The organism is Acinetobacter sp. ANC 4178, assembly GCF_004331175.1.
Classification (GTDB): Bacteria; Pseudomonadota; Gammaproteobacteria; order Pseudomonadales; family Moraxellaceae; genus Acinetobacter.
Window position 1 is genome coordinate 115,344 of the sequence record NZ_SJOD01000001.1, and the last position, 57,671, is coordinate 173,014.

The following is a 57,671-nucleotide window of genomic DNA, read 5'->3' on the forward strand; positions in this document are numbered from 1 at the left end:
ACCGCGCCCGTGTAGTTGCTGCGAATAACATCTTAAATGCTGTATTTATGGTCAGTTCGGCTATTTTTTCCATTATCATTTTAAGTATTTTAAAAATTGATATTAAAATACTGTTCTGCATTACCGCTGTACTGAGTGCAATTTTTAGCGTTTGGCTACTGGTTCGTCTAAAACCACTACTCCACACTGCTCAAGTCTCTTTAGAGGATTAACCCTATGCGTCACTATACGGGCATTGATAAGCTCATTAACTCTTTTGACCAAGCACTTCGTAGTCTCGTGCCAGGGACGACCGCAGCGCAGCGAGAAAATCCTGCTGCTCCAGAAGAAACGCAATTGGCTGTAAGTGAAGCACGTCATGTGGCAGGACTCATGCGTGTCAACCATAGTGGTGAAGTATGTGCTCAAGCCTTATATCATGGGCAAGCTCTCACTGCGAAGCTACCGAATGTCCGTCGTGAAATGGAAAAAGCGGCTCTTGAAGAGCAAGATCACTTAGCATGGTGTGAAGACCGCTTAAAAGAACTCGATAGCCATACCAGCTTATTAAATCCAATCTGGTATAGCTTGTCTTTTGGTATGGGGGCACTGGCTGGTATTGCAGGTGACAAATATAGTCTTGGTTTTGTAGCCGAAACTGAACGTCAAGTCAGTCTGCATTTGCAGCACCATATTAGCCAACTTCCTGCGCAAGATAACCGTTCTCGTAAGATTTTAGAACAAATGAACGAAGATGAACTGCATCATCGTGATACTGCACTCAATGCAGGTGGTGTCGATTTACCAATGCCTGTTCGTATGACCATGACCGCCATTTCAAAACTCATGACTAAAACCAGTTATTTTATTTAATCGACTCAATCTATTTTTGCAGTAAAAAGCAGTGCCAAATGGCACTGCTTTTTTATACGTCAAATTTCATTATTGAATCAGAACCCTATTTCCAGTCTGTTGTAAATTACCTGTATATTTGGGTTCAAGCGAAGGATTACCCGGATAACTTCGACCATTAAATTTTAGAATGACTTGTCCCACGCCTCGTGAATAAACCGACAAATCTGACCAACCTTGTGTTTTGCTATTTAAAGCAACTATCGGCACATCAGTTACGGTCATTTTACTGTGGGGTTGGAATTTCTCATGACTCATGCCCTGAAAAACCAATACCGTACATCCACCTGTACCACACCAGTTCAACCCTCTTAACATCACAACTGCATCTTGAATACCATCATGATTCAAATCATAGAATGCATATTGATATAAAGGCTGTTCCTGAATAGACAAATAGACAGCTTGTTTAAGTGCTCGCAGCATCGTTTCATCACCAGCCAAATCCGTCGTTGAGCTTGGCGGCTGCGCTGTTTCTGTATTCTCGATGGGAGCATTTGAGCTACATGCAACGACTAAACTACTGAGCAATGCACATAGAAAAAAACGAATTTTCATAACAGCGAATCTCTTTTAGCTGTTTCAAGGATCATTTTAAAACAGTAACCCGAAAAGACGCGTTTTTATATGTTAATAACCTCAAGGCATTTCACCGTGGGGAACTGATGTTTGGAATCTTCAAAACTTGGATCTGGCCAGACATCTGCCATTGGAATTTTTACATCGAGTGCTAAAGGCATTTTCTTAGGATTAAATTGCATCTGCTCTAACGACATTCCCCATGCAATAAGATCAACATCAAGTGATATTTGATGAGATGGACGAACACGACCTGAATCGGATTCCCATTGTTTTAATTGTACAATGATTTGCTCAGGGTTTAATTTTGAATGCAATAGACAAGCTGCATTCCAATAATCTGCCCCCACAGCATCACGACATGGAATCACATAAATTTTGGAAAACTCGACCGCACCAAGCGCGCAGACCTGTTGATAAGCGTAACGAAAATTTTGCTGAGGATTAAGATTACTCGCCAGTGCTAGGGCGTAAATCGTTTCGGTGGCGTTCAATACGAATTCCTACAGAATTTGCTTCTGCAATAATGGCAGGCTTACGAATCGTAATTTTAATCGATTCTATTGCAGGATAGGTAGAAAAAAGCGCATTAAGTACCAATTTTGCAGCATGTTCAATTAATTTAGGTTGGGCTTCTTGAATCACTTCTGCAGAAATGCTGCAAATTTCAGCATAATTTAAAGTATCTTCAAGCTCATCTGAACAAGCTGCTGCTTCTAAATTGGTATGAATCATCAAATCTAACATTAAAGGCTGAATGATCTGTCGCTCCCAATTGAAGCAACCCACCACAGTATTCACCTTTAAGCCTTCAATGACTATCGCATCCATAACATGATCCTTAAATTTCAAACTATCCATGGCTTAGGCACATTGCATTTTAACCATGAATAGCGCAGTAGAAATTTGAATATTAATTTTTCAACATCAAACTTGGATCAATAGTTTGCACCATTTGCAAACGCTGGTCTGCATAAATATCAGTATAAGGTGCAAGGACGCGCATAAATCGATCGAAATACAACATTTGTTTAAACAGTAAGGCAAAATCGCGCGGGAAGCGAATCCCATGACGCTCTCCGACAGCAACCATATCCATCATAATGTCATTTAAGTCCGCAGGGTTAGAACTCAAAATTTCTTGTGGGTCTGCCAGCAATACACCGCTAAATAAGCGCTCTAAATCCGCAGCCAAAACATGAGTATCTATAGCGACATCGGTCATCCCCATTCCAAGCATACTTTCAGCCATCAACGTGTAGTTTGTTCTTTGTAGCGCATCCATAAATGCCATACATGCAGTCCAAACTTCAGGTTTCAATTGCCCCACAATACCAAAGTCAATAAAACCAATGCGTCCATCTTCAAGCAGCATTAAATTGCCTGCATGCAAATCTGCATGGAAGCTATTACACATCATAAGACTGCCAAACCACGTGTTCATAGCAGTAATGAGCACTTGTGATGGATCTTTAGAGTATTTTTTTACCACTTCAAAATCAGTCAAAGGCACACCGAATAGACGTTGCATCGTCAATACACGGCGGGTTGAAAACTGATGATAAACCTTTGGTGCTGTTGCCGCTTTGTTGTTCGTCGCATTTAAATAATTGACGAAATCATCAATATTTTGCGCTTCTTCAATAAAGTCGACTTCACGCACCATACGGGTTTTAATTTCATCAACAATATCTGCCAATGAAGCAAATTTAACTTTGGGTACTGCCTTTTCCAAAATTTTGGTGGCCCAGTGCAAGACATTCAAATCGGTATAGAGAATTGTTTCTACACCCGGTTTTTGAATTTTCAGTACAACATCTTCACCTGTAACCAGTTTTGCAGCATGCACTTGCGCAATTGACGCTGAAGCCAACGGCTTTTCCTCAATTGAAGCAAAAATTTCATCTAAATTACGACCAGCAAATTCGGAAGCCAAAACCTGCTGCACATAACTAAACGGTAAAGATGGTGTCTGATCTAGACAGCCTTGAAATTCCTCGACAAATTCACGCGGAAATAACGACGGCGTACTTGCAATAAATTGACCTAACTTAATATAAGTCGAACCTAAATCTTCAAAGGTTTCACGCATCAACTTGGCGTTGGTTGGCTTTTCAGTTGCATATTTAAAGCCAGCCTTTGCCGCAACAACTGCGGTTTCCCCCATACGGGCAACTGAACGCAGTCCATCTAGCCAGATATTATTTTTCATCATATTTAAATGTAGTTAAAAATGCATAGTCGTGAGTTTAACAAAAAATTAAGACTTTAAGGATGATCTTGCCTGACAGTCTGGACAATTTTGATCTTTCTCAAATGCCAAAATTCGTTGTTTCATACTTAAACCATCCCAGAGCAGCAGTTTTTGCAATAATGGCATACGGTTTAAACCTAAATACAATAAAGTATGATGCGCTTGTAAACTGGCCATCACATTCGGCGTAGTCGAAAGCACACCAGAATCGGCACAGCGTAGGCTCTCATTGTTATGCTGTTCTTTAGGAAATAGACAGTTGTAACAAGCGGAATCCCCTTCCACCATAAATAATTGTCCTTGAAAACCAATTGCAGAGGCACTAATCAAGGCAACATTTTGCTGTTTACAAACTTGGTTAACCAAATAACGCGTGGTGAAATTATCACAACCATCAAGCACTAAATCTTGCGAGCTTATCAATAATGTGGCATTGGTTTCATCGAGCTTAGCAACATGATGTTCGACTCGAATATAGGGATTAATTTGAGCTAAACGTTTCGCCAAGATCTCAGCTTTATAAAAACCAATGTCCGATTGAGTAAATGCAATTTGCCGCTGCAAATTACTCGTTTCAATATGATCGGCATCAATCAGGGTAATTTTACCAACCCCTGCTCGTGCCAATAACTCTGCAACGGTACAACCAATTCCACCACATCCTACAATCAGAACATTGGCTAATTTTAGTTTTTCTTGCGCCTCTAAATCCCAACCGTCCAACAAGATCTGTCGGCTATATAAATGCATTTCTTCGTCTGTTAATTCCAGATCATTTTCAGATACCAAGTTCACTGTTCTTCCGTTGAGAGTTTTATATCACTACTGAGCGATTATAAGGGATAACTAAGCTTTGGCGACTAAGTATTATCACACTGAATATGTGACTTCTTCAGCCCACTAAGCACCATTGAGTTAGAATATGAACAGTTACATGATTTAACTTCAGACGAAGTTATATATTTCAGGTATGCTGAAATAAAACGTATAAATGTATAAAACGCGCACTTTATGAAACTGTATTATTCTGCCTTTTTCGCATGTACTTTAGCCGCAGCATCTGTCTATATTTATGCAGCGCAACAAGACTCGACTTCATTTAATGTCAGCATTACCATTAAAGAAATGTGTAATATCAAAACAGCGAATGGAACAAACTTGGATTTTGGTACAGTCAATCGTGCATCGAAGCCCAATATGCAAAGTACTCATCTTGCGGTAACGTGTACCCAAGGCACGCCTTACAACATTGCATTACAAAGTCAACGAAAAATGACCTCAACAGAGGTAAATAACTTCAGTATTCCTTACGACCTCTATCAGGATGCCAATCGTACGACTCTTTGGGGGAGTGAAACTCAAAATGCTTATCGCAATACGGGTACTGGACGTGCCCAGACTGTACCTGTATGGGGAACAGTGAATCAATCCGATACAGACGTTCCAACAGGGGTTTACAGTGACAAAGTCACTGCTGTGATTACCTATTAATAAGTTAAGGTGACTGTAATGGTATCTTGATACTCACCTGGCGGAACACTTGATGTACTTTGCGGGACTTTCCCATAAATTTGAATTGTTTGTGTCCCATTGGTTCCCGCCCCCTGTGAAGTATTCGTATTGCTCCAAGGCTGCTTATGAGCCGCATCTTGATAGAGTTCATACGTAATGTACTCTGTTCCATTTCGCATACGGCGATGTGTACCATCATAATTCAACCCTTGGTCCAAGCCTACTTTCCATGTTGTATTGAGTGGACAAGACAGATTCACGGTTGTACTACTCGTAACACCTTTAGATAAATCATCAATATGACCAAAATTTAAATCTGAGGCTGCCATAAGGTTACAACTATTTTCATAATTAGCAGTTACGCTTAGGCTATTTGAAGTCTTATTCGAGGATTGTTTTGCCATCACCTCTTCTGTGCTGAGCTGCCTCTCTTCGCTAAAGCCGTATAATAAGGTGACCGCAATATCATTATTATTCCTAAAACTACCTGCGGTGACATTTTGGCCCGAATACACCAATCCATATAAAGGCAAATTGAATACTTTGCTGTTTTCATTAACCGATATAGTTTTATATATACACTGTAACGTCGATAAATCAGCTTTCGTATCAATGCGTTTTGTTAAAGCGGCGTCATAAAACAAGTCATAGGATAAATAACTCTGCGGCCAAATAGAATAATTGACCATCTGGCGCCTATTATTCAATAGGCCCAATCCCCCTGCTGTGGCATACGGACATAATGCAACATTCACTGTTTGTTTATGTCCATATTGATTACACGTCACTTGCCAGTTGGTGTAATTACTTTTGCCTTTGCTAGAAACTGAGCCAAAATTTAAGGCAGGCCCTGACAACCAGCAACTTCCCGTAGCTGCATGAGCTGAAGGGCTCAGCCATGTTGCACCAAGAATGATAATGACTGCAAATAGACTATATAAACTCAAGGCTCGAATTATTGTTTTTTGAGAGAAAAGACTTAGCGACATTGTACGTTCCCCATATCCAGAAAGCCGTATTGTTGACTAAAATCTGGTAAAACCACCTTACAAACTGCATCGTCTTGTTCAACATAAAGCTGTTGAGATGACGGATTCTCAAGATAAATCATCCCGTCACGACCTACAATCGTGTGCTCTGCGGATGCCAAATCAGGCAAAGTATCTTGTACCCAAACACGACTGCCCATTTTTAATGGTGCACCTTGCTGATCTGTTGCACTCAATTGAATGGCGCGCATTTTATAAATTGGAAATTGAACCACCACACCACTAGCGTTATACGGTACTGCATCTATACGTGTAGTTTCAATTTTATATTCCAAAGGTAAATCTAAAGTATCAATTGAAATATCGTTATGCTGATACGGATTTAAGGTATCGATGAGCATTAAACCCTTTTGATTGGTTTTCCCTACCACGCGATTTTCTAATCGGACTGGAATATCGGAAACCCCTTCGGTTGAAACCACAGCAAAAGAGTTCAAGGATTGTCGCATTGGAAACACTGACTTTTCCATCATCACTAAACTGCCTCGAGCAGAGCCAACCACCGTGGTGTAGTCTTCAGTATTAATCTTGGCACTTTGTAAACCGATATCCCATTCGCCCGTCTGCGTTTCCCGCTGAAGCTGTCCTTGCACGCTATAGTTGTTGCTGTCACTAAACTCAAGATTTGTTTGCCAGCCCCAATCATCTTCGTTCTGTATTGCTGTTTTACGAATATTGGCAGAAAGCTTATTTCGGTCTGTGTCCTGTTGCGCATTTAAGGTCGCATTGGTCTGACGGTCTAGCGGTATATTCAAAGACAGAAAAAAAGTATTTTCTTGCTCATTTAAATTTCGGGTCATATTCACAGTTAAATATTTTTTGGAAGGAAAATAATATGACCAGTTAAAGATCAAATATTTATTTTCAGAATTTTGATTTTTTTGTGCCACATAACTACCACCAAATTGACCATAATCTGTATTTACCCCCAAGAAAGCATGGTCTGACTGTTGGATATAACCATAACCAAGCGCACTTGCTAAATCACCGAAATTGCCATCACTTTGCTGATGATGTAGAGAGAAATTAACATAAGGATTATTCCATTCATAACCGATAGCATAAGATTGCCCCAGTTTTTGGTTTAATTCACTGTAGCTATAGGCACCATTCAAAATACCCCAACTATTTGGCAAACGATGAATAATACCTAATCCCGCCAAAGCGACATCACTGGAATATTCAGCATGACTTTCAAGAGTCGTATTATTACTTAAACCATGTCGCAATGTTGCATTAACAACAGGTTCATCTCCATAACTAAATGATTTAACAGCATAATCAAGCTTGTTCACCCCCAGATTAACCTCCCAATCAGATAAGCCTTTTTGCAACAATTGTGAGGTTCCAAACAATGAAAAATTCACAACACGTTGCTGACCATTTAAATCGGTTATGAGAAGCTGTGCATTACCCGCCCCAGTAATTGACGGTGATGCCTGTATATCGAATTGTCCTGGAAGCACATCACTGGTACTTTGCTGTATGCCATTAATTAATAAATCGACAGTCGAAGGTACAAGCACCGAACCTTTAAAGGACTCTAGTGGTGATGTGACTTGATACGGTTGTAAATTGAAATTTTTAGCTATTTTTATTCCCGAAATACGCGTTGAACGTGTCCATTCTAAAGCACGGGATTGACTATCCCCTACCGTCAAAGTAATCGCCCGATCAGCAAAATCTTTTTGCCAATAGGTATCTAAAATCTGGCTTGTAAGCTCATCGGTCGTTTTGGTTTTGGTATAGGCATGATTGGCAGAAACACTGAATATATTGCCCGTTCCCACACCAAATAAGCGTAATTCATTCCACCCACTTAAAGACCAAACATCTTCAGTTGCTTGGGAATAAAGATCATAGTTCAATAACACGCCTGGCTTAATCTGCGCAGGATTGACTTTAGCGCGAGGAATTTGCTCATAACCCGAGGTTGTATTTGCCTGCAAAACTTCCATGGGTACGGTTAAGTCAATGTGTTGTTCTGCTGAATTATAGTGATAACTGAGTCCTTTAATTTGCGATAAAGCAATAAACCCCGTATGACCCAAGGCATCTGCAGCATGAATGTTTAACTGTAATTCTTGTAGTGTTTCGCGGGAGATTAACAAATCTTGCGATGTCTGAATAAAATGTCCGTAGACCGAACTAGATGCTTGATTCAATACCACACTTAAATAGAGTTCTTGCTGATCAATGATATCGGAACTGGGCTGAACCATCTCATGGGGCTGAGTGACTTGTGCATGTAATGACGATGTACAAAGCAGCATCTGAAAAAGCGCACTGCGGTAAACAAACTTGTTCATCACCAATTACGGAATAGGCAATGTCTGAGCTAAACCATCTGTATTTATTCGCGCTTCAAACTTACCATTAGGTTGCATTTGTACATGAACTGGGATATTCCACTGCATGGTTTGTCCATTCAGTACATATCCCACTAAACCCTGAATTAAAGGGATTTTGACACCATTAGGATTGATATAACTTAATTCACTTAATCGAATATGGCTTTTACCATTGTTGTGAATGGTTAATTGCTGATTGTGGTAGTTAAAGCTCACTTGATCAAGTGAGGTTAATCCACTTTTCGATGGCATCATTTCTGTTGATTGAACAAATACAGGAATGGAATATTGCAGTAAAAGTTGTAGTCCAGTTTGTTGACCACTCTGACTCGAATTCGGCAGCTCATCAATCAATAATCGATATGTCTGTTCCTGAACCGTATTTTGCACATGCATGTTCAATACGCGAATCAATTGACGATCGCCCGCTTTAATCTCTGTAATCGAAGGGCTTGCCACTAAATCTTTTGAAGCATTGAGTTGATCTTTTCCTTCAGCCTGAGTCCAGCCAAGTACACGCGTTTGTGCGCGAATCGGTTGATCACTGGTATTGGTTAGCCAAATTTCTTTGGCTTTTTCACCAGTCGAGAATGTCACGGAAATCGGTGAAACCTGCAAGCTCGCGGCTGAAAGATGAAACGAACAGAGTGAAACAATCGCAGCACAAATACTTGGAATAAATTTGTTCATATATTGCGTCACTCTATAAATTCAACTTCAAACTTAGTAAGTTACAGTCGCAACCACTGTATCTACGTAGTTCCCCGCTTCAACATTGGTATCGCCTGCCAATTTAGCATAAACAGGGATTGCTTGATCTTTACCGCTACCTGTTTTGCCTAATAAATTGATTGCATCCCATTCCGTTTTACGTGCTGCATCTTGATACAATTTATACGGAACTTTACTGGTTGATCCAGTATTTGTATTCTGCATTGCACCAGTACCCGCTAAGGCAATTTTATAAGGTGTGTTTAATGTGCAAGTTACATTCAATTGACCCGTGGCCGTACTATCCGTACTGGTTGAGCGATCAACAGCACCAAATACCACATCATCTTTAGAGGTAAATTTACAAGATTCATTCACAGTGATCTTTACTTGAAACTGTGTTGTATCAGTCCCTGCTGCATGAGTAGCAATAGAAGAAAATGCAAAAGTAGCAATAACTGAAGAAAGAATGATTTTTTTCATAAACAACCCCAAAAAAGTGACTTATGGCACACTTATGTAAGAATGTTGGCATTATATCGCTCATTTATTCTCTGTAAAGGCTTTTTACAAATTTAAATCACATGAAAAATATATTTAAAAATTACAAAAGTAATCCAAGTAATTGATATAAAAAAACGCCCCGAAGGGCGCAAAAGCAAGAAGGATTTAACCGAAAGAGATTAACAAGCATGCTGCATTTTTTGCAAAGCAATCTCTTGTTGTTTTAAAAGATTACGTTGAATTTTACCACTAGATGTTTTAGGCAGGCTTTCTACAAATTCAATTTCTTTAGGATAAGCATGTTTCGATAAACGAGAGCGGACATATTGCTGTAATTTTTGGTTCAAATCTTCACTCGCCGGATATTGTGGTTTCAAGACGACAAATGCTTTCACAATTTCAGTGCGCTCTGGATCTGGCTTTCCAATCACAGCAGATTCAAGAACTTCCTCACACTCTAATAATGTGCTTTCAACATCAAAAGGCCCAACACGATAGCCTGACGTTGTAATGACATCATCATCACGTCCAATAAAATCAATACCACCAAACTCATTCAATTGAACCATATCACCTGTCAAATAATAGTTCCCAACAAAGGATTTACGATTCTGCCCATCATAACCCTTAAACCAGAATAAAGCGGATTTAGAACAGTCGATTGCCAAAGTGCCTACTTCACCCTGTTCTACTTCCTGATGCTGTGCATTCAGGACTGCGAAGCGATGCCCAGGGATGGCAAAGCCCGCAGAACCAACTTTTTTCGGATGTGCTAATGCATGATGATTAGCAATAACCATCCCGAGTTCTGTTTGACCGTATTGATCATAAATATTGACGTCTAAATCATGATTAAACCAATGAATCACCTCTGGCGTCAGCGGTTCACCTGCACTACTCACCACACGTAAATGCTGTTTAATTGACGCATTAAATTTCTCTTTGAATCCAAAGAACATTCGAAAAGCAGTCGGTGAACCTGTCAAATTAGAAACTTTATGTTTTTGAATGACCTCTATAGCCTGATCTACATTAAATGGGCGCTCATCCATAATAATGCTATGGCCCAAACTGAGTGGTCCAGTAATGCCATAATATAAGCCGTAAGCCCAACCTGGGTCTGCAAGGTTCCAAAAAGAATCTTCTTCACGTAAATCTACTGCATGGGTCATATAACCTTTAAACGCCAAAATCGCACGTAATGGCACAGGTACCGATTTGGCTAAACCTGTTGTACCCGAGGTAAACATCATCAAAAAATCATCATCAAAATGCCGCATTACCGCAGGACAATCCGCATTTTTTTCGTCGAGTTCTTGCCAGAAATCTGGATCAGTTTTAAGACCGTTCTCATCAGAATGTACAGTAAGAATCTGAGCGACATGGATATGATTTAGCTTAGAGCGCTGTTCAGAATTGGTCACAATCAGTTTTGTTTTAGCAACCTCAATACGATGCTCAATCGCCTTAGATTCAAAGGCAGTAAATAAGGGCTGATAAATGGCTCCAATGCGCCAAGTTGCTAAAACAGTAATCAGCAGTTCTGGCGTACGTGGCAAAAGCCCTGCGATACAATCGCCCGCCTGAATTCCAGATTGCAGGAAATAGTTCGCCAGTTTACCTGAAGCTTCATCTAACTGCTCAAAGCTCCAACGCTGCGATTCACCCTGTTTACCTTCCCAGATTAAAGCCGTTTTATGTTGCCCCAAATAACGTGCACAACATTCAACATAAGCATTTAGGGCTTGTGGTGTTCCAACCAAATTGTCTTGAATTGCTTTTTCAAGACTAAACTCTTGATGGGCTTCTAGTAACGTCTTCATGACTCCAACCTCTTCCTTGCACAAAGCATCTCGCTTTGTTTTTTAGCTTTTATTGTTTTCCACAATCTATTCTAGAATTGGGTGATGTACTTAGCTAATCATGCCTTGATGGATGCATCAATTTCCAAATCCATCAATCTAATTGCTGTTTTATGCACATCAAGAACATACCATCTCAATGTGCAAATCTGTTTTTAAACTTGGGTAATCTCTCGGGCAATCAGCAAGCGCTGGATGTCGGATGCACCTTCATAAATTTGGCTAACACGCACATCACGATAAATACGTTCCACTGGGAAATCATTCACATAGCCATAGCCGCCATAAATTTGAATCGCGTCGGAACAGACTCTTTCCGCCATAGTAGATGCAAATAATTTTGCCATTGAAGCTTCTTTTAGACAGGGTTGTCCCGCATCTTTTAGACTTGCAGCATGCAAAATCAGCTGTCGTGCTGCTTCAATTTGTGTTGCCATGTCGGCTAAACGGAAAGCCACAGCTTGATGCTGCACCAATTCCACCCCAAAAGCCTTACGTTCATTGGCGTATTCAATTGCCGAATCTAAAGCCGCGCGAGCCATACCAACAGATTGTGCTGCAATACCAATACGCCCTGACTCTAAGTTGGATAATGCAATCTTGTAACCTTGACCTTCTTCACCCAATATATTTTCCGCAGGAATTCGGCAATTCTCAAACACAATAGTGGCTGTGTCTGAACAATGCTGCCCCATTTTTTCCTCAATTCGCGACACGATATACCCCGGAGTATCCGTTGGTACGAGGAAGCAAGAAATGCCTTTTTTCCCTGCGGACTTATCCGTCACAGCAAAAACAATGGCTAACTGTGCATGCTTGCCTGTTGTAATAAACTGCTTTGTGCCATTCAAAACCCATGTATCACCATCACGCTCTGCACGACATTGCAATGCTCCCGCATCCGAACCTGCCTGCGGCTCGGTTAAGCAAAAGCAACCTAACCACTCTCCTGTTGCCAGTTTTGCTAGATATTTCTGCTTTTGTTGTTCTGTACCATATTTGTAGGTAATGCCACATGGCAATGAATTTTGAACGCTGACAATTGTGGAAATTGCACCATCACCCGCTGCAATTTCTTCAATAGCCAAGACCAGTGATACATAATCCAGACCTGCACCACCCCATTCTGGCGGTATGGTCATACCCAACGCACCGAGTTCACCTAACTGCTTTAACTCTTCGGCAGGAAATTGCCCAGTTCTATCACGCTCAGCCGCAGTGGGTTTCAGTTGTGTTTGCGAAAAATCGCGCAACATCTCCTGAACCATTTTTTGTTCATCATTTAATATCATGTAAATACTCTTATTTATTCTCTATTCTGTCTTTTGCATATCCAAATTGTGCAAACTTATTATCTATACACGTATTTAGCTTTATTTCGGTGCCATACGAATCGCACCATCTAGACGAATCACTTCGCCATTCAAATACGTATTTTCCACAATGTGTCCAACTAAACTGGCAAATTCTTCTGGTTTAGCCAAACGCGGTGGAAACGGTACCATTTGTCCTAACGCATCTTGCACGTTTTGTGGCATACCTTTAAGCATCGGGGTTTCCATAATCCCTGGTGCAATTGTCATTACACGGATCGCATTTCGTGCCAGTTCACGGGCAAGCGGTAAAGTCATAGCCACAATTGCACCTTTTGACGCCGAATAAGCTGCTTGACCAATCTGTCCATCGTATGCGGCAACGGAGGCTGTATTAATAATCACACCTCGATCTTCTTCATCGTTTTGTAATTCATACTTCGCCATCAATTCCGCAGCAAAACGAATCATATTAAAGCTACCCGTGACATTCACCTCTAGGACTTTTTGAAACATCGCCAAGTCATGTAAACCATCGCGTCCCAAAATTTTTGCAGACGGCGCAATGCCAGCACAATTGACTAAGCCATTGAGTTGACCAAAATCTTGCTCTACATTTAAAAAGAAAGACTTCACGCTTTGTTCATTGGTCACATCTAAAGGATAGAACTTGGCATTTTCACCCAAATGTTGTTTTAAGGCATAGCCCAGTTCTTGGTTCATATCGACAAAAGCAACACGAGCTCCTGCATGTATCAGATATTTAACCGTGGCAGCACCTAAACCTGAAGCACCACCTGTAACCACAAAAACTTTATTTTGAATTTTCATTTCCCTATCCTATCTTTTTGAAAGTTCATACTCGACTTTAGCTTCAGAGTAAACACTGTCAAGCTTGAGTACAATTTCCAAATATTGCATTATTAATGATGGATTTGGACAGTGGAATGTCTGACGATTTGGATTCTTACATGCGTGAACAACCATTAAATTTCGATAAAGGCAGCATTTCGATGAGTCTGGTACAGGAAGCTGTACTTTCTGCGCATCATCAAGGACACAATATTCAGGAGATCTTACAAAGTGCGGGAATTCCCGCAGAATTAATGCAATCCAATAAAGCGCGGGTTTCTATTTCGCAATATGCCCAACTTTGGATTGAACTGGCTAATCGTATGGATGATGAGTTTTTTGGTATGGATCACCACGCTTTGCGACGTGGCAGCTATCAATTTATTTCTAAAGCCGTCATGCAGAATGAAACGCTTGAAAAAGCACTTAAGGATATTTTGAAATTCTTCAATTTAATTTTAGATGATTTCCAAAGTGAATTAATTCTTGAGCAGCATGTTGCACGCATTATTATTCATGATAAAAAGCAGCCAAAGCGCATGTTCAGTTATGCAACCTACCTGATGTTAATTCACACTTTAATGTGTTGGTTAGCCAGTCAACGCATCCCCCTTAACTTAATTCAACTCAAGTGCGAAAAACCTGTAACGGATGAAGATTACCGTATTCGGTTCTGTTCCAATATTGTCTATTCTACCCTGCAAAACATCATCGAGTTTGATCGAGACTATTTAAATATTAAAATTAAACAGGATAAAAAATCGTGGTATGAGTTCATTTCACAAACGCCACACAATCTCTTGGTTCGCTTTAAAAATCCACATGCGCTCAGCACTCAGGTTCGTAAATATTTACTACAAGTTCCACCTGCTGAGTGGATTGAGTTGAACGTACTGGCACAACAGCTCAACATGTCGGAAGCAACCGTACGCCGCCGACTGAATAGTGAAGGCTGTAATTATCAACAATTAAAAAATGATATCCGTCGTGATACAGCCATTGAACTTTTAACTAAAACTGATAAACCTCTACATGAAATTAGTGATGAACTGAATTTTCATGACCCAAGTGCCTTTCATCGTGCTTTTAAAAAATGGACAGGACTGAGCCCTGGTGCTTATCGTCAGTCCAAAGAATAAGCATGTTCACGAAAAGTAGATCAAACCAATACAGTTTTTTCTTACTGCTCAGTCATCTGGATTGGATTGCAAATTACGCCATATTAGTATATTTTTCATTCAATTCTAAAGCATAATTTTATGCTTATTTTCGGCTGTACTCCTCCTGTTTTATCACCTTAACTTAAAGGTAAACGTTATGTTTAAGATGATTGATGTACTTGATCAAAATCTCGTGCAAAATTTTACCCATTCTCTAAACTCCCCGACTGAATTAGATGAATTGTTCTGTCAAAGCCTACTCAATGTTTCAGAAGTTGAGCTGCAAAATGTGATTGCCCAATTTTTCTCGCAACATGATGCTATGGCAAAAGCAAAGGCACTCGAACTCAGTGATGAAGCTATCCTGCGCTTACAAACAGGTGAAAACCTCACTGTAGGCACAACGCTTACGCATACCTCTAAAATTGTCGCACTCTGCTTAGCAGAAGAAATTGATGCATTATCGAAAGTTGAGATTTCTGAAATTTCAGCAGACTATTTCGTTTAAATTAACATTTAAAAAAATTCAGCAAATTAGAAAAGACGACATTCATGTCGTCTTTTCTTTTAAATGACTTCGCTGTCTCTTGCACAGCACAGTTTGTCTGTGGAACACTGTTCTTGTTATAGAGATGGTGTAGATCAATGATTGTTCGAGATAAAAATAATAGTTTTAGATTACTTTTTGCATGGTCTGGCACCATCTTACCCAAAGTATTACCCGCACTTTTAATCGTCGTATTGATTTCGGCGATTTTAGTTTATCTTGGTTCGCATCACTACTTTACTATTCCCGCGGTTCCAGCCATTGGTTTTACCATTTTCGGTGTCATTCTCTCCATCTTTTTAAGCTTCCGTAACAATGCTTGTTATGACCGTTGGTGGGAAGGACGTAAACTCTGGGGTGCATTAATTGCCAATTCACGCCATATCTCTCGTGATTCGCATGTTCTCAGTATGGAACGTCGCAATATCTTGATGTATCGCGTCATGCTATTTACTCATTTATTACGCGATCGTCTTAGAGCTCAACCGCAATCGTTCGAGTTTTATCACGATAAAGTCGATTTCAATTCAGCGCAGCTACAACAACTCAGTACAAAGATTAATGCTGCACAATATGTACTTGAAGCCATTCAAAAAGATTTAGTCCTCGCATTACGTAACGCAGAAATATCCGACATTATTTACAATAGTTTAAATCAACATATTATTGAGTTAGGCAATATTCAAGCAGGTTGTGATCGAATTTTAAGTACCCCTTTACCTTTTTCATATTCTGTACTTTTACATCGCACCGTTTATTGTTTTTGCTTTATTTTACCTTTTAGTCTTGAAGCCAGTTTAGGCATTTGGACTCCAATCTTAGTGGGCTTAATTGCGTATTTATTTTTGGGTTTAGATGCATTAAGTTCACAAATTGAAGAACCTTTTGGGTTACAAGACAATGATCTGCCATTAAATTCAATTGTGCGTTTAATTGAACGCGAAATGTCCGAATCACTTGATATTGAACTGCCACCTGCAATTCAACCAAACCATCATAATTTAACTTAATTTTTGAACCTTTTAGGACTCTATAGCATTATCTAAAGCAGTACTAAATCACATAAAAAAGCACAACCCTTGGGTCGTGCTTTTTGTAATTTTACAAGGATAAAACTGGACAATTATTGCAATTTCCCCAAAGTCACGCGGTCATTCCCACCGTAATCCTTAACTGTTCTGACCTCTTTAAAACCCGCAGCTTTAAAGATATTACGTACGGCTTCACCTTGATCATAGCCATGCTCAAGTACAATCCAACCTTGCGCAGCTAACCATTTTTTACCCTGCTGGATAATATGTTCAATATCCGCCAAGCCATGTTTATCTGCGACCAAAGCCCGTTCAGGCTCAGAAGCTAAATTCAGCATATGCTCATTTTTTACATCAATATAAGGTGGATTAGACACAATCACATCAAAATATTGACGATTCAATGCAGCAAACCAACTACCCAAAAAGAACTTCACCTGTGTTAAATCATGCTTTTCAGCATTATGCAGAGCAACTTCTAAAGTCGGTTCATAAATATCTGTTGCAATGACAGACCAGTTGGGACGTTCACTCGCCAATGACAATGCGATTGCACCCGTACCAGTGCCTAAATCTACAACACGTGTATCTTCAGGCAAATCAAGACGTAATACCGTTTCAACCAAAACTTCAGTATCTGGGCGAGGCACCAGAGTATCTTTAGTCACAGTCAAGTCTAATGTCCAAAACGGTTGAGAACCCGTCACGTAAGCCAAAGGTTCACCCGCTGCTATACGTGCCAAACCATTTACATAGTCTTGCTCTTGCTCTGCGGTAAGTTCTTGGGCGGATTTGAGGGATAAATCAAAAGCATCAATTTTTAGAATATGCTCAAGTAACCAAGCATTTTCTTGACGCTCGTAACTCTCCACTTCTCCACGTAAGGCTAAAGCCTGTGCAATATTCATTAGCCACCGTTTTGCTGTGCAAGCATCGCCAATTGGTCTGCTTGATATTCACGATGTAAACTATCCAATAATTCGTTTAAATCACCTTCCATCACTGCATCCAACTTATATAAAGTTAAGTTGATACGATGGTCGGTCATACGACCTTGCGGATAGTTATACGTACGGATTCGTTCAGAACGATCGCCCGAACCCACTAAGTCACGACGCATTTCAGAAGTTGCAGCATCTACTGCAGCACGTTTTGCATTTTCTAAACGTGAAGCCAGTAAAGCCATCGCTTTGGCTTTGTTTTTATGCTGTGAACGTTCTTCCTGACATTCCACCACAGTTCCAGTAGGAATGTGGGTAATACGAACGGCTGAATCTGTTTTATTGACGTGCTGTCCACCTGCACCAGATGCGCGGTAAGTATCAATACGTAAATCAGAAGGATTAATGTCTACAGTCGTATCCACATCAATCTCAGGTAAAATCGCAACTGTACATGCAGAAGTATGTACACGACCTTGTGACTCTGTCGCAGGAACACGTTGTACACGGTGAGCGCCACTTTCAAACTTCAAGCGACCATACACCCCTTCACCATTGACTAAGCAGATGACTTCTTTATAACCACCATGTTCACCTTCATTTTCCGAAAGAACTTCAATACGCCAACCTTTCGATTCAGCATACTTGCTATACATACGGAATAAATCACCAGAGAAAATAGCGGCTTCATCACCGCCAGTTCCTGCACGGATTTCCAAATAGGCCGAATTCGCATCATTTGGATCTTTAGGAATCATCAAGATATTGAGATCAGCCTCAAGCTGTTCAATAATGGCTTTATTTCCCTTAATTTCTTCTTGAGCCATTTCTTTAAAATCTGGATCAGACAACATGGCATTTGCAGTTTCGATGTCTTCTTCTGCTTGTCTATACTTTGCCCAAACTTCTGTAATTTCGCTTAAATCACTATGTTCACGTGATAATTGACGAAAACGCTTGTTATCCGAAATAACCTCAGCATCAGCCAATAACGCTGTTAACTCTTCATGACGGTCAGAAAGCTGATCTAATCGTAAACGTAACGATTCTTTCATTGTTTAATCTATCTCAATAACTCAGGCAGTCTAAATAAGGCTGCATAATTTCAAATTTGTGCATAGTTTACCGATTCTGCCCTTTAATTGACATATCTATTATGCTGATAAATAAGCTTCTGGAGCTTTCGCTTTCTTCATCATTTATTCTTTTATTACGAGAAGAAAGTTGCTGCTTATTTACCCATGCAATGCTTAATCAGTCATAAAATGAACAATTTTAATCAAACTCATACAAAGCACTCACCTAACAGCACAACTTAGCGCCTTGCTCTCCACATTTATGACGATGCGTTTTGTTACATTTGCCGCATCAAAAAATTTCGTCCGCATTTTTGGACATGGAGAATACGATGAAACTGAATGCTGTTTTATTAAGTACTGCATTGGCTGCATCTTCAATGTTAGCAATGAATACTCACGCAGATAGTACAACACGTGTTGCAGCAGCAAGTGCACTCGGTAGTGTTGCAGGTACTGCTGTTGGTAAAAGCATGGGTGGCAATACAGGCGCTACAATTGGTGCAGCACTCGGTGGTGCTGGTGGTGCAGCTGTTGCAAGTGATCGCCGTAACCGTACTGAGTCTGCTATTGGTGGTGCTTTAGGTGGTGGTACAGGTTATACCGTCGGTAAAAGCATGGGTGGTACTAACGGTGGCTACATTGGTTCTGCATTAGGCGCTGCTGGTGGTGCTGCATTAGGAAACAAAATTTCTAAAGATAAAGCTGAAGAAAAAGCCAAATCATCACGCAAATGGAAAAAACGTCACCGTCACTACCGTTAATTCCTCTAGTCCAAGCATTCAAGCACCGTTAGGTGCTTGTTTTATGTTGGGTTAAAAAAGTTAGATCTAAAATTAAAATGGTCGTGTTTTTAAAACCGTAATTGTGAATTTGTTATGAAGAAGCAACACAAAGTAATGACAAAACCCTCATGCACGCATACAAAGCCCTTCATTTTAATCCGCTCAACTCTTTTAGATTGGACTTAAGCACATAGCACTTTGAAAAATGGAGTTTGCAATGAAACTGAATCATGTAATTTATGCCTCATTAATCGCGACCACAATGATGGGGACTGCTTATGCCGATAATGGCACTCGCGTTGCCGCAACATCAGCTTTAGGTAGTGTCGCAGGCACAGCAATTGGTAAACAACTCGGCGGTACAACAGGCGCAATGATTGGTGCTGCTGTCGGTGGTGCAGGTGGCGCTGCTGCTGCGAGTGATCGACGTAATCGTACTTCTGCTGCTATTGGTGGTGGTCTTGGTGGTGCGGGTGGTTACACTGTAGGTAAAAATGTTGCAGGAACTAATGGTGGCTATGTTGGCGCCGCTTTAGGGGCCGCAGGTGGTTCAGCGCTAGGGCGCAAAGTGTCAGAAGACCGTCGTGACGATGAACGCTATGATAATCGTGGCTATCGCTCAGACCGTAATTATCGCTACAACGACGATGAACGTTACAATGATCGCCATTACCGCCATGACAATGGACGCCATTTGGGCCACTACAAGAAAAAACGTTGGGATGATTAATCCGTCATAATACAAAGCATCTTCGGATGCTTTTATTTTGGGTTTAGGTAATATATCGAAATTAAGCGATATACAAACCCCTTCTTATATCGTATTATTTCGATATATAATTTTCGAGTTTGGATATGCATACTCTACAAAATACCAAATTTTCAATTCTGGAGCTTGCACCAGTCCGTGATGATAAAAGTATTGCCTTTTCTTTACACCACGCACTAGAACTTGCTCAACATGCTGAAAAATTGGGCTTTGAACGCTTCTGGTTAGCTGAACATCACAATATGGATGGTATTGCCAGTTCTGCTACAGCTGTCTTACTGGGTTATATTCTTGCCAACACGCAAACGCTGAAAGTCGGTTCAGGCGGAATCATGCTGCCAAATCATGCACCACTTGTGGTTGCAGAACAATTTGGAACTTTAGCCACGCTTTATCCGAACCGTATTGAATTGGGTCTAGGTCGCGCACCTGGTACAGATCAAGTGACCATGCGAGCATTACGTCGCGGGCGCCAAGAAACTGAAGATCAATTTCCGCAAGATGTCACAGAAATATTACAATACTTCAAAGCACCTGATGAACATCAAAAAATTGTTGCTACACCAGGACAATCCACCCATGTCCCTGTTTGGCTTTTAGGTTCTAGCTTGTTTAGCGCTCAATTGGCAGCACGCTTGGGACTTCCCTACTCTTTCGCATCTCACTTTGCACCGAGAATGCTCGGACAAGCGATTCAACTTTACCGTGATAATTTTCAACCATCCGAATATCTGGATCAACCTTATGTTTCGATGGGCGTGCCTACAGTCATTGCAGACACAGATGAAGAAGCCCAGTATCTTGCGACCAGTGCCTTCCAACGTGTACTTGCCTTAATGCGAGGACATAGCCTAAAACTTAAACCTCCTGTAGAAAGTATGCAGAACCTATGGTCACCCGTCGAAAAAATGTCAGTGAATAACTTCTTTGCCTTAGCACAAATTGGTTCGGTTCAAACCGTAAAAGATGGTCTTGAAGATTTACTTAAAACTTATCAAGTCGATGAGTTTATTTTCACCTGCGATATTTACGATACTGAAAAACGCTTAGCAAACTTTAGCCATCTGATGAACATAAAAAATAATTTATGATTCAAATATTTGAATCACATCAAGCCTAAGAAACATGTTTCTTAGGCTTTCCGAATTTCCCATACAATCCATCTATCAAAATGACTGCCGAGTAGCAGAATCCACTTTACGTGGTTGATGAATTAATATTCAATTAAAAACTAAAAATTCTGACAATAAAAAAATGATTAAGGAACAATCATGCAACAATTTAGTAAGCTGAATACTTCCAGCCATATTTTTCAACATCTACCACAAGATTATGAAATATTTAAAGGACAAATACGGACATCAGCGGAACTCAACCTAGACACATGCATCGAGCAAAGGGTTGCAATCATTGGGATCGATCAAAAAATCGCCGCATTACTTGAAAAAATTCGCAATAGATCAAGTTCAGTCTATGTCTTTCAGATACAACCAGCCTTAATTCTTCCACAGTCAGAACAAAAATATAGCCGTTATATGCAACATCCCTTACTCATAAAAAACAAGCGCCTCATCAATACCCGTATCAAAAGTATCTTAGCGCTTCGGTTTCTAGATTCTCAAATTCAGAACAACTGGCTAAAACGACAACTAACGCCTAATATTACCCGTGAAAAGAAAGAATTTCTAAAATCTGATGATTATTATCACGCATTGCAACAGGAAAAATGCCAACTTATTACTTGGCCCGTCAAAAAAATTACAGAAAGCTGCATTGAATGTGTAGATGGTTCTATCTATCCAGTCGATTTAATTATCCTTACAAATTCACTTAAATAATTGCAGACCATTTCAAATGAAGTTTCATCTTTATCATTAGAATGATTGCACATAAAAAAACCCAATCCAGTTATTCAGATTGGGAATTAAGCTATTCAATTTTTATATAAATACTGGATTAATCCAATATTATCCAATTCGGCGTTTTAGACCCGTCATTTGTAATACACGGGTAGAAATTTCTTCAATCGACATTTCAGACACATTCAGATATTTAATCCCTTCTGAGATATAAATGCCTTCAATTGCACGCAACTCCATTTGACATTGGCTAAAGCTTGCATAGCGACTATTGGCTTTACGCTCAGAACGAATCGCAACCAAACGTTCAGCATCAATCATGAGTCCAAACAGCTTATGCTTATGCGCTTTCAATACTGAAGGTAAACGGTTGTCATCTAAATCTTCTTCCGTAAGTGGATAATTTGCGACACGAATTCCAAATTGTAATGACAAATAAATGGATGTTGGTGTCTTCCCTGAACGAGAAACCCCAATCAAAATTAAGTCGGCTTTGTCATAATGACGAGTACGAGCGCCATCATCGTTATCTAGCGCAAAATGTACGGCATCAATACGCGCTTTATATGACTCAGAATCCGTCACCGCATGGGTTTGTCCGACTAAAGTTGTAGGTGGTGTGCCCAACTCTTCAGACAACTTACTAATAAGCCCTTCAAACACATCCAAATTCACAGCATTGGCCGTATTAATAATATCTCGTACATAAGGATCAACCAAAGTATCGAATACTAATGGTTGTTGTCCATCACGCTCAGCACGTTGATTAATCTCAGAAACTACATTCATAGCAGCTTCTTCAGACGTAATATAAGGAATAATATGAATGTCAAAATCTACATTTGGAAACTGGGCCAGTAAAGAGTGTCCAAGAGTTTCTGCGGTGATCGCAGTTCCATCTGAAATAAAAAACACACTTCGCTTTATTTGTTTACCTTCTGACATTAAAATTCTCCTCGAATATTTGTCTAAGTACTATATAATCATTATAGTAAACTGATCTTACATGACTGTCGCTTAGTAAACTTAAAAAGCTAAGCAGATTTGTTTTAAATTCATGACAAGATAGTGATTAATACTGCAAAAGTGGAGTAACAACTTTGGAAGCGCGCGTAATTGGTCTAGAAAAATTAGGGAAACACGACGTAGAGCTCGTGGGTGGGAAAAACTCATCTCTGGGTGAGATGATTAGCCACCTAGCAAATGCAGGTGTATCTGTACCTGGGGGCTTTGCTACTACTGCTGCTGCGTATCGTGAATTTCTCGAGCAAAGTGGCCTCAACGCTAAAATTAACGCGGAACTTGCAGCATTAAATGTTGATGATGTGATTGCACTTGCTGAAACTGGTGCAAAAATCCGTCAATGGATTGTCGATACCCCGCTTACCGCAGAACTAGAAAAAGAAGTTCGCGGCGCTTTCGCTACCCTTTCAAACGGCAACCCTGATATCGCGGTTGCCGTTCGTTCATCTGCGACAGCAGAAGATTTACCTGATGCGTCTTTTGCAGGTCAGCAGGAAACTTTCTTGAATATTCGCGGCATTGACAATGTTCTTATCGCGATCAAAGAAGTTTTCGCTTCACTTTATAATGACCGTGCTATTGCTTACCGTGTTCACCAAAACTTCGCGCATGACATCGTAGCATTATCAGCGGGCATCCAACGTATGGTTCGCTCAGAAACTGGTGCTGCAGGTGTAATGTTTACTCTAGATACAGAATCAGGCTTCCGTGATGCTGTATTTATTACTGCTTCTTATGGTTTAGGTGAAATGGTTGTACAGGGTGCTGTAAACCCTGATGAATTCTACATTTCTAAGCCACTTCTTAAAAATGGTAAACATGCTATCTTGCGTCGTAATCTTGGATCTAAACACCAAAAAATGGTGTATGGCGAAGAAGGCGCTGCTGGCAAGTCAGTTGTTGTTATCGATGTTGAAAAAGCAGAGCGTCAACAATTTGCGTTAAATGACCATGAACTTCAAGAACTTGCTAAACAAGCACTAATCATTGAAGAACACTATCAAGCGCCTATGGACATTGAATGGGCAAAAGATGGTGACGACGGTCTAATCTATATCGTTCAAGCACGTCCAGAAACAGTTAAAAGCCGTGAAAATGTTGGCACCATGGAACGTTACCTGCTTAAGCAAAAAGGTACTGTAATCTGTGAAGGGCGCTCAATCGGTCAACGTATCGGTTCTGGTAAAGTGCGCATTGTAACGTCTATTAAAGAAATGGATAAAGTCCAAGAAGGCGACGTACTTGTTTCTGACATGACTGACCCAGATTGGGAACCAGTAATGAAACGTGCTGCTGCAATTGTGACCAACCGTGGTGGTCGTACTTGTCATGCGGCAATTATCGCTCGTGAACTCGGTGTACCTGCAATCGTAGGTTGTGGCAATGCAACTGAAGTTTTAACCGATGGACAAGAAGTGACTGTTTCATGTGCTGAAGGTGATACAGGCTTTATTTACGAAGGTTCGTTAGATTTCGAAATTCAACGTAACTCAATTAACTCTATGCCAAAACTTCCGTTCAAAATTATGATGAACGTAGGTAACCCTGACCGTGCATTTGACTTTGCTCAAATTCCTAACGAAGGTATTGGTCTTGCGCGTTTAGAGTTCATTATTAACCGTATGATTGGTGTACACCCTAAAGCATTGTTAAACATTGACAGCTTACCACGTGAAACACGTGCAGCAGTCATGGCGCGTACTGCGGGTTATGCTTCTCCTATCGAATTCTACGTTGAAAAATTAGTAGAAGGTATTTCTACCCTTGCTGCGGCATTTGCTGATAAGCCTGTAATTGTTCGTATGTCTGACTTTAAGTCAAACGAATATGCGAACCTTATTGGCGGTAAGCTTTATGAGCCAGAAGAAGAAAACCCAATGCTTGGTTTCCGTGGTGCAAGCCGCTATGTTTCTGACAATTTCCGCGATTGTTTCGAATTAGAATGCCGTGCATTGAAAAAAGCACGTGATGAAATGGGTTTAACTAATATCCAAATCATGATTCCATTCGTTCGTACTGTACATGAAGCAAAACGTGTCATTGAATTGCTTGCTCAAAATGGGCTTAAGCGTGGTGAAAATGGGCTTAAGGTAATCATGATGTGTGAATTACCAACTAACGCCCTGTTAGCTGAACAATTCCTTGAACACTTTGATGGCTTCTCTATCGGTTCTAACGACTTGACTCAGCTTACATTGGGTCTAGACCGTGACTCAGGTATTGTGTCTCACCTATTTGACGAACGTGATGCAGCTGTTAAAGCATTACTTTCAATGGCGATCCATGCATGTCGTAAAGCTGGCAAATATGTCGGCATTTGCGGTCAAGGCCCATCTGACCATCCTGACCTTGCAAAATGGTTGATGGAGCAAGGAATTGAGTCTGTTTCACTTAATCCAGACTCAGTTTTAGACACTTGGTTCTTCCTTGCAGAAGAAAAAGCTCAACAAGCTTAAGAAAACATGTTAAAAAAAGACCCATTAGTTGGGTCTTTTTTTCTCTTTTCATTTTTGAGATTTTATTTTTATGCAAATTTACTTGGCACGTAATAATCAACAAGCTGGTCCATACACTTTAGAACAGTTGAATCAAATGCTTGCCAGCCAACAAGTACTTTTAACAGATTTGGCTTGGCATGAAGGTATGACCGAATGGAAAGCTTTAGGTGAATTAACCCAAGGGAAACTTGTATATACACCAACAGGTTATGTTCCACCAACACATACACCTTTACACAACCCCACAATCATCCAAACCAAAGTTGAAGGCAAAGTATCTCAACCAGAACTGGCTTCAGTGAATACTCGTGCGCTAGCAAAAATCATTGATTTATTACTTTGGTTGCCCGCAGCAGCAATTCCATCTTTCTTTCTTAACGCCAACCAAGTGAATGAACTTGCTAGCATCCAGCAAAAGATGCAAGCAGCAGATTCATCCACACAGGCTGTTCAATTACAACAGCAACTTTTCGCGCTTATTCCAATCGAAGCATGGCAAACCATGTTTGCCTATATCATTATAATGCTGGCTATTCAGGCATTCTTTCTAGCCAAGTCTGGACAAAGTATCGGCAAAAAGTTAACGCGAATTAAAATTGTAGATGCGGATAGCGGCGAGAAAGTAAATTTAACGCGCATCTTTCTGTTACGTAGTATTGTATTTATCATTTTAAACATGTTGTTTATGCCGTTTATCACGATTGCCGATTATTTATTCGCATTTGGAAAAAATCGACAAACATTGCACGATAAACTAGCAAAAACCATCGTGATAAAACAATAATCGTGATTAAAATTAAGGGATGATCAATTCATCCCTTTTTTTTACATAAGTTTGATATTTCAATAAAAAAAAAACTGAAACAACCAATTCCGACCACTAAAATCAGGTTTTATAACAGACATTTAAAGCGACTTTATATATAGCTTAGTTTAACGATATCAGGCATAATGCCCTACAACGTAGCGGTGCCACATGCTTGAGAAGTTTTTTTATCCAAAATCAAAATTCTCAAGCATGCGACACTTTAATCGCTATCCCATATTATTTAGGGAATGGGACTCTTCACCGAGGTTGTAAAATGAGACAAACGATTTTAGCTGTATTGTCTTTATCAACGATTGCTGCGCTCTTAACTGGGTGTGGTGGTGATATGGTACTTCTAAACTCTAAAGGTCCAGTTGCACAAGGTCAAAGTGACTTGATGATGACTGCGATCTATTTAATGCTATTGGTCGTTATTCCATCGATCTTAATGGCATTATGGTTTGGTTGGAAATATCGCTCGTCGAATAAAGATGCAGACTATAAACCTACTTGGGCACACTCAACTGCTATTGAAATTGTAGTTTGGGGTGTTCCAGTTATTATTATTGGTATTCTAGCTTGGTTGACTTGGTGGGGTTCACACAAGTATGACCCATACCGTCCAATCGATTCTGATAAAGCACCTTTAACAGTTCAAGTTATTGCTGAACAGTTTAAGTGGATCTTTATCTATCCAGAGCAAGAAATTGCGACTGTTAACGAAATTCGCTTCCCAGAGAAAACTCCTGTGAACCTGCGTTTGACGTCTAACTTCACAATGAACTCGTTCTTCATTCCTGCACTTTCTGGCCAAATCTACACCATGGCTGGCATGCAAACTCACCTGCATTTATTGGCAGATGAAACCAGCCCAGCTGAAGGCTACCGCGGTTTCTCTTCTAACTACTCAGGTTATGGCTTCTCTCAAATGCGTTTCCGTGCGCATTCAGTGACTGAAGCTCAATTTGCTGATTGGGTCGCAGCTGTGAAAGCAGGCAACGGTACTTCAATTAACCCTGCTGCAATTCAAAAAGGTATTTTAGACCAAGCTGAATTTGCAACCTTGCGTGATGGCAACCGTTCGCATCATCAGATCGAAGCTCTTATCGCTAAAGCGACTACTCCAGAAGAAAAGGCTGCTGCTGAAGCAATGAAGCCTTATCCAACTAAGCCACATCCAGTGACTTACTACTCTTCTGTTGAAAAAGGCTTATTTGAATCAGTAATCAACAAATACATGAGTAACTATCACGGTGCTGATCATTCAGCTACTGCGGGTACTCACGGGGCTGCTGCTGACGCACATGCCGCAGTTGAACCTGCTTCATCGGCTGTAGGGGAATAAGACATGAGCTTCTTAGGTAAGTTAGGTCCAGACTCGATTCCACACGATCCAATCGTGTTGGTAACGGTTGCTTTGATGGTTTTAGGTGGTATTGCCGCTTTTGCAGGCATTACTTACTTTAAAAAATGGAGCTACTTGTGGAACGAATGGTTCACATCTGTAGACCATAAAAAAATTGGTATCATGTACATCTTGGTATCTGTAGTCATGTTACTTCGTGGCTTCGCAGATGCAATCATGATGCGTTTACAACTTTTCCTCGCTCGTGGTGGCGGTGAAGGTTACTTACACCCAGAACACTATGACCAGATCTTCACCGCTCACGGTGTAATTATGATCTTCTTCGTAGCAATGGGTCTTGTCGTTGGCTTAATGAACATCTCTGTACCTTTGCAGATTGGTGCTCGTGACGTTGCCTTCCCATTATTAAACTCTGTAAGTTTCTGGTTATTCGCTGGTGCTGCTGGCTTAATGATGGTTTCACTTGCTTTAGGTGAATTCGCTGCTACAGGTTGGATGGCTTACCCTCCTCTTTCTGGTATTGAATACTCTCCTGGTGTAGGTGTTGACTACTATATCTGGGCGCTACAGATTTCTGGTTTAGGTACGCTTTTAACAGGTGTTAACTTCTTTGTTACCATCATTAAAATGCGTGCACCTGGCATGAAATTAATGGATATGCCAATTTTCACTTGGACAGCTCTTTGTACTGCTGTTTTGATTATTGCTGCATTCCCTGTGTTAACTGCAACAATTGCAATGTTAACTCTAGATCGTTACTTCGGTTTCCACTTCTTTACCAATGAGCTTGGTGGTAGCCCAATGCTTTACGTAAACTTGATTTGGACTTGGGGTCACCCAGAAGTATACATCTTGGTATTACCAGCATTTGGTATTTACTCTGAAATTGTGTCGACTTTCTCTCGTAAAGCATTGTTCGGCTACAAATCAATGGTGTATGCAACTGTTGCAATTACAGTATTGTCATTTGTTGTATGGCTTCACCACTTCTTTACCATGGGTGCAGGTGCCAACGTTAACGCGTTCTTCGGTATCATGACTATGGTTATTGCGATCCCGACTGGTGTGAAAATCTTCTCTTGGTTATTCACCATGTACAAAGGTCGCATTACATTCACAACTCCAATGCTTTGGACACTTGGCTTCCTTGTGACTTTCGGTATCGGTGGTTTGACTGGTGTATTAATGGCTGTTCCACCTGCGGACTTCCTTGTACACAACTCTTTATTCCTTATTGCTCACTTCCATAACGTAATTATTGGTGGTGTTGTATTCGGTTTATTTGCGGGTATCATTTTCTACTGGCCAAAAATGTTTGGTTGGAAGCTTAATGAAACTTGGGGTAAAGCAGCATTCTGGTTCTGGTTCTTAGGTTTCTACTTTGCATTCATGCCACTTTATATCCTTGGTTTCATGGGTATGACTCGTCGTTTGAATACATATGACAACCCTGAATGGGATCCGTACATCGCAATTGCATTGTTTGGTGCAGTATTAATCGCAATCGGTATTGCATGTTTCTTAATGCAAATCATTGTTGGTTTCTTACAACGCCATGACAACATGGACGTTACTGGCGATCCATGGGATGGTCGTGTACTTGAATGGTCTACATCTTCACCTGCCCCGTTCTATAACTTTGCTCATCTTCCAAAAATTAGCGGTATCGATACTTTCTGGAATGACAAAGAGAATGGTGTTGCTTATGCACGTCCGACGTCTTATGAAGATGTTCATATGCCGACAAACCGTGCTGCTGGCTTTGTAATCGCAATGTTCATCACTGCTATGGGCTTCGGTTTAATCTGGCACATTTGGTGGTTAGTTGTCGTAACCTTTGTTGCTGCAATCATCAGCTTCATCGTAAGCTCTTTCACTAAGAAAGTTGATTACTATGTTCCAGCTGCTGAAGTTGAGCGCATTGAAAACGAACGCTATGCGATTCTTGAAAAACACTTGAAGAAGGACTAAGACAATGGCTGAAGTACTTCATCACGATAACCACGGACACGATGAACATCATCATCATGATGATACTGACATCACAGTCTTTGGTTTCTGGTCATACTTGATGAGTGACTTGATCCTATTCGGTACACTCTTCATTGCTTTCGTTGTATTAAGTGGTCACGTTCCACCGGGTACACCAAGTGCAAAAGAACTTTTTGGTGAGTCTCTAGGTTTCGTATTAACTGAAACTTTTGCTCTCTTAATTTCTTCAGTAACATTTGGTTTTGCTGTACTTGCATCATACAAAAAGAATGTTAGCCAAGTTTTAATTTGGTTAGCAATTACTTGGGTATTTGGTGCATCATTCATTGGCATGGAACTGTACGAGTTTAATCACCTTGTACATGAAGGTTATGGTCCAAGCACAAGTGCGTTCTTATCTGCGTTCTTTACTTTAGTTGGTACGCACGGTATTCACGTAACTTCTGGTTTGGTATGGATGATCGTGTTAATGGTTCAAATCAAAAAATATGGTTTGACATTACCGAATACACGTCGCCTTGCTTGCTTGAGCTTGTTCTGGCACTTCCTTGACATCGTATGGATCTGTGTATTCAGCGTAGTTTATTTGAGGGGAGTTCTCTAATGAGTCACGATAATCATGCGTCTGATGCAGCTCACGGTACCGTGAAGCAATATACTATTGGTTTTATTGTCTCTGTGGTACTAACCATTGTTCCATTCTATATGGCAATGAACCCAGAAAACTTCGGTCGTGGCGCAACCCTTGCAGTCGTTGGTATTACTGCAGTTGCTCAGGTTCTTGTACAGTTGATTTTCTTCTTGCACATGAACTCATCTGCAGAACAGCGTTGGAACGTAATTGCATTTATCTATACGATTCTTACAATTGCCGTTCTTTTGATCGGTTCTGTATGGGTTATGAATTACCTTCACTTCAACATGATGCTCTAAACTGGTCGTCATGTTAAAAAAGTATTTATTCCTGACTAAGCCAGGAATTCTCTTTGGTAACTTCGTTACCACTTTGGGCGGCTTCTTCTTAGCCGCCCAAGGTTCTGTAGATTTCCTTTTACTTCTGATTACTCTACTGGCTACAACTTTGGTTGTTGCATCAGGATGTGTAGTTAACAATGTCATCGATCAAGACATTGACCAGAAGATGCAACGCACTCAAAGCCGCGCACTTGTCCAAAAAACCATTAGCCCTAGTGTTGCGCTTATTTTTTCTGCAGCCTTAGGTCTTTTAGGATTTGGCATGTTGTGGTTTTATGTCAATGCCTATGCTTTTGGTTTCGCTGTTCTTGGTTTTGTTGTTTATGTTGGGTTTTATAGTCTTTGGAGCAAACGTACCACCATTCACCAAACTGTGATTGGTAGCATTTCAGGTGCAAGTCCACCTGTAATTGGTTATACGGCTGTTTCTAACGAATTCGATGTTGCTGCATTGCTGATTTTTTTAGCTTATGCACTCTGGCAAATGCCTCATTCATGGGGAATTGCGATCTATCGTTTCGATGACTACAAAAATGCAGGTATTCCAATTTTACCTGTTGCACGTTCAATTTTACGTACCAAAGTCGAAAGTCTAATTTACGTACTTTTATTTGCAGCAGTATTAAACGGTCTATATTGCTTTGGTTATACAAACTTATTTTTCTTATTCACTTTCAATACTTTATGTGCCTATTGGGTTTATTTATCCATTATTGGTTTTAAAGCAGAAAATGATCAAGTTTGGGCTAAACGTTATTTCTTATATTCTGTAATTTTAATTACAGCTTTAAGTTTTAGCTTTAGTTTTAGTTATGTAAGCCCTGCCCCACATTTACCCCTTTTTTAAAAGATAGAGACCCCTCTCTATCTTTTAAAAATTTGATTTAGCCTTAAAGCTCAATAAAATAATAGTTACTATCCCCCATAAACTTACTTTTATTCAGTTACTTTCATTTGAATAATTGAATGCTTAAATCCCAGTCCAAATTCACAACATAACTTATTTTATGACTTGAATTTGGTTGCTAAACCATCTAAAATCTCACCTTCGCAAATTATGCGACACAACCTAGGTTGTGACTCCTTGCTTCCAACTTATTATTTTAACGTTGGGGGCTGTTCAAACCGTAAGGAGCTGACAATGCGTCATTACGAAATCGTACTTTTAGTACACCCTGATCAAAGCGATCAAGTCGTTGGTATGGTAGAACGCTACCTAACTCACATCAAAGAAGCTGAAGGTCAAATCCACCGTCTTGAAGACTGGGGCCGTCGCCAATTGGCTTACCCAATCAACAAGATCCACAAAGCTCACTACATTCTTATGAATGTTGAGTGTGGTCAAACTACTCTTGATGAGTTAGAAGAATTGTTCCGTTATAACGACGCAATCCTTCGTAGCTTAATCATCCGTCGTGAAAACGCAATCACTGAAGAGTCTTTATTGGCTAAGAGTGCTGAAGAAAAGCGTGCGCGTAAAGCTCAACGTGAAGAAGCACAACTAGCTGCTCAAGACTCTGCTGAAGCATAAGGAGAACATCAATGGCACGTTTTTACCGTCGTCGCAAGTTCTGCCGCTTTACAGCTGAGAACGTTACGTACATCGACTACAAAGATATCGACACTTTAAAACAGTACATCACTGAAAACGGCAAGATTGTTCCTAGCCGCATTACAGGTACTAAAGCTCGTTACCAACGTCAATTAGCGCTTGCTATTAAACAAGCTCGCTACTTGTCTTTGATCCCTTACACTGACAATCATAAGTGAGGTTGAGCTGTGGATATTATCTTATTACAACGCATTAAAAACCTTGGTAAATTAGGCGATAAAGTTTCAGTTAAAGCTGGTTACGGCCGCAACTACCTTATCCCTCAAGGTCAAGCAGTAGCAGCTACTGAAGCTAACACTGCTGCTTTTGAAGCTCGTCGTGCTGAACTTGAGAAAGCTGAAGCTGATGTTTTAGCTGCTGCTCAAGCACGTGCTAGCCAATTAGACGAAGTTAACATCGTGATCACTGCTAAAGCTGGTGACGAAGGTAAACTATTCGGTTCTATCGGTACTCGTGATATCGCTGACGCGTTAACAAATGCTGGTCTTGAAGTTGACCGTGCAGAAGTTCGTTTACCGAACGGTGCACTTCGTCACACTGGCGAATTCAACATCGCAATCCAATTGCACCATGATGTTGTTGCTGAAGTTCTCGTTACTATTGTATCTGAGTAATTTCTTGCAAAAAAAAGGGCATGCTCACGCATGCTCTTTTTTTATCTTCAAATTTTCTCATCAATAAATTCCAAGCCCACATTAGGCTGAAATTTTGATACTATCTTTACCCCAGAGTGCGTATTATTGATAAAATCATCATGATGCATCGCACATCTATCTGCATTATTTTTTTCTGCATTTATCTTTAGGTTGTTGATATGTCTCAGGCGAATGCCACTGCTACTCCAAACTCATCCAAGGCAGACAATAAAATAAATGAGTCGAATCAACTCAAAGAATTTCGCACACCTCCACATAATTTAGCCATCGAGCAAGCAGTACTTGCTGCCCTAATGACTGTTGCCGAGTCATTTGAGCAAGTCAGTGATGTGCTAAATGAACAAGATTTTTATGCAACACGCCATAAGTATATTTACCGTGCAATTGAAAAACTCGCACAAGAAAACTCCCCTTATGATGCAGTATTGGTAAATGACTGGTTAATTAAGCAGAATTTGCTGGAAGCAATTGGTGGTGAAGAATATTTAATGCAGCTTATGGCTGACTCTCCATCAAGTTTCTATAACCTCGAAACTTATGCCAATAAAATTAAAGAGTTCTCGACTTTACGTAATATGATTAAAGTCAGTTCTGAAATTTTGCAGAATGCCTATGACACCAAAGGTCGTAGTGTCGGTGAAATCTTAGATTTAGCAGAAACCAATATTTTCTCGATTGCTGAACAACACAACAACAATAAGAAAAATGCAGGTCCAAAAGCCATTAATACCGTAGTTGCAGACGTTTTTGACAAATTAAATGAACTGTCTCAAATGGAAGGTAACATTACGGGCCTAACCACGGGTTTTGTTGAATTAGACAATAAAACTTCAGGCATGCAAGCAGGCGATATGATTATTGTTGCCGCACGTCCATCGATGGGTAAAACCACTTTTGCCATGAACTTAGTCGAAAGTGTGCTATTTAATTGTGATTTGCCTGCGCTGGTGTTCTCAATGGAAATGCCCGCAGACTCAATCGCCATGCGTTTGATTTCTGCTTACGGCAAAGTACATCAAGGTCATTTACGTGCTGGTAAACTAGACGGCGATGAATGGTCTAAAGTCACAGGTACGATTTTACAGCTGCAAGAAAAGCATCTATATATTGACGACTCTTCTGCCCTACCTCCAACTGAATTACGTGCCCGTGCACGTCGTATTGCCAAACAACACGGTGGTAAACTGGGCTGTATCATGGTCGACTATTTGCAGTTGATGAAAGTTCCAGGTATGGGGGATAACCGTGTAGGTGAAATTGGTGAGATTTCTCGAAGCTTAAAAGCATTGGCAAAAGAAATGATGTGCCCTGTCATCGCACTTTCTCAGTTAAACCGTTCTCTGGAAAACCGCCCCAATAAACGCCCTGTAATGTCTGACTTACGTGAATCGGGTGCGATTGAGCAGGATGCCGACTTAATTATGTTTATTTACCGCGATGAGGTTTATAACAAAGAGTCAAAAGAAGCTGGTACTGCCGAAATTATTATTGGTAAGCAGCGTAATGGTCCAATTGGTACAGTCCGATTGGCTTTTGAAGGTCAATATACGCGTTTTAGTAACTTATCGCCTGAATACTATAGTCAGTACGATGACGAAGAATAAAAAATGGGCGTTCAGCCCATTTTTTAATGCTAAATGATTTAAAAATAACATCCCTATAAAACTGCCGTGATCGAACAAAACCAATAACCCATACATTTAAATAGAATAAAGTCATGAAATAAGATGGGTATTTGATTTTTATAGGTCTACAATAACTGTCATATTTTGTGGAGATTTACCTGAACGGTAATACCATCCCATATTTCTGATTCGATGACTTGAAATAAAACCCTTGTTTTAATCTTGCCATTCTCTGTTCCCAAAGGAGTCATTCGGGTGCGCCAAGCAACAGTTTGTATTGATCAATCAGCACTTCAATATAATTTAAACCGTGTTAAACAACTTGCCCCTAAGGCAAAAATCGTCAGTATGGTGAAAGCCAATGCTTATGGACATGGTATCAAAGACTGTCTTGCAGCCTTAAATAGTAGCGATGCTTTTGGTGTCGCCTGCTTGCAAGAAGCATTGGAAATCCGTGCTTTGGGCTATGAACAACCCATTACATTAATTGAAGGGATATTTTCCGCTGATGAAATGCAGACTGTCATTGCAGAAAAGCTGGAATGTGTCGTACATCAGCCACAACAAGTGAATTGGTTACTGGCCCATCAAGAACAATACACTGCCCTTGGACTCAAAGTCTGGATTAAGCTTAATAGTGGCATGAACCGATTAGGTTTTAAAGCCAGTGAAATTATTGCTGTCATTAATACCTTAAAAGCAGCAGGCTTTACCTGCGTATTGACCATGCATTTTGCCAATGCTGATGCCGACCACCCGTTAAATGAACAACAAATTGCTCAATTTATTGATATAAAACAAAGTTGTGCTCCAATTCTTGCTTCATGTTGTAATTCAGCTGCAATTTATCGCTGGCCTGAACTCCATTTTGATTATGTGCGCCCGGGCATTATGTTATATGGTGCAACACCTTTTGCTGAGCGGACTGTAAAAGATTTAGATTTACAGCCCGTCATGACCTTAAGTGCAGAAATTATTGCCTTGAATCATATTCAAAAAGGCGAAAAGGTTGGCTATGGTTCAACCTATACCGCATTACAAAACACGGATTTAGCCATCGTTTCAATTGGCTATGGAGATGGTTACCCTCGTGCCTATGTCAAACAGAATTATGTTGTGATTAACGGGAAAATGCTTCCTGTCATTGGGCGTGTGGCAATGGATATGGTTGCTGTTGATGTGACAGGTTTAAATGTTGCACTTGGTACACCTGTTGAACTTTGGGGTAAACAACGCTTAGTAGATGACGTTGCTGATGCAAATGGCACGATTGGTTATGAGCTTTTATGCCGTTTAAGCCAACGCCCTCATCGAACAGTTGAATAAAAAAACACTTTAGATACTGCTCCGCTTTGTGAGCGGTATCTATGGTTTCATTCTTTGGTCAACTGACCTGCGTCTATAACTGCTGATCTGGCATATGATATAGCAACTGTAAAAAATTCTGTAATGATGCTTGCTGAAATAATACGGGATTAAATTTGCTAGATCCCAATTGTGCAAAATAATGATGTACTTCTGAATGCCGACCTATATATTTCATACTCCAATCTGAAAAATGAAAATCAGTCTGTATTTGTTGTTGCGACAATATACTTAAATCAAAATGTCGCTGGTCTTTTTCTATTTTATTCAATAAGCTTAAAAACCGAATCTTGTTCTCCCTCCAAACATTGGAAGAAGCAACTATCTGCATAACACGATACCCCTTTGATCTTGAGTTTTACATTAAAATCTCGGGCTTCGGATAGAATGTCTCTTAAATCTTGTAGCCGTGTTTCAGAAGCAAGTTTTGCCTGACTGGCATAGCAAAGTTGGTACGTTATTAATTTCCTATCTTATTGTTTTATTCATTGTGCAAATAAAAGAATAGCGCGATTTCTCGCGCTATTCCTAGAAAAATAAGGATTAAATCCTAATTAAAATAATCTTCCGACGGCTTTGGTAAATCCTGTAATCCACTCCGTAGCGTATCTGACCATTGCTTACTAATATGTTGGAAATAAGGGTCTTCTTCAGTAATTCGTTTACCTTCAGGAATATGCAAACTGTTCTTTTTATAAATAAGCGCGTCTAGTGGCATACCCACCGATACGTTTGAGCGCAATGTCGAATCAAATGAAATTAGGCTACAACGTAAAGCTTCACTGAGTGGCATATCATAACTTAAGGCTCGATCCAGAATTGGCTTACCATATTTACTTTCTCCAATTTGAAAATACGGGGTATCACTGGTCGCACAAATAAAATTACCTTGTGGGTAAATATTATAAAGTTGCATTTCAGCTTGACCGATTTGCCCACCCACCAACAAACTACAGTAATAATTACTCTGTTCCTGCGTATTTTCAGTCACATCTGCAATAACCTTTTGCAACGTGTGTCCAACCAATTCCGCCACTTCGAACATCGTGTTTACACTATATAAATTGGGTATTTGTTGTAATTCTAAATGGTTTTTTAGATGCCCAATGACTGCCTGCGTTGTGGCCAGATTACCCGATGTTTGAATCGTAATAAAACGTTCATTTTCAACTCCAAAAGTATAAAGCTTTCGAAATACTGAAATATGATCCACGCCAGCATTCGTACGCGTGTCACTGATAAAGACGAGACCATCTTTTAATCTAAGCGCACAACAATAAGTCATCTCTTCCCCTTAACTTACATTAACATGCAAGTACTTGAACAATTGAGTGCATCGTTTCAATTCCCCCTTTTTCGCGCACTCCACGAATTGGGGCAACATCCCAGTAATCTCGACCAATTGCCACATAAATATGCTTATCTGGGCTAAAGATCTGGTTACTGATATCGAAACAATACCATGTGTTTTCCAGAAATACTTCTGCCCATGCGTGACTGGCAAGGTGTGATGTATTTGGCACAAATAAATAACCTGAAACATAGCGTGCTGGCAAGCCCAAAGCTTTGCACATTGCAATAAAAACATGACTATGGTCTTGGCATACCCCCTGACGATTATGGAATGCTTCAATAGCAGAAGTATGGACTGAAGTCTGATTCGGCATATAGGGAATATGCTGCAAAATGGCTTCAGAAAGTTTCATCAAATTTTCATGCGTGAATTCTGGCACGAAGCGATGAGCAAATTCTTTCATTTCCGCATTACACATGGTTGTTGGCGTTGGTTGCAGGAATTGATAAGGATTTAGATGATCCGTCAGGCTGAGCACAGAAGCCTGCGTACTCAGCTCTACAATCCCTTGTGCCATAATCGTCATTTGCTCATAAGCATAACGTTGTGAACTGGTGATCCAGATGTTGTTAAAAGTATCTTTTTTAATACAACGCTCACCTGGCACACTGACATCCCAGTAATGCACTATCTGATGCGTATTATTAAATGGCGTCATTTTAATATATTGAATGCTATTACACGCCTGTTCAGTATATTGATAATGCGTTTGGTGATTGATCATGAGTTTCATGCATTCACCTCAAAGAAATATTGAATTTGGTCACTAAAATTATAAAAATTCATTTGATCAGGTTGAACTTTAAGTTGTTGCCAAGCCGTATCTAAACTGTCCCATCCCATTTGCTCTAAAACTTCAATTAATGCTGCAATTTGCTCTAAGGTTTGTGCCTGATCTTGCTTTAAGCGTAGTTGTCGGTCTAATTGCTCTAACGTCTGCCCTAAAGAATAGAACAAGAAAGTTTCTTCAGGTTCAGCTTCTAGGACTTCACGGCAATCTGCAATCACATCACAAATACACATCGAACTCGCACAAGCATTCCGAATGTATTGATTTAATTCTGCATAAGTTTTTGCAGAAAAAACGCCCCTCAATTCCTGAACATTGTCTTTGGCAAACTGAAACTGTTGAATAAATGAATAAGGTTGTTCTGGGTCTAATACCAGTTCATTGAGTGAGCTTGCATCAAATGCTGGTAAACAAAAAGCGTGGGCATAAGACACAGCTTTCTGATCATCCGTAAATGGAAATTGCTGACATAAATATTCAATGCGCGTTAAATAACGACCTAACCAAAAAATTTGTTGTGCATTCGTGCTGAGTAAGATCATGAAATTGCTCCTTAATCGTCTTGGTTAATTATGAATGTAGATGATCGACAACCCATGTATCTTTAATACCACCGCCCTGCGAAGAATTAACAACGAGAGAACCTTCTTGCATAGCCATTCGTGTTAAGCCACCCGGTACAATTTCGGTACGATAAGGTGAACTCAGGACAAATGGTCGCAAATCAATGTGGCGCTCGGACAGACCCGTATCGGTTAACATCGGGCAAACCGACAAATCTAATGTAGGTTGGGCAATGTACAAATGTGGCGTTGCTAAAATTTTATCTTTGAAAGTCGCAATTTGCTGTGCAGAAGCATGTGGCCCGATGAGCATGCCATATCCTCCTGAACCTTGTGCTTCTTTCACAACCAGTTGGGCTAAATTGTCTAATACATATTCAAGGTCTTTGCTTTCACGACATTGATAAGTCGGCACATTTTTAAGGACAGGTTGTTCAGCTAAATAAAACTGAATCATTTTATCGACATAAGGATAAATGGATTTGTCATCTGCAACCCCTGTACCGGGTGCATTCGCAATCACGACATTCTTTTGCAAATAGGCGGACATCAAACCTGCAACGCCAAGTGTACTGCTAGGCATGAAACACAATGGATCGAGATAATCATCATCAATACGTCGATAAATTACATCAACCTGTTGTTTGCCTCGCACTGTTTTGACATAAACCTTATCGTTTTCGACGTAAAGGTCACGCGATGTTACTAAAGGCACACCCATTTCCCTTGCCAAAAAAGAATGCTCATAATATGCGCTGTTAAAACGACCTGGGGTTAAAATCACAATGAAAGGATTATCGTTAAAGGCATTTTCGGCCAATATTTCTTTCAGTAGTAATGGATAATGCTCAATACCTTGCAAGTTATTTTGCAAACATAATTCAGGCATCAGTTTTTGGCTGATTTTTCGGCTTTCCAACATATAAGAGACACCAGATGGCGTTCTTAAATTATCTTCAAGTACATAGAACTCGCCATGACGGTCACGAACAATATCAATGCCGCTAATTTGACTGTAAATTTTACCTTTCAAGCTCTGATTGCACATATGTGGCTGAAACGCCTCATGCTTGAGAATTTGTAGTTCAGGCACAATACCCGCTTTCAGAATATCTTGCTGATGATAAATATCATGTAAAAAAAGATTCAAAGCTTTGACACGTTGCGCACAACCGAGTGATATTTTATTCCATTGCTTTTTCGCAATCACTCGAGGGATCACATCATAAGGAATAGCACGCTCCGTTCCTTCTGCCTCTCCATATACGGTAAAAGTAATGCCTTCATATAAAAAATGTTCTTTGGCGTGTTGATTTAAAGCTTGTAATTCATCTAAGTTATATTGCGAAAGCCAATGTTCAATTTTTGCACAAGCAGTTTCGGAAACGGCATGATCATCCAACATTTCATTAAAAAAAACCGAATTCGTTCTTTCAACAAAAAGTAACTGTGTTTTCTCTTGCGGTTTTGCTACACCCTCCACTTGTACTGTCAATTGCTTACTATTCACTTCTAGTGATAAACCATTTATATCTAAAATTTCATTTTCTTTAAGCATATGACCCTCTTTATAGTTATAGCCAAACTCATTTTTATTAAGCAATAAGAATGCCACTCCTTACATCACTTATGCCGAGTCATTATTAATCCATTCTTTTGGCTAGCACTCAATGTCATTTCTGCTTGATCTTGTGTCTAAACTTATTGAACTTTCTTTGCCCAATTCGGCGATAAATACTTGCCAATTCAGTTAGGTTTTCTTATTGTGTTTAACACTGTCTTGTTAATTCCCAACTTATTTATTTTTATTTGAATTATGTCTGCACAAGAAAAAGAAACATCGAATAGCCTTTATCGACAATGGCAAATCCTGTCCCGTCTTTCTACTGGGAAATGGATGGGTACGCGGGAAATACAGGAAATCTTGCAAAGAGAAGGCATCGATATCAGCTTGCGCACCATTCAGCGTGATTTGAATCAGATTTCACAGCGATTTCCGATTGAGAGCAATAAAACCGTTCCTCAAGGATGGCGTTGGCGTTCAGATGCACCCATTCAAAGCTTACCGCATATGACCAGCTCTCAAGCTGTTACGTTTATGATGGTTGAGGAGCACTTAAAGCACCTTCTTCCTCCAAGCTTACTGGAAGAGATGAATCCGTGGTTTGATTTGGCACGTCGTAGTTTATCCACCCAAAATAATGTACGCCAATGGATTAATCGGGTTCGTATTGTGCCTGCCAATCAACCTTTAATTCCCCCTATGGTTGACCGTGCCGCACAACAAGCTATATACGAAGGGCTATTACAAGACAAGCAATTGGAATGTGTTTATCAAAAACGCCCTCAAGCCGAAGAAAGCATCTATACGCTGAATCCTTTGGCACTGGTGCAAAAAGGTGCAACTATTTATTTAATTTGCACCCGTTATGATAAAACCGACATTCAGACTTTTGCTTTGCACCGTTTTAAGTCAGCCAAAGTGCTAGAATCTCGTGCATTACATCCTGTCAATTTCGATATTGATGCTTATATTGATTCAGGTGCACTTGGGTTTAGGGTTGACTACAATAAACCGACGGATAATGTTGCTTTAAAACTCACCATTCCAGAATGTGAGTCACATTATTTTGAAGAAAGCCAATTAAGTCGAGATCAAGTCATTACCCCACTTGAGCATAATCTGGTTCAGATCTCTGCAACAGTTCCCTTTACTTCTCAACTGACTTGGTGGTTACGCAGTTTTGGTAATAAAATTCAGAAAATTGAGCCTGAAGAAGTAGAACGTGCCGTCCTTCAACAAGACTGAAATGATAGTGGTATAAATTTCTAGGCAAAAAAAAGTCCCAACTATTGGGACTTTATAATTTTATTGTATTTATCTGTTTTAATTTATAATCTGGCAAGGTGAAAGTCTTAGACATTATGTTTCTAAACCCCATCTCATATTGTCTACATGGATTGCATTTTTTGCTGCACATGGAATGCTTCAGCAAGCAAGTTCTCCTCGGTTGTATCGAATTGATTTAATGGTCATCACTGGTTTCTCCGCGTGGTTTAAGTTCATTGAATATACTGAATCTTTCACCTTAGCTGAAATAAGCAATTGTTCCGATCAAATCATATTTTCTGCTTAAATGAATTTATGCAAACGACTAACTATCCTGACGATAAATACACAGTCATCCGCGCATTTATTTCATTCTATTTTAGGAATCAGTATTCTGTTGTTTTTCAATCCAAAGTTCTAAACCTTGAAAAGTCTTAAAATCATCTATGGCTCGTATATTTAAGTGTGGATAACGTTCCAATAACATTTTACTCAAAGCATTACCTGTTCCTATTTCTAGAACAATATCGGGTTGATTTTCTTGTATAGCGGTCAAACACGAATCCCAGTCTATGGCGTGGTTCATTTGATCAATCAGAGCCTCAACTGCATCGCTGGTTTTATAATATTTATGCCCCCCCGAACCACCAATAATTGGTGTTCCCAAACGGTTAAATTGATGCTGTAGCATAACCTGCCGATAAGGCGCAACGGCACAATCCATTAAGGATGTATGTGAAGGAATACTGACATTTAGTCGCTTCGCCGAACGTGTCCCCACCTGTTCAAGTTGTTGTGTCAATTGCTGTAAATTCGCTTCTAGACCACCAATAATAAAATGACTGTCACTAATTTTTATTGATAATTCGGTCACAGTCTTTGCCAAAAGTAGTTCTAATCCGTTCCAATTTATTCCCTGAACAGCAAGTAAACCACTCGGTTCTTGCACAGCCTCCGACATTAACATGCCTCGCTGTTGGGCTAAATACAGTCCTTGCTCAAAACTAATATCGGTTGAACAAATCAGTGCACTCAGCTCACCCAGTGAATACCCTGAAAAACTGATGATTTCATCTAGCTTATGCTTTAACTTTTGCCATCGACACCACTGTAAGGCAAAAATGAAAGGTTGAGCAAAATCGTTAGAATATAAGTCTGCTTCGGATAAATTAGGATTAAACAATGTAGGTAAATATTGTGTGAGCTGCGAATTAACATTGAACTCAGTCGCAAGATCTTTTAATTGCTGAACATGCGATAAATTTTGTAAACCTTGTCCACTAAATAATATTGCGAAATTCATGTTCCACCTTCAGCATGAATAAAGTCACACCCAATAAGTCGGCACTGCCCCCCGGACTTAAGCGATGCTGAACGAAATAATCTTCCACTTTAGCAACTTCTTGCATCCAATGGGTTTGTAGCACACCACCTCGCGCTAAAAACTGCTTCGCCATATCTTGTACAATATATAAAGCCGATAAACCACCGCGCCAAACAATATTGGTATCTTGTAGATGAGACATTAATGCAAATAAAGCTTGAAGCGATGCGCGCTTTTTATCTCCAGTTTTTGCATAAATCTCTAAATAATGTGGAACTGCAACATCTAACACTGTTTTAAAACCTGAAGCGACTTCCTCAATTGCACCTGTAATGCCGTATTGACTGCGCATGCGTTGTCCATGACTGTTGGGATTGCGCTCTAAATGATGAAGTAATTCCTCTTGCCATGTTTGCTGAATCATACGACTGATCGAGATCACATTCAGTGAAATATCTTGAGCAAAGCATTTTCCTACCGCTGCGCTGGCAAAGCCTAAATTAAAAATCGCCCCTTTGTGGGTATTAATCTGTGCAGTTGCGGTCATCATCTTCTGCTCGGCTTGAATGCCACAGTGCCGAATATTTTCAAAAGCAACGTCCTGATAACCATTTAAACATTGGGATTGAAAATAACCGTGCAAAGCATCAATACTGCGCTGAAATAATGGAAAATCCATATCCGCATGGCTGCCCTGCGTACTTGGACAAACCAAACCGGGCTTTTGTTCTAAACTGACTTCTTCATAAAGCGCTGTTCGCGCTAAATGATCTAATTGCATTGCATACTGTGAAATGTCTAATACACTTTCATGCTTCTGTATAATCTGCATCTTCAAGCGTCCCTTCTAATAATTGTTCTAATCTCAGCATATCCACCCGCTGCAATCCTTTTACAATAATGCGCTGTGATTGGTCTGGATAAATCATCAGGAGTTCATTAAACGATACATGCCAAGCTGGGTGTATTTGAATCTCTCCATCCAAACGTACCTGACTCAGCGCTTGAGCCTGTTGAATCAAATTTAGAATCTCAGGAATTTGTGTTAGATCTTTTGGATATAACACCAAATCGAGGTCTGATGTCGGACGTACATAAGCTTCTTTGGTGAGGTATTCATATGCATAAGAGCCATATACATACACTTCGCAACCAAGCTGTTGTAAAGCCTCCGCAAAGTCCGGAATTGTAGTATCGGGAAACGTATGTGCATGCTCTTTTAAAAGCGTATGTAAAGATAGTGGTCGGGTGATCAGTTCAATTTCATCAATGTCAACTAAACAAGCAACCCGATATTTGCAACCCTCCACTAAGCAGTTGATCGCCAGCTTAACTTGTCCATTTTCTGAACTTCCCTGCCGACATACGGTCATTGGAATATTCTGACTCAGCAACTGAGACACTTTTTGTTTAGTAGGTTCAGGTAAGGTACTATCCAAAAAATGTAATGCTGCAAAATCATATAGATAAGCTAAGTCATGACGATCCATATTCTGCTCCTTAGCTCAGTGCCACTTTCTCGACAATTTGATTACAAAGCATACGACCTTGACGTTGCTGTCCAACGACACGGCGCTGATCTGTCATATAACTATCCAGATGTTGCTGTTGATTGAATAATGCTTGACTCACCCAATCGGTGTCCAAGTTTTCCCATACGGCGTTGATTGCGCCCATCTTGTAGAAATTTTCGACTCCTGGCGCAAAGATGGCTGAGCTTTGCGACAGTTCTTTCAGTTTTTCTACAGGAATTTTGGTGACACGTGCCATCGCGTTCAAATCCATGACTTTGACCTGAGAATCACTCAGTGCATAAACTTCGTTTGCCATTAAGCCATAAGAAAGGAAGCCACCACTGACGGCTTGACCGAAAATAATGGCAAGATTGGCATGTCCACTACGACGTAATAGATCTACACATGAAGCTAAATGTGCAAAAGTACGATTGAGACATAACAATTCATCGGCACGTGATAAATCTTGTCCTTGCGTATCTACAATAAAGACCACGGGAGTTTGATTGCCTTGTTGCACCAATTTCAAAATTTCTGAGGCTAATTGAATGGCAATCTCTTGATTGATGGGCGCTGCATTGACTGTCCCCAAAATCCGTACTGGGCCAACCGCTGTCTGTGCATCCCCTTTAATGACATAACCCTCAATCTGATAATTCAGTTGATTTGGAAAAAGTTGCTTCAAAACTGATTCTGTATTCATTGCATCATCCTTGCTTTAACATCACGACTTCATGCGCAGACAGCATTGGAATTTTTTCTGGATGTGAAATCCCCATCTCATGCCAAATCTGCAAGCCATCATTTTTGCCAAACCATCGCTGTTGTTGCTGTTCAAGTTGCTGTTGCTGTTGTAGCAATTGCTGCAAATCGAGCGTTGCTGCTGCATGATTCAACTGCGTCCAAATCGCATCGCGAATATCTGCGACATCATCTTCAACCAAAGCCTGTACATGATTGAGTAAATAACGATGTTTACCACCTGTAACACGCCAAACTAGAGCACGATCTTTCGAGTCAAATTCTTCCACGCCTTTCACTGTTTCAATCACTTCTGGTCCAGACAATGCCAAACGCCCTTCTTCCGTCATAATGATGGCACTGCTCAAACATGCACTGATGCCCATCCCCCCGAAAGCGCCACAAGTGCCTCCAATCACTGTAATAATCGGAATCCCTGCATTTCTTACCTGCAACATGGCACGCATAATTTCGGAAATGGCAATGAGACCCGCATTGGCTTCATGTAAACGGACGCCGCCTGAGTCGACAAAAAACAGTACCGCCTGCGCTTGATCTTGAATGGCTTTTTGTAAAAGACCGACAATTTTCGCCCCATGGATTTCACCCACAGCACCGCCCATGAATTGACCTTCTTGAGCCATGATATGTACAGGTGTTCCGTTTAAACGTGCTGTACCAATAATCACGCCATCATCAAAACTACCCGGAATATCCAAAGCAGACAGGTGTGGGCTAACTTCAATTTCAGCAGGCTTTAATATTTCATTAAAACTCTGAGCATCGACGACCGCTTGAATACGCGCACGTGCGGTTTTTTCATAAAAACTATTTTTGAGCATCACTTGATCCATGTTCTATACTCCCTTAAACATAGATATTGCTTGGCTTAAGCGTAGATTCACCACCGCTGGGGTCGCCCCCATATCATTTAACTGAAATTTAAGCCCTGCTACCGCATGACGTTGTGCAAATTCGTTCAGTACAGACTGCCAAACATGTTGAAAACCGACGGCTGATGTAGTGACTTCAATCTGACAAATATCCGCCTGATCATGCTGTGAAACCAAGACTTCTAAATTTCCAGAACCGACCACACCACAAATGACAGCCGCTTGTTCAGCGCTCAGCGGTGCGGATTGCAATTCAAATTTTAACTTTTCCATGTCGATCACCAGTTTCTAAAGCGACTTGGGGGACTATATAAACCACCCGACCATTTAACTAAATCTTTCACCGATTTTGCCGCCAACAAATCACGACTGACCTGTGTTGGATCGATACCCAAATCTTCTGGACGTTGAATAATGCCGCGCTGACGTAATTCATCCACTTTGGCCTCATCACGCTGCATCCCCACTGGGGTATAACCAGCCACGCCACGAATGGCTTGTTCCCGTTCTTCTGGGGTACGACATAACAGTAAGTTGGCAATACCTTCTTCCGTCACAATATGGGTTACGTCTTCGCCATAAATCATGATTGGCGGAAGTTCGCTCTCCATTTTGTCTTGTAACTGCCACGCATCTAACTCTTCAACAAAAACGGGATGCATATGTTCACGGTACGTTTCGACCAATTGCACCACCAACTTACGCCCCTTAATCAGTTTGCCGTCGACCGCTTCACGACCTGCTTTGGTATAGGCATAACTGGCATGACGGCGTCCATGTGGGTCAGAGCCCATATTTGGTGCACCACCAAAACCAGAAATACGGTCTACAGTGGCGGTTGAACTGTTGCCTTGTAAATCAATCTGTAAAGTCGAACCAATGAACAGGTCACAGGCGTATAACCCCGCGGTTTGACTAAAGGCACGATTGGAACGCATGCTGCCGTCACTGCCTGTAAAAAACACATCTGGACGTTCTTTAATATAGTCTTCCATCCCGACTTCGGAACCGAAGCTATGGATCGATTCGACAAATCCACTTTCAATTGCAGGAATTAAAGTCGGGTGCGGATTCAAAGCCCAATTGGTACAAATCTGCCCCTTTAGTCCTAAGGATGCTCCATACGTAGGCAGTAACAATTCAATCGCCGCAGTATCAAAACCAATACCATGATTTAAACGTTGAATTTGATATGGTGCATAGATGCCTTTAATGACCATCATTGCCATTAAAATTTGCACTTCGGTAATTTGTGCAGGATCACGAGTAAACAATGGTTCTATATAGTTGTGCTTGGGACTTTCGATATAAAAATCGACCCAATCCGCGGGCACATCGACACGCGGTAACTTATCGACAATTTCATTGACCTGCACAATCACAATGCCGCTTTTAAATGCAGTGGCTTCAACAATTGCAGGTGTATCTTCGGTATTCGCACCCGTATATAAATTCCCTTGGCGGTCGGCCGAATGTGCCGTGATTAAACACACATTTGGAGTAAGGTCGATAAAGTATCGTCCGTACAGCTCTAGGTAAGTATGAATTGAACCAATACTAATTTTTTGCTGCTGAACCAATTGAGCCAGACGTAAACTTTGTGGGCCTGCAAAGGAGAAATCGACCTTAGAGGCAATACCCTTTTCAAAGACATCAATATGACTCGGTAAAGCCAATACTGACTGCACGATATGTAAGTCATGAATCACATCTGGATTACATTGACTTAAACTTTTCGAGAGGAAATCTGCCTGTTTCTGGTTATTGCCTTCTAAGCAAACCCGATCTCCACAAGCAATGACCGTTTCTAATAGTTCAATGACACGTGCATGTTCAACTTTCTTTTCAAAGCCTTTTTCTTTGGCTTGATTCAGTTTCTCTTGTCTACGGGTTCTCTGCTTATCCCATAAATGCTTCTTAACCATCTGGTTCATGACATCACCTTTATGTTTGAGTTAGCCAAAGATGGCATTGATCGTGAGGAAAAATAGTGATGGTCCGAGTAAACAACCTAAACCTGTATAGAATGTTGCAACCAAAGCACCATATGGCACTAAACGCACATCTGTACCTGCTAAGCCCGCAGCTGTACCACTGGTTGTGCCAGCCAGACCACCAAAAACCATCGCTGAGCGTGGACTTTTTAAATACATGAATTTTGCGAGTAATGGTGTACCGACCATAAAGAACACTGCTTTAATCAAACCAATCGCAATAGATAGTGCAATGACTTCTGAGCTTGCACCGATGGCTGAACCTGTCACTGGGCCAACGATATAAGTCATTGCGCCCGCACCAATGGTTGTCATGGACACAGGATCTTTATAGCCCATGACCCACGCCACCATTGCACCAATAATGAAAGGAATCACACAACCCAGTGTTAAGGCAATTAGGCCAACTTTGCCTGCTTTCTTAACTTCTTTTACATCCACTTCAAATGCTGTCGATGCAATTGCCAAATCACGTAACATGGCTCCACCGAGTAAGGCAAAACCACCAAAAATCTCGATATCTGAAATACCCTTTTCACCTTGGGTATAAATCCCTGCAAAATACGCCAAGACTAAGCCCATGGTGATGGCGAATGCTGAACTTTGTAATTTACCTTTGGTGAGATATTTTGAGAGAAGATGCGAGACATACATCATCAAACCTGTAACCGCCAATGCTGTAACCAATGCATTTTTAGTTAATACCGTAATTATTTCTTCCATTGCATTTCTTCCTTGTCGCTGTACAAACCGTTTTTATTCTGTGTGAATAGCACGCTTTCCTTAAGCTGCTTTTTCCGCTTCAATTGACCATTCATAAGACTCATAGTCACCACTTGATTTGTTCAACCAACGAATGACCAATACAGTGCCGATAAGTGATGAAACTGAAACAATCAGACCCAGCATTCCACCTGAAAGCGCTGCGACTACGTTTTGTCCTGCTGACATAGCAACGACGATTGGAATGTACATCCCTGACCAATACAACACACCAAATTGTGTGGTTTGCGGCAAGTGCCCGCGTTTAGCTAATACCTCCTTCGATATAATTAAAAGAATCATGGCAATTGCCACACCACCTACATTGGCTTTCACACCAAGCGCCATACCAAGAATGTTTCCTAAATAAACACCGAGTAGATGGCAGATTGCCAATATGGCTGTTCCGTAAATAATCATCGCTGAATCCTCCCTGGATCATGCAGTGCTTCTAATAATCTGACTTATAATTTGCTATAGTTATAGCCTATCTGTATTCAGTGTACAATGTTTTGTACTCAAATAAACATAGATTGTATACAATTTTTTGGTGATGTATGACTTCTATTGCGGAACTCCCTCTTTCTATTCAAATTAGTAAAAAGTTAGAGGACGATATTATTTATGGTTTCTTCTTGCCGGGAACCAAACTTGATGAACAAGAACTGTGTGATCGTTATGGTGCTTCGCGTACCCCGATTCGTGAGGCATTAAAGCTGCTTGCAGCCGAAGGTCTGGTCGAAATTCGCCCGCGTCGTGGCGCAATTATTCCAACCATTAACCCACTGACTTTATGTGAAATGTTTGAAGTGATGGCTGAGTTAGAAGCCATGTGCGGACGTTTAGCCGCACGTCGTATTCAGCCCGAAGAGAAACAAGAACTACAGCGTTTGCATCTATTGTGTCAGGATTATTTAAAGCAAAATGATTCGGAAAATTACTATGAAGCCAACCGCTTATTTCACTTTGCCATTTATCAAGCCAGTCATAATGCTTTTTTAATTGAACAGGCATCTACTTTACACAAGCGTTTACACCCCTATCGACGCTTACAGCTCCGTGTAAATAATCGTATGAATAACTCATTCTCGGAACATAATGAAATTTTAGATGCCATTTTTGCAGGTAATGAACAACAAGCAGAAGATCTATTGAAAGCGCATGTGGTTATTCAAGGGCAGAAATTTACGGATTTTATCTCGACAATCGAGAGCATTCAGCCCAAAAGTTAATCCTTCTGACCAATTCGAGCACCAATCTGGGTGCTCGTCAGTTCAGCCCCTTGGAACGGCTCACGTTTATGAAACCGTCGTGATTTTTGGATGGTTCAATTCTGCAAAACTTTGAATTTTATCAATGTCTTTTTGAATCGAACTTGATACTACATTCGGCAGTACCTGATTCACTTTGACAAAGATTTTTTCAGGATATCCCACTTGATAGTACAATTTATCGTTCTGTAAAAATTGATACAGCTCTTCAGCCACGAAAGTAGGACTATCCATTTTTACGCCCAATTTGGCATTCATTTCCACTACGACAGGACTGTTCATAGTGGTAGCGGTTGCACGTGGTGAGAAATATTTAAACTGAATTGGCGAATTGGAATATTCACGTGCCAAGGCTTCGGTTGCACCGCGCAAGGCAAATTTACTGGCACAATAGCTCACATAACCCGGGTAGCCAATACTGCCAAAAGTCGATCCCATGTTAATAATTTGGCTTGGTGCAGTTTTCGACATTAATGGAATAATGTGCTGAATCAATTGTAGTGGATAAACCACGTTAATCAGCATCATCTGTTCAATCGCGTCGCTAGATTGATGACTAAACAAAGAAAAATCATTCACCCCTGCATTGTTAATATAATAATTGATCTGAATCTTTTGCTGAGTCAATGCTTGAATAAATTGCGCACGGCTATCTGCATTACTCAAATCACAGCACAAACTTTGTAACTTTAACTGAGGATGTTGCGCTTTAAGTTCTGCCTGCATGGTTTGTAATGCCTCAGCATTACGAGCCACAAGAACCACATTTACATTGTTTTTACATAAATTTTCAACGATGGCTTTGCCTATGCCACCTGTTGCCCCAACAATCACGGCTGTTAAATTTGACATAACTTTACTCCCTCTCATTTTATAAAAGCTTGCTGCTTAAAATATTTCATTCAACCCTAAACCCATACTGATATAGAGTTTACGCTGCTCAAGTGGAACTAAAATTTCATGTCGTCCATGCATAAAGCGTTTATTGTCAATAATTGCAACATCACCATTTTGCCACTCAATTTCCTGCGTATGTTGTTCACAAAGTGCTGCCAATTCTGCAATCAGTTCCTCATGAATAATGCTGCCATCCGCAAAGGTGAATTTTGGTTTTTGATAATTATAAGATGGCCCTAAAATGGTATTGGCAAATGCAGGTACACCTTTCAAATTATCATGGCGGATCATGTTCATTTGTAGATGGTATTCCACACCTTCATCGTGAGATGGAGTAATCGCTTGTCCAGGAATCATCTGAATAAATTTATTCAAATCCATCCATGTCACCGTATCTGCTTGGGCAATATTCAAAGCTGTTGCCACATATTTCTGCCAAATCTGTTTTGGTAAATAACGGCTAATGGTCATCGGTGCGGCAAACTTTTGTTTTAACGGCTCAGACAAGTTCTTCCATACTGCATGTCCATCACACACTGTCGTTTGTGAACCTTGGGAAGCACTAACTTCACTAAAAAAAGCAATAATATCCGGAGGTAATGGCGTTGAACCATTTTCAATATGCAATCCAACTGCCTGAGTGCCTGCATCTACTTTTTGTGATTGTTGCGTAATGTTTTCACGGGCAGGATCATAAGTCAGCTTTTGACATAAAGCGGTCATCAGGTCGCTAAAGCGATGTACATCATAATGTTCATGTCTAAGTAAAATCCAACCTTGCTCACGTAAGGTATTTTTAATTTCTGCATGACTCGAAGGTACATAACTACGCTTAAGGTCAAGTACGGATTGTTCAATATTCATATCTTTACTCACTATTTAGTGAAATTTTTATGCGTGGAAATTAAGTTTTCAGGTCTTAAAACTACTGTCACTTCAGTACCTTAACTACAGCTCATTGAAGCGACAAATACTGCCCAAATTGCTTTTTAATTTCGTTGCGTCTCAATTTTCCGTTGTCGGTTAACATCTGATTGGTCAGTGAAAAGGGTTCAGTCGATCGATACCATTGCTTAATCTGGGCATAGTCAGGCATGCGATGATTGGCTTTCTGTACCGCCTGCTCCAGCATGCCATCCGATACATTTTCTTTGGCATAAATCACAGCGGAAAGATAAGGCTGTGCTTCCCCGAAAATAGCAATCTGGTTAATTTCGGGTTCACTCGAACCATTCGATTCCACCCATTCAGGTGAAATATTGCGCCCAAAACTACTGACAATAATTTGCTTAATACGGCCCGTAATAAACAGATAACCGTCTTTATCAAAGAAGCCTGCATCACCTGTGTGAATCAGAGGATCAACTGCCACTTCATTGAGATAACCCTGCATGGCATTACCGCGTACTACCACTTCACCATTGTCCGCAATTTGCACATCTACATGAGGTAATGGTTTGCCGACACTGCCAATTTTTCTGGCATTGGGTAGGTTTAGACTAACCACTGAAGCGCATTCTGATAGTCCATAACCCTCATAAACAGGCAAATTCAACTGTTGCGACTGTAACAACAAATCGGTTGAAACCTTACCACCGCCCACTGCAATAAATTTCAAACTCGCAAAAGCCTGAGAGTCAAATTGCTGAATATATTCCACCATTGCCTTGAGCATTTGCGGCAGTAAAATTACGCTCTGAATCTGGTATTGATGTACCGCAGCTGCAAAGTTTTCCACCTTAAACTCATGATTCGATACCAGTCCAAAATGACTGACATTCCCTACAACGATTGAACGCCCCATATTCAAGGCAACATAAATCCCTGCAATGTTTTCCAATAAAGTCGCGAAGGGAATCAAACATAGATGTCGTCCCAATTGGCTCGACTGTAATGCTGTACTAAGCGATTCGGTAATCGACTGAATCGTTTCTTCCGCCAGACATACCCCTTTAGGTGTGCCCGTGCTGCCTGAGGTATAAGTAATCTTTGCGGGAACGGCTGAATCCATCGTTGCTGATGTAATCACCTTTAAACGAATAAAAGTTCCTAACACCTGTTCGGAAGTAATAAATTGCTGAATGCAATTCTGCTCTCTTAACTCATGCAACCATGTATGATTTTGTGCAACACAATCAAAGTGATAACTAGAAGTTGTTAAATTTACATCTGCCAAAAAAATTGTATCAACAGCACTGTCTTGTAATAAATGTAAAATCTGCTGAGCGCTAAAAAATAGAGGGATCGGGATCACCGTGATTCCCGCCTTTTTAGCGGCTAGATCAATCAACACCCACTCAATACTGTTCATGCCCCAAATCGCGAGTTTCTGTATCTGTAACTGACAGAGTTCTTGAGTCAGAATCTCAACCGCATGGTCGAGTTCTGCATAGTTCACTGTACGCACTTCTGTCACGATTGCTTCACGTTTAGGTGTCTGTTTCGCGTACTCTGCAATTACATCAAAAAATTGATTCATAGACTTCACCCACTGATTGCAGCATGATTCACTTTGAAATCATAATGTTGTTGGGTCACAGTCAAAGCATCAGCAACATTAATTGCCAACACCAACGGTTTTTGCTGGTAGTAATTGCCCCACTGTTTTTGGGCGTTGCCCAATACTTCAGGATTTGCCTTCTCTAAAACATGAAAATGCAATCCCATTTGTTGTAATACATAACGTACTGCTATGGTGCCTGTACACACTGCCCACTCCACTTCTGCTAAGGTGAGATAAAACACCAAAAAGGCCACCATCATTTTGGCGTATTCCATGTTTTGAGAAGCTAGATTGCCAATTTCAATAATCTTTTCTCGCGCCACATCGCGCTGAACCAGTTTCTTTAAGGTTTGTTCAATTGGCTGTACCAAATATTGTTCCAGAAATACCTGATGAGATTTCAGCGGTTCAATGCCAATCGCCACTTGTGTTTCATGCTTAAATTCCCCAACAAATAAGGTCGAAGAAAAATGTGACAAAGTGGCTTTGTGCATTTCTTGATATTTGGTACTGATATAAGTTTCCACCTGTTTACGCTCAGGCTGATCGATTTGTGCCGCATGTATACGAAGCAGCATGTTTTTTTGATGCGACACAACTTGATAGGTTTGCTGATGGTCTAATACATTTAAATGTTCTAGTTTTACTGTAGCATTTTTATAAATTAGATGATTCTTATAATAATTCAGACCATTAAATTTGGTTGAAAAATTTTTCTCAAAGATGAATGTCGTCATAGTCATCTCGCCATAAATTGATTCATTAAAAAATAAGTTTTGAAACTTAAAATTTACTTAAATATTTATGACAGTTCCGTGACAACCCTAACCATTAAGTTTAAATTTAATTATTTTATTCAATAAGTTATGTTTATTCAACCTTAGTATATGAAACTTAAGATACAAAACAATATATTATAAATCATGACCCAGAATCTAACTGAAAATTATTATCTTTTACACTATTCATTATACATATCTATTGCCGAGTAAATCCTTGATAAAATCAAAATTTACAAACCAAAATAAATACTAGATAAACACTTAAAATAACTATATTTTATTAAAATATATAAGGTTTAAAATTAACATCTTCACTTCTTTAATTGACACAAATAAAATTTATTGCGCTGCACGTTTAGTTTAATTTTTACACAAGATACTCAGAGATTCTGAGATAAAACAATATATTGTTTCATTTGACCCATAGCGACTTATTCCATTATGGGTCAATTATTAAGAGCGATTAAGCTTGAACTAAAGCAATCGCCAAGTCACCTGTACCTTTTAATTCTGAGACTTGCCCATCCAACGGCTGACTAAACTGAATCCGCTTGATCTTCGAGGCTTTTTCTTCAGAAAAAACTGGAATTTGGCTCATGGCAAATTCAGACAATGCTGTGATGGTTAAAGATGGATTTACCCCTAAATTACCCGGAACAATTGAGCCATCAATCACGCGTAGGTTTTTATAACCGAAGACTTGCCCTGTAAAATCAACCACTCCATTCGACTGGTCACGCCCCATCGGCACGCCACTCATAATATGTGCTGTGGTTGGCGTACCCAATATAATTTCTGTCAATGCAGAACCAGCTTCTCCACCTAGTTTTTCAGCAATCAGTTGGGTGGCTTTTTCAGCCGCAGGGAATGAAACCGTCAATGGTGTGTCTTCGGGCTTTTGCACCGCAGTAATCCTATTTTTAAACAATCGATACCACTTACGGCGCCATTCCAGATGAATAAAGGCTTCTGACTTTTGCATGACCAATAAAATAATAGAATTTTTAGCTTTCCCCTTATAACGCAAGACTTTATAAGTTTTCCAAGGGTGTAATAGCGTATTGAACACGAATTTCATAAACCGTATAAAACCTTGCCCTGTGACCATGGGTACATATGGAATATAAATCCATGAAGCATCTGCCCCTTCAGGGAATCGAGTCACTTCAATATTGGTATCTGCATCGACTGAAATAAAGGAACTGATTGCTACACCATCATCTAATCGTTCACGTGTGTTGTTCGCTGTGGTTAGGGTTTCCGAATTGGTTCGAATCTCTTGCCCTAACAATTTTGAAATATTCGGCAAAGTCTTGTATTGATCCCGCATTTTTAACAGCATCGGTACAGTGCCCATTACCCCTGCGGATAACACCACCCCACGACTGCGTAGACTATATTGACGAACGTGTTTCCCTAGGGTTTCCTTAACAATAATTTCATAACCTGCACTGCCATCTTCATTCAGCGGGGTAATTTTGAGGACTTCGGAACTTGGGCGAATCTCCACACCATTACGCTCAGCAAAATACAGATAATTCTTCATCAGGGTATTTTTCGAATTATTGCGGCAACCCAACATACATGCACCACAGTAATTGCAGGTTTTGCGTTCTGGTCCATCACCATTGAAATACGGGTCTTTCACTGCTTTATTTTGCTGACCATCCGCTTGCGGGAAAAATACGCCTGTAGTCACCGTTTTAAATGAATTGGCGTACCCTATCTCTGCGGCAACTGCTTTTAAGGTATGGTCTGCCACATTGGTATAGGTATTATGGGCTGTTCCTAACATGCGCTGCGCCAAACCGTAAAATGGTTTGAGCGTTTCTTTCCAGTCTTTCCGAATTTTAGTCCACGCCTCTGACTCAAAAACTGCATCGGGTGGAATCAAATGTACATTGGCATAAATTTGTGAACCACCACCCACGCCTACACCATGTAAGATGGTTGTCTTACTGGTAAAGGTAAATTGCATGGTGCCTTTGAATCCTAATTCAGGCATCCATAAATAATTTTTGGTATCTAAATTGGTGGTTGGAAAATCCTGATCTTCACGGCGTAAACCCTTCTCCAAGATTAGGACGTTATAGCCTTTTTCACTTAAGCGTAGCGCACTGACCGAACCACCAAAACCAGATCCAATGACTATCTGATCAAAATCAAAATGTTGATCACTCATTCTATTAACTCCTTTAATAGCTTTTTTATTTTTTAAACATGACTTAGCCCTGAGCTTCAAAAATTATTCTGAAGCCCAACAGCCCTATTTAAAGATTTAAACAGTAAAACTAAGACTTCATACGAATTAAGAAATTCAGCACCCAAGTGGCAAACTTGCCATACGGTGGTGCCAAAAATTTCAAACTCGAAAACCCTGCCTGATAAAATACTGGACGCATTTTAGAGAACGTGAGAAAGCCTTCATAACCATGATAATGCCCCATCCCACTTGCCCCCACACCGCCAAAAGGCAAGTCGTGTTGTCCAACGTGAAATAATGCATCATTTACAGACACGCCACCCGACATGACACGACTGATATAGAACTCAACAAGGCGTTTATTGTGACTAAATGGATAAAATGCCAATGGTCGATCACGCTGCACAATATAGTCCACGACTTGTTCAGGGCTTTGATAGGTTTTCACCATCAAAATGGGACCAAAGGTTTCGCGCGTATCAATTTCCATTTCATCAGTGCTGCCGAGTACCAAAGTCAGCGGAACTTTTCGTGTAGTGGCATCGGCTTCTTGTTGATTTAAATTAATCAGCGTTGCCCCTTTGGCTTCTGCATCAGCAAGACTGTGAATTAAACGCTGATAAGCACGATGATCAATCACCGAAGTATAATCTTTACTATGAATATCAGGTACATGCTCTTGTACCCAAGCCTTTGCAGTTTCAATAAATTCCTGAAGTTTCGATTCATGCACAAATAAATAATCAACATTGGTACAAATTTGTCCCGCATTAAACTGCTTCACGAACATAATCCGCTCAACCGCTTTGTCGATTGGGTATTCTGGATCAATGACCGCGGGTGATTTACCCCCAAGTTCCAAAGTCACAGGAGTTAAGTTTTCAGCCGCTGCCGCCATCACTTTACGTCCTGTGGCACCTGAACCCGTAAACATTAGATGATCAAATGGCAGTTTTGAAAATGCGACACCAACTTCACCTGTTTCATCAAAAATTTGTAATTTTTCTTTGGCAAAATATTTAGGGCTAATCTCAATGAGCAACTCTGCCAAATGGCGTGAATTTTCCGACATTTTCACCATAGCGGTATTGCCCGCTGCAAACACGGCGGACAATTGCGAAAACATCAAATTGATTGGAAAATTCCACGGCACAATAACGCCAATCACACCCAGTGGTTGAGGAATTAGGCGGTTCTTGGCACCAAAGTACATGCTGTGATCGACTCTACGCTTTTGCACCTTCGTCCATTGTTTCAAATGTTTAATGCTGCTATTGATATCGT

59 protein-coding genes (2 of these 59 cut by a window edge) are annotated in these 57,671 nt (G+C 40.4%); 24 read left to right on the forward strand and 35 right to left on the reverse strand.

Features of this window, described 5'->3' with window-relative positions; translation table 11 throughout:
* Positions 1-212, forward strand: the end of a protein-coding gene (locus E0H87_RS00535) for an MFS transporter (protein WP_131321417.1). It extends 1,108 nt beyond the left edge of the window; 212 of the gene's 1,320 nt are visible here — the last part of the coding sequence; its start codon lies off the left edge, out of view; it ends in the stop codon at positions 210-212.
* Positions 213-216: 4 nt separating this feature from the next.
* A complete protein-coding gene (gene coq7, locus E0H87_RS00540) occupies positions 217-852 on the forward strand; it encodes a 2-polyprenyl-3-methyl-6-methoxy-1,4-benzoquinone monooxygenase (RefSeq protein WP_131321419.1) in 636 nt (211 codons plus the stop codon).
* Positions 853-921: 69 nt separating this feature from the next.
* Here the strand turns inward: coq7 and E0H87_RS00545 are convergent, their stop codons facing one another.
* The 5 genes from E0H87_RS00545 to E0H87_RS00565 form a co-directional block, all read right to left on the reverse strand.
* Positions 922-1,449: a hypothetical protein gene (locus tag E0H87_RS00545; RefSeq protein ID WP_131321421.1), complete on the reverse strand. Its 528-nt coding sequence runs from the start codon at positions 1,447-1,449 to the stop codon at positions 922-924.
* Between the two features lie 65 nt (positions 1,450-1,514).
* Complete coding sequence (locus tag E0H87_RS00550; protein WP_131321423.1) at positions 1,515-1,964, reverse strand: 2-amino-4-hydroxy-6-hydroxymethyldihydropteridine diphosphokinase; 450 nt, start codon at positions 1,962-1,964, stop codon at positions 1,515-1,517.
* Complete coding sequence (folB, locus tag E0H87_RS00555; RefSeq protein ID WP_131321425.1) at positions 1,921-2,301, reverse strand: dihydroneopterin aldolase; 381 nt, start codon at positions 2,299-2,301, stop codon at positions 1,921-1,923. The genes E0H87_RS00550 and folB overlap by 44 nt, the downstream gene beginning before the upstream one ends.
* Positions 2,302-2,383: 82 nt before the next feature.
* The gene (locus E0H87_RS00560) at positions 2,384-3,682 is read right to left on the reverse strand and encodes an ABC1 kinase family protein (protein ID WP_131322477.1); all 1,299 of its coding nucleotides are present in this window, start codon (positions 3,680-3,682) and stop codon (positions 2,384-2,386) included.
* A gap of 48 nt (positions 3,683-3,730) precedes the next feature.
* Positions 3,731-4,474, reverse strand: coding sequence for a HesA/MoeB/ThiF family protein (locus E0H87_RS00565; protein WP_131322478.1), 744 nt, complete (start codon positions 4,472-4,474; stop codon positions 3,731-3,733).
* Between the two features lie 261 nt (positions 4,475-4,735).
* Here E0H87_RS00565 and E0H87_RS00570 point away from each other — a divergent pair, with 261 nt between their 5' ends.
* Positions 4,736-5,215 (forward strand): spore coat U domain-containing protein, encoded by a 480-nt coding sequence (locus tag E0H87_RS00570; RefSeq protein ID WP_131321427.1) that lies wholly within the window; start codon positions 4,736-4,738, stop codon positions 5,213-5,215.
* On the opposite strand, the gene E0H87_RS00575 is transcribed toward E0H87_RS00570, so the two are convergent.
* From E0H87_RS00575 to E0H87_RS00605, 7 genes are all read right to left on the reverse strand, one after another.
* A complete protein-coding gene (locus E0H87_RS00575) occupies positions 5,212-6,225 on the reverse strand; it encodes a spore coat protein U domain-containing protein (RefSeq protein WP_131321429.1) in 1,014 nt (337 codons plus the stop codon). The two genes, E0H87_RS00570 and E0H87_RS00575, sit on opposite strands and share 4 nt — an antisense overlap.
* Entirely contained in the window at positions 6,216-8,594 is a 2,379-nt protein-coding gene (locus tag E0H87_RS00580) for a fimbria/pilus outer membrane usher protein (protein WP_131321431.1), read from the reverse strand. The genes E0H87_RS00575 and E0H87_RS00580 overlap by 10 nt, the downstream gene beginning before the upstream one ends.
* A 6-nt stretch (positions 8,595-8,600) precedes the next feature.
* Positions 8,601-9,326 (reverse strand): molecular chaperone, encoded by a 726-nt coding sequence (locus tag E0H87_RS00585; protein ID WP_131321433.1) that lies wholly within the window; start codon positions 9,324-9,326, stop codon positions 8,601-8,603.
* A gap of 33 nt (positions 9,327-9,359) precedes the next feature.
* Positions 9,360-9,830, reverse strand: coding sequence for a spore coat U domain-containing protein (locus E0H87_RS00590; RefSeq protein ID WP_227547288.1), 471 nt, complete (start codon positions 9,828-9,830; stop codon positions 9,360-9,362).
* Positions 9,831-10,030: 200 nt separating this feature from the next.
* A complete protein-coding gene (locus E0H87_RS00595; RefSeq protein ID WP_131321438.1) occupies positions 10,031-11,674 on the reverse strand; it encodes an AMP-binding protein in 1,644 nt (547 codons plus the stop codon).
* 194 nt (positions 11,675-11,868) lie between these two features.
* Complete coding sequence (locus E0H87_RS00600; protein ID WP_131321440.1) at positions 11,869-13,005, reverse strand: acyl-CoA dehydrogenase; 1,137 nt, start codon at positions 13,003-13,005, stop codon at positions 11,869-11,871.
* A gap of 81 nt (positions 13,006-13,086) precedes the next feature.
* Positions 13,087-13,857, reverse strand: a complete 771-nt coding sequence (locus tag E0H87_RS00605; protein ID WP_131321442.1) for a 3-hydroxyacyl-CoA dehydrogenase — start codon at positions 13,855-13,857, stop codon at positions 13,087-13,089.
* 140 nt (positions 13,858-13,997) lie between these two features.
* On the opposite strand from E0H87_RS00605, the gene E0H87_RS00610 reads away from it, so the two are divergent.
* From E0H87_RS00610 to E0H87_RS00620, 3 genes are all read left to right on the forward strand, one after another.
* Entirely contained in the window at positions 13,998-15,017 is a 1,020-nt protein-coding gene (locus E0H87_RS00610; RefSeq protein ID WP_171458322.1) for an AraC family transcriptional regulator, read from the forward strand.
* A gap of 178 nt (positions 15,018-15,195) precedes the next feature.
* Entirely contained in the window at positions 15,196-15,546 is a 351-nt protein-coding gene (locus E0H87_RS00615) for a hypothetical protein (RefSeq protein ID WP_131321446.1), read from the forward strand.
* A 137-nt stretch (positions 15,547-15,683) separates the two neighbouring features.
* Entirely contained in the window at positions 15,684-16,595 is a 912-nt protein-coding gene (locus E0H87_RS00620) for a bestrophin family protein (RefSeq protein ID WP_131321448.1), read from the forward strand.
* 113 nt (positions 16,596-16,708) lie between these two features.
* Here E0H87_RS00620 and prmC read toward each other — a convergent pair whose 3' ends face one another.
* Both prmC and prfA read right to left on the reverse strand, forming a co-directional pair.
* Positions 16,709-17,524: a peptide chain release factor N(5)-glutamine methyltransferase gene (gene prmC, locus E0H87_RS00625; RefSeq protein WP_131321450.1), complete on the reverse strand. Its 816-nt coding sequence runs from the start codon at positions 17,522-17,524 to the stop codon at positions 16,709-16,711.
* The gene (prfA, locus tag E0H87_RS00630; protein ID WP_131321452.1) at positions 17,524-18,612 is read right to left on the reverse strand and encodes a peptide chain release factor 1; all 1,089 of its coding nucleotides are present in this window, start codon (positions 18,610-18,612) and stop codon (positions 17,524-17,526) included. The genes prmC and prfA overlap by 1 nt, the downstream gene beginning before the upstream one ends.
* Before the next feature lie 353 nt (positions 18,613-18,965).
* Here prfA and E0H87_RS00635 point away from each other — a divergent pair, with 353 nt between their 5' ends.
* From E0H87_RS00635 to E0H87_RS00650, 4 genes are all read left to right on the forward strand, one after another.
* The gene (locus E0H87_RS00635; protein WP_131321454.1) at positions 18,966-19,397 is read left to right on the forward strand and encodes a glycine zipper domain-containing protein; all 432 of its coding nucleotides are present in this window, start codon (positions 18,966-18,968) and stop codon (positions 19,395-19,397) included.
* A 238-nt stretch (positions 19,398-19,635) separates the two neighbouring features.
* Positions 19,636-20,148, forward strand: a complete 513-nt coding sequence (locus E0H87_RS00640) for a hypothetical protein (protein ID WP_131321456.1) — start codon at positions 19,636-19,638, stop codon at positions 20,146-20,148.
* 125 nt (positions 20,149-20,273) lie between these two features.
* Positions 20,274-21,278 carry an LLM class flavin-dependent oxidoreductase gene (locus tag E0H87_RS00645; protein ID WP_131321458.1) on the forward strand — a complete coding sequence of 335 codons (1,005 nt, stop codon included), beginning with the start codon at positions 20,274-20,276 and terminating at the stop codon, positions 21,276-21,278.
* A gap of 180 nt (positions 21,279-21,458) precedes the next feature.
* Complete coding sequence (locus E0H87_RS00650) at positions 21,459-22,025, forward strand: flavoprotein (RefSeq protein WP_131321460.1); 567 nt, start codon at positions 21,459-21,461, stop codon at positions 22,023-22,025.
* Positions 22,026-22,154: 129 nt separating this feature from the next.
* Here the strand turns inward: E0H87_RS00650 and E0H87_RS00655 are convergent, their stop codons facing one another.
* Positions 22,155-22,991, reverse strand: coding sequence for a pyruvate, water dikinase regulatory protein (locus E0H87_RS00655; protein ID WP_044740377.1), 837 nt, complete (start codon positions 22,989-22,991; stop codon positions 22,155-22,157).
* A 155-nt stretch (positions 22,992-23,146) separates the two neighbouring features.
* On the opposite strand from E0H87_RS00655, the gene ppsA reads away from it, so the two are divergent.
* From ppsA to alr, 12 genes are all read left to right on the forward strand, one after another.
* Entirely contained in the window at positions 23,147-25,525 is a 2,379-nt protein-coding gene (ppsA, locus tag E0H87_RS00660; RefSeq protein WP_131321462.1) for a phosphoenolpyruvate synthase, read from the forward strand.
* Positions 25,526-25,595: 70 nt separating this feature from the next.
* Positions 25,596-26,351, forward strand: a complete 756-nt coding sequence (locus tag E0H87_RS00665) for an RDD family protein (RefSeq protein WP_131321464.1) — start codon at positions 25,596-25,598, stop codon at positions 26,349-26,351.
* A 298-nt stretch (positions 26,352-26,649) separates the two neighbouring features.
* The gene (cyoA, locus tag E0H87_RS00670) at positions 26,650-27,720 is read left to right on the forward strand and encodes a ubiquinol oxidase subunit II (RefSeq protein WP_131321466.1); all 1,071 of its coding nucleotides are present in this window, start codon (positions 26,650-26,652) and stop codon (positions 27,718-27,720) included.
* 3 nt (positions 27,721-27,723) lie between these two features.
* Positions 27,724-29,712, forward strand: coding sequence for a cytochrome o ubiquinol oxidase subunit I (gene cyoB / locus E0H87_RS00675; RefSeq protein WP_131321468.1), 1,989 nt, complete (start codon positions 27,724-27,726; stop codon positions 29,710-29,712).
* Between the two features lie 4 nt (positions 29,713-29,716).
* Entirely contained in the window at positions 29,717-30,337 is a 621-nt protein-coding gene (gene cyoC, locus E0H87_RS00680; RefSeq protein WP_131321470.1) for a cytochrome o ubiquinol oxidase subunit III, read from the forward strand.
* The gene (gene cyoD, locus E0H87_RS00685) at positions 30,337-30,666 is read left to right on the forward strand and encodes a cytochrome o ubiquinol oxidase subunit IV (RefSeq protein ID WP_131321473.1); all 330 of its coding nucleotides are present in this window, start codon (positions 30,337-30,339) and stop codon (positions 30,664-30,666) included. The genes cyoC and cyoD overlap by 1 nt, the downstream gene beginning before the upstream one ends.
* Positions 30,667-30,676: 10 nt before the next feature.
* The gene (cyoE, locus tag E0H87_RS00690; RefSeq protein WP_131321475.1) at positions 30,677-31,555 is read left to right on the forward strand and encodes a heme o synthase; all 879 of its coding nucleotides are present in this window, start codon (positions 30,677-30,679) and stop codon (positions 31,553-31,555) included.
* Between the two features lie 294 nt (positions 31,556-31,849).
* Positions 31,850-32,239: a 30S ribosomal protein S6 gene (rpsF, locus tag E0H87_RS00695; RefSeq protein WP_016166408.1), complete on the forward strand. Its 390-nt coding sequence runs from the start codon at positions 31,850-31,852 to the stop codon at positions 32,237-32,239.
* An 11-nt stretch (positions 32,240-32,250) separates the two neighbouring features.
* Positions 32,251-32,478: a 30S ribosomal protein S18 gene (gene rpsR / locus E0H87_RS00700; protein WP_004278792.1), complete on the forward strand. Its 228-nt coding sequence runs from the start codon at positions 32,251-32,253 to the stop codon at positions 32,476-32,478.
* 9 nt (positions 32,479-32,487) lie between these two features.
* Positions 32,488-32,934: a 50S ribosomal protein L9 gene (gene rplI / locus E0H87_RS00705; RefSeq protein WP_004696433.1), complete on the forward strand. Its 447-nt coding sequence runs from the start codon at positions 32,488-32,490 to the stop codon at positions 32,932-32,934.
* A 200-nt stretch (positions 32,935-33,134) separates the two neighbouring features.
* Complete coding sequence (dnaB, locus tag E0H87_RS00710; RefSeq protein ID WP_131321477.1) at positions 33,135-34,580, forward strand: replicative DNA helicase; 1,446 nt, start codon at positions 33,135-33,137, stop codon at positions 34,578-34,580.
* Between the two features lie 276 nt (positions 34,581-34,856).
* Positions 34,857-35,927: an alanine racemase gene (alr, locus tag E0H87_RS00715; protein WP_131321478.1), complete on the forward strand. Its 1,071-nt coding sequence runs from the start codon at positions 34,857-34,859 to the stop codon at positions 35,925-35,927.
* A 302-nt stretch (positions 35,928-36,229) separates the two neighbouring features.
* Here alr and E0H87_RS16310 read toward each other — a convergent pair whose 3' ends face one another.
* The 5 genes from E0H87_RS16310 to E0H87_RS00740 all read right to left on the reverse strand — a co-directional run bounded on the left by E0H87_RS16310 (position 36,230) and on the right by E0H87_RS00740 (position 40,231).
* Positions 36,230-36,427 (reverse strand): BLUF domain-containing protein, encoded by a 198-nt coding sequence (locus E0H87_RS16310; RefSeq protein WP_131322479.1) that lies wholly within the window; start codon positions 36,425-36,427, stop codon positions 36,230-36,232.
* Between the two features lie 89 nt (positions 36,428-36,516).
* Complete coding sequence (locus E0H87_RS00725; protein ID WP_131321480.1) at positions 36,517-37,251, reverse strand: proteasome-type protease; 735 nt, start codon at positions 37,249-37,251, stop codon at positions 36,517-36,519.
* Between the two features lie 19 nt (positions 37,252-37,270).
* Positions 37,271-38,053, reverse strand: coding sequence for a transglutaminase family protein (locus E0H87_RS00730; RefSeq protein WP_131321482.1), 783 nt, complete (start codon positions 38,051-38,053; stop codon positions 37,271-37,273).
* The gene (locus E0H87_RS00735) at positions 38,050-38,652 is read right to left on the reverse strand and encodes an alpha-E domain-containing protein (RefSeq protein WP_131321484.1); all 603 of its coding nucleotides are present in this window, start codon (positions 38,650-38,652) and stop codon (positions 38,050-38,052) included. Before E0H87_RS00735 ends, E0H87_RS00730 begins: the two co-directional genes overlap by 4 nt.
* Positions 38,653-38,680: 28 nt before the next feature.
* Complete coding sequence (locus E0H87_RS00740) at positions 38,681-40,231, reverse strand: circularly permuted type 2 ATP-grasp protein (protein ID WP_131321486.1); 1,551 nt, start codon at positions 40,229-40,231, stop codon at positions 38,681-38,683.
* A 258-nt stretch (positions 40,232-40,489) separates the two neighbouring features.
* Between E0H87_RS00740 and E0H87_RS00745 the strand changes: the two genes are divergently transcribed.
* Positions 40,490-41,482 (forward strand): helix-turn-helix transcriptional regulator, encoded by a 993-nt coding sequence (locus E0H87_RS00745; protein WP_131321488.1) that lies wholly within the window; start codon positions 40,490-40,492, stop codon positions 41,480-41,482.
* A 400-nt stretch (positions 41,483-41,882) separates the two neighbouring features.
* Here the strand turns inward: E0H87_RS00745 and E0H87_RS00750 are convergent, their stop codons facing one another.
* Genes E0H87_RS00750 through madL form a run of 9 tightly spaced genes read right to left on the reverse strand, consistent with a single transcriptional unit; the run spans position 41,883 to position 49,151 of the window.
* Positions 41,883-42,806: an ACP S-malonyltransferase gene (locus E0H87_RS00750; RefSeq protein WP_131321490.1), complete on the reverse strand. Its 924-nt coding sequence runs from the start codon at positions 42,804-42,806 to the stop codon at positions 41,883-41,885.
* The gene (gene mdcB / locus E0H87_RS00755) at positions 42,784-43,659 is read right to left on the reverse strand and encodes a triphosphoribosyl-dephospho-CoA synthase MdcB (RefSeq protein ID WP_131321492.1); all 876 of its coding nucleotides are present in this window, start codon (positions 43,657-43,659) and stop codon (positions 42,784-42,786) included. Before mdcB ends, E0H87_RS00750 begins: the two co-directional genes overlap by 23 nt.
* A complete protein-coding gene (gene mdcG, locus E0H87_RS00760) occupies positions 43,637-44,317 on the reverse strand; it encodes a malonate decarboxylase holo-[acyl-carrier-protein] synthase (RefSeq protein WP_131321494.1) in 681 nt (226 codons plus the stop codon). Before mdcG ends, mdcB begins: the two co-directional genes overlap by 23 nt.
* A 10-nt stretch (positions 44,318-44,327) precedes the next feature.
* Entirely contained in the window at positions 44,328-45,044 is a 717-nt protein-coding gene (mdcE, locus tag E0H87_RS00765) for a biotin-independent malonate decarboxylase subunit gamma (RefSeq protein WP_131321496.1), read from the reverse strand.
* A gap of 4 nt (positions 45,045-45,048) precedes the next feature.
* Positions 45,049-45,936, reverse strand: coding sequence for a biotin-independent malonate decarboxylase subunit beta (locus E0H87_RS00770; protein ID WP_131321498.1), 888 nt, complete (start codon positions 45,934-45,936; stop codon positions 45,049-45,051).
* Between the two features lie 3 nt (positions 45,937-45,939).
* Positions 45,940-46,248, reverse strand: a complete 309-nt coding sequence (mdcC, locus tag E0H87_RS00775; protein ID WP_016166424.1) for a malonate decarboxylase acyl carrier protein — start codon at positions 46,246-46,248, stop codon at positions 45,940-45,942.
* Positions 46,249-46,253: 5 nt separating this feature from the next.
* Positions 46,254-47,909 (reverse strand): malonate decarboxylase subunit alpha, encoded by a 1,656-nt coding sequence (mdcA, locus tag E0H87_RS00780; RefSeq protein WP_131321500.1) that lies wholly within the window; start codon positions 47,907-47,909, stop codon positions 46,254-46,256.
* Between the two features lie 21 nt (positions 47,910-47,930).
* On the reverse strand, positions 47,931-48,692 hold the full coding sequence (gene madM / locus E0H87_RS00785; RefSeq protein ID WP_131321502.1) for a malonate transporter subunit MadM: 762 nt from the start codon (positions 48,690-48,692) through the stop codon (positions 47,931-47,933).
* Between the two features lie 60 nt (positions 48,693-48,752).
* Entirely contained in the window at positions 48,753-49,151 is a 399-nt protein-coding gene (gene madL / locus E0H87_RS00790) for a malonate transporter subunit MadL (protein ID WP_131321504.1), read from the reverse strand.
* A gap of 137 nt (positions 49,152-49,288) precedes the next feature.
* Between madL and E0H87_RS00795 the strand changes: the two genes are divergently transcribed.
* On the forward strand, positions 49,289-49,963 hold the full coding sequence (locus tag E0H87_RS00795; protein ID WP_131321506.1) for a GntR family transcriptional regulator: 675 nt from the start codon (positions 49,289-49,291) through the stop codon (positions 49,961-49,963).
* 66 nt (positions 49,964-50,029) lie between these two features.
* Here E0H87_RS00795 and E0H87_RS00800 read toward each other — a convergent pair whose 3' ends face one another.
* The 6 genes from E0H87_RS00800 to E0H87_RS00825 form a co-directional block, all read right to left on the reverse strand.
* Positions 50,030-50,854 carry an SDR family oxidoreductase gene (locus E0H87_RS00800; protein WP_131321508.1) on the reverse strand — a complete coding sequence of 275 codons (825 nt, stop codon included), beginning with the start codon at positions 50,852-50,854 and terminating at the stop codon, positions 50,030-50,032.
* 36 nt (positions 50,855-50,890) lie between these two features.
* A complete protein-coding gene (locus tag E0H87_RS00805; protein WP_131321510.1) occupies positions 50,891-51,763 on the reverse strand; it encodes a TauD/TfdA family dioxygenase in 873 nt (290 codons plus the stop codon).
* 91 nt (positions 51,764-51,854) lie between these two features.
* A complete protein-coding gene (locus E0H87_RS00810; RefSeq protein ID WP_131321512.1) occupies positions 51,855-53,378 on the reverse strand; it encodes an AMP-binding protein in 1,524 nt (507 codons plus the stop codon).
* A 5-nt stretch (positions 53,379-53,383) separates the two neighbouring features.
* A complete protein-coding gene (locus E0H87_RS00815; protein WP_131321515.1) occupies positions 53,384-54,139 on the reverse strand; it encodes a thermostable hemolysin in 756 nt (251 codons plus the stop codon).
* A 508-nt stretch (positions 54,140-54,647) separates the two neighbouring features.
* Complete coding sequence (locus tag E0H87_RS00820; protein WP_131321517.1) at positions 54,648-56,366, reverse strand: GMC oxidoreductase; 1,719 nt, start codon at positions 56,364-56,366, stop codon at positions 54,648-54,650.
* Between the two features lie 109 nt (positions 56,367-56,475).
* On the reverse strand, positions 56,476-57,671 hold the 3' portion of the coding sequence (locus tag E0H87_RS00825; protein ID WP_131321519.1) for a coniferyl aldehyde dehydrogenase. 250 nt of this gene lie beyond the right edge of the window; the window shows 1,196 of its 1,446 coding nt (coding positions 251-1,446); its start codon lies off the right edge, out of view; it ends in the stop codon at positions 56,476-56,478.

Coding starts and splice junctions, on each gene's coding strand:
- coq7 (WP_131321419.1), top strand. CDS start 217: ATGCGTCACTATACGGGCATTGATAAGCTCATTAACTCTTTTGACCAA.
- E0H87_RS00545 (WP_131321421.1), bottom strand. CDS start 1,449: ATGAAAATTCGTTTTTTTCTATGTGCATTGCTCAGTAGTTTAGTCGTT.
- folB (WP_131321425.1), bottom strand. CDS start 2,301: ATGGATGCGATAGTCATTGAAGGCTTAAAGGTGAATACTGTGGTGGGT.
- E0H87_RS00560 (WP_131322477.1), bottom strand. CDS start 3,682: ATGAAAAATAATATCTGGCTAGATGGACTGCGTTCAGTTGCCCGTATG.
- E0H87_RS00565 (WP_131322478.1), bottom strand. CDS start 4,474: ATGCATTTATATAGCCGACAGATCTTGTTGGACGGTTGGGATTTAGAG.
- E0H87_RS00570 (WP_131321427.1), top strand. CDS start 4,736: ATGAAACTGTATTATTCTGCCTTTTTCGCATGTACTTTAGCCGCAGCA.
- E0H87_RS00575 (WP_131321429.1), bottom strand. CDS start 6,225: ATGTCGCTAAGTCTTTTCTCTCAAAAAACAATAATTCGAGCCTTGAGT.
- E0H87_RS00580 (WP_131321431.1), bottom strand. CDS start 8,594: ATGAACAAGTTTGTTTACCGCAGTGCGCTTTTTCAGATGCTGCTTTGT.
- E0H87_RS00585 (WP_131321433.1), bottom strand. CDS start 9,326: ATGAACAAATTTATTCCAAGTATTTGTGCTGCGATTGTTTCACTCTGT.
- E0H87_RS00590 (WP_227547288.1), bottom strand. CDS start 9,830: ATGAAAAAAATCATTCTTTCTTCAGTTATTGCTACTTTTGCATTTTCT.
- E0H87_RS00595 (WP_131321438.1), bottom strand. CDS start 11,674: ATGAAGACGTTACTAGAAGCCCATCAAGAGTTTAGTCTTGAAAAAGCA.
- E0H87_RS00600 (WP_131321440.1), bottom strand. CDS start 13,005: ATGATATTAAATGATGAACAAAAAATGGTTCAGGAGATGTTGCGCGAT.
- E0H87_RS00605 (WP_131321442.1), bottom strand. CDS start 13,857: ATGAAAATTCAAAATAAAGTTTTTGTGGTTACAGGTGGTGCTTCAGGT.
- E0H87_RS00610 (WP_171458322.1), top strand. CDS start 13,998: ATGCGTGAACAACCATTAAATTTCGATAAAGGCAGCATTTCGATGAGT.
- E0H87_RS00615 (WP_131321446.1), top strand. CDS start 15,196: ATGTTTAAGATGATTGATGTACTTGATCAAAATCTCGTGCAAAATTTT.
- E0H87_RS00620 (WP_131321448.1), top strand. CDS start 15,684: ATGATTGTTCGAGATAAAAATAATAGTTTTAGATTACTTTTTGCATGG.
- prmC (WP_131321450.1), bottom strand. CDS start 17,524: ATGAATATTGCACAGGCTTTAGCCTTACGTGGAGAAGTGGAGAGTTAC.
- prfA (WP_131321452.1), bottom strand. CDS start 18,612: ATGAAAGAATCGTTACGTTTACGATTAGATCAGCTTTCTGACCGTCAT.
- E0H87_RS00635 (WP_131321454.1), top strand. CDS start 18,966: ATGAAACTGAATGCTGTTTTATTAAGTACTGCATTGGCTGCATCTTCA.
- E0H87_RS00640 (WP_131321456.1), top strand. CDS start 19,636: ATGAAACTGAATCATGTAATTTATGCCTCATTAATCGCGACCACAATG.
- E0H87_RS00645 (WP_131321458.1), top strand. CDS start 20,274: ATGCATACTCTACAAAATACCAAATTTTCAATTCTGGAGCTTGCACCA.
- E0H87_RS00650 (WP_131321460.1), top strand. CDS start 21,459: ATGCAACAATTTAGTAAGCTGAATACTTCCAGCCATATTTTTCAACAT.
- E0H87_RS00655 (WP_044740377.1), bottom strand. CDS start 22,991: ATGTCAGAAGGTAAACAAATAAAGCGAAGTGTGTTTTTTATTTCAGAT.
- E0H87_RS00665 (WP_131321464.1), top strand. CDS start 25,596: ATGCAAATTTACTTGGCACGTAATAATCAACAAGCTGGTCCATACACT.
- cyoA (WP_131321466.1), top strand. CDS start 26,650: ATGAGACAAACGATTTTAGCTGTATTGTCTTTATCAACGATTGCTGCG.
- cyoB (WP_131321468.1), top strand. CDS start 27,724: ATGAGCTTCTTAGGTAAGTTAGGTCCAGACTCGATTCCACACGATCCA.
- cyoC (WP_131321470.1), top strand. CDS start 29,717: ATGGCTGAAGTACTTCATCACGATAACCACGGACACGATGAACATCAT.
- cyoD (WP_131321473.1), top strand. CDS start 30,337: ATGAGTCACGATAATCATGCGTCTGATGCAGCTCACGGTACCGTGAAG.
- cyoE (WP_131321475.1), top strand. CDS start 30,677: ATGTTAAAAAAGTATTTATTCCTGACTAAGCCAGGAATTCTCTTTGGT.
- rpsF (WP_016166408.1), top strand. CDS start 31,850: ATGCGTCATTACGAAATCGTACTTTTAGTACACCCTGATCAAAGCGAT.
- rpsR (WP_004278792.1), top strand. CDS start 32,251: ATGGCACGTTTTTACCGTCGTCGCAAGTTCTGCCGCTTTACAGCTGAG.
- dnaB (WP_131321477.1), top strand. CDS start 33,135: ATGTCTCAGGCGAATGCCACTGCTACTCCAAACTCATCCAAGGCAGAC.
- E0H87_RS00725 (WP_131321480.1), bottom strand. CDS start 37,251: ATGACTTATTGTTGTGCGCTTAGATTAAAAGATGGTCTCGTCTTTATC.
- E0H87_RS00730 (WP_131321482.1), bottom strand. CDS start 38,053: ATGAAACTCATGATCAATCACCAAACGCATTATCAATATACTGAACAG.
- E0H87_RS00735 (WP_131321484.1), bottom strand. CDS start 38,652: ATGATCTTACTCAGCACGAATGCACAACAAATTTTTTGGTTAGGTCGT.
- E0H87_RS00740 (WP_131321486.1), bottom strand. CDS start 40,231: ATGCTTAAAGAAAATGAAATTTTAGATATAAATGGTTTATCACTAGAA.
- E0H87_RS00745 (WP_131321488.1), top strand. CDS start 40,490: ATGTCTGCACAAGAAAAAGAAACATCGAATAGCCTTTATCGACAATGG.
- E0H87_RS00750 (WP_131321490.1), bottom strand. CDS start 42,806: ATGAATTTCGCAATATTATTTAGTGGACAAGGTTTACAAAATTTATCG.
- mdcB (WP_131321492.1), bottom strand. CDS start 43,659: ATGCAGATTATACAGAAGCATGAAAGTGTATTAGACATTTCACAGTAT.
- mdcG (WP_131321494.1), bottom strand. CDS start 44,317: ATGGATCGTCATGACTTAGCTTATCTATATGATTTTGCAGCATTACAT.
- mdcE (WP_131321496.1), bottom strand. CDS start 45,044: ATGAATACAGAATCAGTTTTGAAGCAACTTTTTCCAAATCAACTGAAT.
- E0H87_RS00770 (WP_131321498.1), bottom strand. CDS start 45,936: ATGGATCAAGTGATGCTCAAAAATAGTTTTTATGAAAAAACCGCACGT.
- mdcC (WP_016166424.1), bottom strand. CDS start 46,248: ATGGAAAAGTTAAAATTTGAATTGCAATCCGCACCGCTGAGCGCTGAA.
- mdcA (WP_131321500.1), bottom strand. CDS start 47,909: ATGAACCAGATGGTTAAGAAGCATTTATGGGATAAGCAGAGAACCCGT.
- madM (WP_131321502.1), bottom strand. CDS start 48,692: ATGGAAGAAATAATTACGGTATTAACTAAAAATGCATTGGTTACAGCA.
- madL (WP_131321504.1), bottom strand. CDS start 49,151: ATGATTATTTACGGAACAGCCATATTGGCAATCTGCCATCTACTCGGT.
- E0H87_RS00795 (WP_131321506.1), top strand. CDS start 49,289: ATGACTTCTATTGCGGAACTCCCTCTTTCTATTCAAATTAGTAAAAAG.
- E0H87_RS00800 (WP_131321508.1), bottom strand. CDS start 50,854: ATGTCAAATTTAACAGCCGTGATTGTTGGGGCAACAGGTGGCATAGGC.
- E0H87_RS00805 (WP_131321510.1), bottom strand. CDS start 51,763: ATGAATATTGAACAATCCGTACTTGACCTTAAGCGTAGTTATGTACCT.
- E0H87_RS00810 (WP_131321512.1), bottom strand. CDS start 53,378: ATGAATCAATTTTTTGATGTAATTGCAGAGTACGCGAAACAGACACCT.
- E0H87_RS00815 (WP_131321515.1), bottom strand. CDS start 54,139: ATGACGACATTCATCTTTGAGAAAAATTTTTCAACCAAATTTAATGGT.
- E0H87_RS00820 (WP_131321517.1), bottom strand. CDS start 56,366: ATGAGTGATCAACATTTTGATTTTGATCAGATAGTCATTGGATCTGGT.